Raw genomic sequence first — 44,099 nt, 5'->3', positions numbered from 1 at the left:
TGGTCTTCGGGAAGCCAGTCCTCAATGGACTGGGGGAGTATGTACGGAGTCGCTCTGTCTACTGTCTGGAATCTGGTCACCATGCTCTTTCGCCGCCTTTGGTCGGGATGAGTCTATTTTATCCGATGTGGCCTAAGTCCGACAGGCTCCTAGTATAACTAGCCTCGATAAATATATGGATAGAAGCATTTCTGGACAGCCAGGATATGAGACCGCAGAAAGTGGAGACAACTGGTTTATGGGTTATGAAACGAGCGCTGACGTATCTACCGGAATTAAAACAAAGCTTTCTGATTCTGCAGAAGCAAATGGTTTAGTTGGGCCGGATTATGTAACAAAATATGCTGACAGTGACGCGAAGGTTTTCATGAGAGCACGCTAAATATGTTTAACCGGGGGCCTTCGGGCCCCCGCATTTCCACAGGGAAAGAGGGGGAATCAGCTCAATGAATACTGCGTGGGGCAGGGGATTACATTGTTCAAAACGTTCGGGCTTTACCCTTGTGGAACTTCTCATCGTCATTATCATCATCGGCATTCTCGCAGGGGCGATGCTCCTTGTGCGGCAAAGAGGCCAGGACAGTGCCGACGCCACGGTGATCATCAACGACCTTCGGACTATGAAGGCGGCGGCTCTTATGTTCGACGCCGACAACCCGAAGAGGGATCTCACTCCCCTCATTGGTGTGAATGCTATCAAGCACCTTGAAAAATTCATGGATCGACCTGTGGACGAGACACGGGACTTCCTCTACATTTTTCCCGACATGTCCGGCGGCGGCGGGGGTGGATCCATACCGACCTTTGAATTCAAATGGTATGTCCTGAGGATGCTCTACACACTTCCCCCCGGAGGCGGCATTCCCATGATGGCTACCGAGGGGTGCAAAAAGAAGCTGGCGGATATGGCAGAGAGCACGGCCCTTTTGGGAGGCTCTGACCCAAGCTCCTTTTTTACTGGAGGAACTGATCGTCCTTTCGTCGTCACTGATATGATCGTGGGCATGAGGGTAAAGTAAATACATTGCCCTGTCATTCCGAAAGGCGAAGCCTGATCGCGATCGCGCAGCACCCAAGCGAAGCGGAGGGAGCATCCCCGTAGGGGGGAATCTGGTTTTGAGGAGTTGTCGTCCTGAGCACAGCGAAGGACCTCGTTTTTAGTTCTTGGTTGTCCTAAGGGTGAGATCCTTTCGACATGGTCCCGGCCTCAGGATGACACAAAAGGTAATTGAGAACTCCAGAACCCAAAGCTGATCCTGACCCTCTCCAGGGAATCACGGTTTTTTAGGAAACTTGCTTTTGGGGTTAGAGAATCATGAGACACACAGTCCCAGTTCCGGGGATGAAAGAAGGGAGAGCGCAGTGAGAAAGAAACCGAAGGCTTTCGTTCGACAAAAGAGAAAGGCCTTTGCCCTTGCGGAGAGCATTATAGCCCTTCTTATCCTCGCCATAGCGCTCCTCGCTATGGCGTTGGTGCCAATTATGTCCTCAAAGCTGGCCCTGCAGACAGTACAGAAAGAACAGGCCCTCGTACTGGCCTATGAACGCCTGGACGCCCTCGAAGCCCTTAAACCTCAGTCGGCGGATATAACCAGCACTGACACGGTAGGAATGTACACCGTTTCTTTTGACCGTTCCCTTGCCAGAGGAAATGGTATCGTCCAGGTGTCCTGGGGAGGAATAACGCAGCCGTCAACGGTTACTCTTCAGCGCGACATGAGCGAAGAGTCTTATTTAACCGCTATTCAATACAAGGAGTAACGAAGAGATGACCAGGGAAAGAAAACGCAGAGGTTTTACGCTGGTAGAAATACTCGTCTCCATATTGATACTCGGTGTGGTCATGGGTGCCGTCATGACCCTCTTTTTCTCTGTGTTCGAGAGCTATCAGTTCCACCAGGACGTCATGGAAGCAAAACAGCGAGGCCATATCGCTCTTGCTTCCATTCAGCCCTTTGTTTCAGGAGCTGCTCTGGGGCTTCCGGCGGGGAAAACGGACTTTCAGAACGGTTTTTCGGCTAACCCACCCTTGTTTATTCTTGATAATGCATCCCCGAACAAGAAATTTTCCGGTCCGGTACAGCTTGCATCGGGGGATGTCGTTGTACCCGATGACACGACGGAGGGAACGGCTCTCTGGCTTGTGTACGGAGAACCTTCCGGCTTCGGGATCGAGCAGGATTATGAAGCAGACTCCACCGCACAGCAGATCGAGCTGACCGGTGTTTTAAAAGTAGAAGCCAACAGGAACGATACTACGAAAAGTTGGATCGTTTTTCCCGCAGGAATTTCTCCTCTTTATGTTTCTGCCGTCGACCCGGGAGACGGAAAAGTATTATCTGTGGCATCCAATAAAAGTCAGAAGATAAACGCCTTTGAAGAAGCCCATTACCTGAAGGCGGTCAAGATAAAAGTCAGCAGCGGAAACATGTACATTGAACGTTCCGACGGTTCAGGCAGTCAATCCGCTGTGGAGGGCGTCGAAGGTCTGTGGTGCGTTTTCAACCGTGACGGAAACAGGGTGCTCCAGGTTACTGTTCTTGCTCGCGGCGATACTGTACATGCCTCGGAATTGCAAAGTTCGATTGAGGGATGGCCGGCAGAGGCACCACAGCCTACGAACAGGCGATATAGGTACGCAACTGTAACCAGAAGCTGGAGGATACGAAATTGAAGAGCGCCGGGAGAAGTGAGAAAAAGAGAGCTGCCATGGCTCTTCCGCTGACCCTTATAGTTCTGCTCGTAGCAGGGGCGATGGTCGCTGTGTCTTTTGTCTTCATCGAAAACATGATGACCACTACCAAGATGAAGACTGATGATGAGTTCCGCCTCAATGCGGCCCTTGCCGGGCTCGAGAGGGGAAAGGCATGGCTCTACCAAAGGATTGCTTCTGATGATATACCGTCTTTGTCTGCACCGGGAGCAATCAACGCGGTAACCGCTTCAGAGTCATTTAAGGAACTCCTTGTATTGGATGGCGGTTCTGTACCGAACCCTACAATTTCTTTTTCTCTTGATGATGCCGAGGTCAATGTGCGTATTTACGACCTGGCATATGACTTCGGAGAAGCGCTGACATTTCAGCCGGGAATACCTCCGAGGATGTACAGGGCGAGGGAAGGGGGCAGCCTCAAGGCGGGGCAGTCCTATGCCAGTTCCAACGCCGCGGAAGGAAACCCCGGTTCCGGGTCTCCGGAATCAAAAATACTGAAGGCATATCTTGTCCGTTCGGAAGCTATTGTAAATAAAGGCGAAAAGGACGAAATGTCGAAAACCGTTGAACAGGCCATATTCGTTCAACCAAAATAATGTGAAACCCAGGAAGCCGGAGGTGAGCTTCATGAAGAATCTGAGGAAAAATAGAGCGACTGTTTTACAGTACATGATCTTTTTAGCGGGGCTGATTACGTTCTTGATTGCTCCCGCAAGTATCGCATTTGAACCCCAGACAAATGTTTTTTCGGCCCCGAAGAATCCTCCGGCAGGTTTTTCCCAGATCGTGGAGCCGAATGTCCTGTTGCTCATCGACACGAGCGGGTCCATGACGTTCTTTATGGACAATGACAGTTCCACTTATGGCGACGGAACTAATCCATACTACCTTAACGGCGCAAACAGACGATATTATGGTAGAGACTCAAATCCGGGACAGACAACCTCGGGTAACAATGACCCGTCAGTTGATTTCAATTATCATCCTCTGCTGCGGGAAATCCCGACCGACCAGATTCCGGATACAGATGACAGCTATACTGGTGTTTTCTCATACAAAATTGAAACCAAAACGGCCGAGAGATGGATACCTAATGAATGGGGCAAAGTAAGGGAAAACGAAGTTCCCCCGACTGTTCCCAGTTCTTATCAATGGCGATGGTACAATCCGTCAGGTACTGCTAACGACCGGTGGATTCTTCAAAGAAGACCCTCTTCAGGAGGGGGATTTTCTGATGTTCGGGATCAGGAGCAGGTCCCTTCACTCGGTCCAAATTACCGCTACATAGTCGACAGGCCTAATAATTCACCTTATTCATCCCAGGGACTGGAAATCATCCGTGTCCCCGGCCATACCGAGACCTATAATTATAATGGCTATACCTATAAATACCCGAACGACAGTCGGATGTACACGCTGAAAAACGTACTCTATCGCATACTTGGAGATCAGACTTTGGTAGGCGACCTGCGTCTTGCTCTATCCGCGTATTACCAGGATTACTATTCGTCAGGAAGCGGGGCGGACTGGTATAACTGGACCCCTTATGACGGCAGAACATCTCAAAGGATTACCTGGAAGTCAGATGGTACGAGGAGGGCGAGGCTGCACGAGGGATTTGCCTCCACTACAAAATCACCTGAGCATCTTGCAAAGATAAGGGAATGGTTCGACGGGTCAGAATCCTCCTCAAATCCTGAATTCAGGGCTGACGGCGGTACTCCCCTGGTCGCTTCAATTGTCAATTCAACTTCTGCCGTCGATTGCGCCCTTGATTTCTTTAAAGTGCGGGGCGCTACTCCCACAATTACTGAATGGTGCCAGGATAACTGGCTTATAGTCCTTACCGACGGTGAAGACAGTTATGAGAGTTACGCCAATACGGCCCTCGCAACAAGAACGCTTTATAATGCCAACCTTGGGGTGGAGAATGCCAGGCCTGTAAAAACCATGGTCATTGGAATGATCAATCCATCAACGCAAACGACGCTTGCATCGACCTTGAACAATATGGCCGACTACGGTGACGACGGTTTGTTGAACGGCAGCGCGACGGCGTTCTTCCCGCAGAACATGGCTGAACTGATGGAAGCCTTTAAAACTATATTCCAGACTATCCAGGACATCGCCGCCACGGGCAGCGCACCGCTGGTCAACCCTCCGAAGACGCTCGGGGGAGCCGGAAAAGTTTATTCTGCAGGATTCAAGCCAAAAATTGTGCAGCAATGGATGGGATTTCTTTCCAGTTACGTTATTTCCGGTGATGTTGTGACTCCTGATACGAACTGGGGAGTTGAGGGTGCAAGAGATGCCGGTGCTATTCTCGCGTCGAAAGGATACAACAACCGAAATATCTATACAGCGGATTGGGGTACCGGATCGGCAGGCAAAATTGTGACCAACCTGAAGGCCTTTTCCGACGTCAACTCGTCTGCTTTGAAACCCTTTTTTGCCGGGGATCTTTCGATAACTGATACTGCAATAAAGAAATTCATAAGATGGGTTCTGGGATCCGATGAATGGGATGAAACAGACGGAGATCAGCGCTGGAAACTGGGGGATCCGTATCATGTAGGCCTTGTGGAGGTCGGTGCTCCGCAAAGCCTGATAACCGACCCGCTGTACCGTGTATTCGCAGAGGATTCCACGGTAAAAATCAGGCCTCGTGTCGTGTATATGCATGCCAACGACGGCATGGTACATGCCTTCAATTCCGCCAACGGGAACGAGGAATGGGCTTTCATCCCTCCGAATGTTTTAAATTTCCCGAGGCTGATCGGGACCAAGCTGGGCAGTGACGATAAGCTGCGTGAAGTCAAGGAATCAGCACCCAAATATCTGCTGGACGGTCCTCTCGTAGCCGAAGACATCCTGTTGGACGGCAGTTATAAAACGGTACTTCTCGGCGGCCTGGGCCGAGCGGGGGCAGGACTCTATACCCTTGACATTACGGATCCCGCAAAACCCGAGTTCCTCTGGGCACTGGAAAATAATTGCTACTACAGCGGCGGGAACGGAGAAGGGATACTGCGAACGGAAAACAGTACCTTCATGAGATGGATCGGAGGGACGGGGACAGCATCCTCGACTCTCAGTTCAGTTGATTCTTCGTCCTCCTCTGTTCCGGGGAAGCTTCGCCTGACAGTAAGCACTCCGTTTATCGGAACCGTTGACCTTGAAAGCCTTTCAGGAATAGATACGAAATGGGTAGCCCTTTTTGGAGGCGGTGCGAAGAACAGTCCGCTTCTCGAAAATGACGAGGGCGGGAAATCAGTGATTGTCCTGGATATGAAGGATGGATCACTGGTGAAGGAAATTGTCCATAATGACCTCGGTTCTGTGGTGGCTCCCCTTGCAGTCGAAGCCGGGCCGCGGCCCATGAGGATACGGAAATACTATCTGGGAGATGACGTCGGCGCCATATTCGAGGGAGACTTGAGTTCATACGATTCAACGGAGTGGAACCTTGCGAAAGTTTTTACCCCGGGAGACGGTGCTGCAGTGGACGACTTGTTTACTATCCCCTACGCCCTTGAAGTCGGCATGATCAAAAACAGAAAGTGGCTTTTCTGGGGTACGGGAGACCCCGATTTCCTCTTCGGGGAAAAGGAAGGAAAGTGCTATGTGTTCGCCATGAACAGGAGCCTTGCCGGGGATTCCGCCTTTACATTGGCGAATCTTCCCCCGCTGGAAAATATCTCGGGTGATCAATACAACGATTCTGTCGCGGTTTCTACAAACGGATGGCGTTTGCCCTTAGGGACCGGAGAAATTGTTTCTACACCTCCTGTATTGTTCAGAGGGTATATTTTCTTTGCAACCTATACGGCAAATACGGATCCTTGTCTTGTCGGAAAAAGCAATTTTTACATTATGAAAGCGGATACAGGGTTAGGCGGTTTTGTAACCTACACAGGGGACGAGATTACTTCCTGGAAGAAAAACGTTACGCTGGATGCTACAAGGATCAGCGGAATTACAGTGACGGGCGGGAAAGTCTACGTTGGAGTAACGGCGTTTTCAAACGCTTCGAATCCGCAGACCGCTCTTGGCGGATTTACCGGAAACATAAGTCTCAGCGGAAATCTTCTCGTCTTTGATGTGCCAGAGAACATTATGACTGATGATTCCGGTGGTAGTTCGACCAAAACTGAGCCTGCGTACTGGAGGGACTGGAAACCATGAGAAAATTTATACTAGCGGCTGCGTTGGTTTCAATGATTCTTCTATTCGCTGTTCCTTGCTGTGCTGAGCAGCAAATTCGGGAAGATGTTTCTGGTTTCCTGAAAAAATTAGAAAGAACTCCACCGGAACTTGTGATAGCAACAGGATCGGGCGAACGGAAATTTTTCTGGATACCCGGACAGACTGTCTTTCTGGAGGAAAACACAGAAGAGTTGGAACCTGTTGCCTTTTTCAGAAAATACCACCATGCCGGTGTGACTCTTCTTTTTGAGAACAAAAAGCTTCTCCAGGTGAAAGCATCTTCGTTCTGATTTGTTCCAAAATTCCTTTTTGATTTGCTGAGATAAACTATACAGTTTTTACAATAAAAGCGTATAATGCAGTTACATTGAATTTCATCCATACAGGCGGGGAGGAAGTCGCGACATGGGCGCTTCGGCATTCTTCAAATCGCAGAACAGGGCGGCGCTTGCTTTACACGAAGATTACCTGCGGTACGTGGAACTGGACGGCGATCTTTCGGGGCTGAAGATGCGCCGCAAGGTCCAGACGGCCACCGGCGGCACGGCCATACGGAAGGATTCCCTCTCCGACGTGGGAGCTCTGCTTCCCGCCTTCGAGAACCTGGGCGGCAGCCTTGGCGGAGGCTTCAAAGCCCCTGTCACATTGGGAGTACCTTCCAGGGATATCCTGATCAGGGTCATCGAGATGCCCGCGATGGAGATGGAGGACGCCAAAGAGGCGCTGAAGTGGGACTTCGAGAAGTTCTTCCCCTACGCGTTCTCGGACGCGGCCGTTGATATCGCCCGGGTGGACAACCCGGTGAACCTCGAAGGCGGCAAGATGTCGGTCCTGGTGGCGGCGTGCAGGCTCCGGACGGTGGAGTCCCTGATGAGAGTGGCTTCTTCGGCGGGTATGACCCTGGCGGGCATCGAACCCCTGAATGTGGCCATGTTCAGGGCAGGCCTCGGGCCTGTATCGGCCTACGCCGAGGGGTACCTTTCCATCTTCGCCGAGAAGGAAGTTACCCAGCTCGTGCTGGGCTACAAGGACAACGGCATCCTGTACAGGACGTCCCTCATCGACATCCCCACCGTAGGGGAGGGGGAGCGGGATTATGGGCCCCTCGTCCGGGAGATAGGCAATACCCTTACCTTCGTCAAGAACCAGTATCGCGAACTGGTGGTCGATCTGCTTATGCTTGGAGGTGGATACGGGAAGGACAGCAGGCTGCAGGAGGCTCTCGAGGCTGCAACGGGGCTGAAGACGCTGAAGATGAACGTGTGGGAGACCTGGGGCATTGCGGAACCCGACGACGGCAACAGCGGTTGGGAAGCGGCCATCGGATTGGCGGTGAGGGATTTACTATGAAGGTGAAACTGGACCTGCGGCCCCGCTCACTGGTGGAGGCCCGCAGAAGAAAGGTGAATGCCGCGAGGGTTCTGCTGGTGTCGCTTTTCCTTGCCTTTGTCCTGGTTGGGGGAGTGACCTTCGGCCTTGCCTTCCTGAAGGTGAGCGGAATGGGCGCCCAGGTGGCCATGCTGAACGACCAGGTGGCCATTCAGCAGGCGCAGAACCTGAAGATGTCCAACGAGATCAAGCGGCTCGCCGGCGTGGAGGCGGTGTATGTTTCGGCCCTGAAGCTGCTGCAGGAAGAGCTTCCGGCCCTGGAGTTCCTGAACTCCATCGAGACGTCCCTCCCCCTGGGGGTGTGGATTTCCTCCGTGACGGTGGTCCCGGGGAAGGCCACCATCAAGGGCAACGCCTACGTTGAGAACGATGTGGTGGAGTTCGCCAAGGGGCTTCTGGACGCGGGCGTGGTGGCCACGGTTGATTTCCCGGTGACCACCAGGGTGGTCAAAAACCAGGAATCCATGGTTGATTTCACCCTTTCGTGCATGCTCAGGGATCTCGCCGGCATTTCGGCAAGAACTCCCGGGGAAGGAGGGGGAATCCGGTGAACTCGGCAAAGAAGGACGGACTGTTTTTTCTTATTTTTCTTCTCATCGTGGGCGGTCTCGCCTACGGACAGTATTTTTACATCAACGAAATGAAGGGCCTGAAGACCGAGATTCGCGAACTCAAGACCCGGAGCATGAAACTGGACCAGCAGGCGCGGGAGCAGATGAAGCAGATCGACGTCTACAAGAGGGCCATCGCCCAGCTTGAGAAATACCAGCTCGGCATTCCTGAGAACGAGGTCGATTTCTACGCATGGGTACAGCAGGAGCTGACCAAGAACGGCGTCAGGAGCAACGTGGTGAAGCCGGCGAACACTCCTGCGGGCAGAAGCGGCGTGCAGATCGATTTCGAGGGTCCCTATTACTCTTTCGTCAGAACCCTTGCGGACTGGCGGAACCTGAAGGTGGCGGTGCGCGTGGCGTCCGTTGCCATGAACTCCGTGGACGGGGAGAACGCGAAGGGCGTCGCGGTCATCCAGTCCGTCCTGAAGAAGTAGGTGATGGCCGTGGTTGACGAACTCCGCAGCGAAGGATTCACCTCCAGGCTCGTGGCCGGGGAAGGCGGATACCGCATTCTGAGGACCATAGCGGTGCTGTTGCTCCTTGCGGGATGCGGCTGGTCGGGGTATATGTTCCGCCAGTATATTGAACTGAACCATGAGGAGCCCATCACCATCCCGCCCATCGAGAGCCAGTCGGAAAAAGACGCCCAGCGGCTGGACAAGGTGATCGGCGATTTCAGGACCGCGGTGGATACCCGCACCCGGAGCCTTACCCTTGCGAGCGCGGTTATCGAGGCTTCACGGCAGCCCTTCATCCCCACCATGAAGGTGACGGTAGCCTCCCAGGCGGTCGGCGAGGGTTCGGTGACGGTGGGCGGCGAGGACCAGGTCATACCCACCTACGTGCGGGAGAAGATTCCGCCCATCATGTTCGTCCGGGCAATCATGGTCGCGGGCAAGCAGTCCATGGCCATCATGGATATCGAGGGAGTGGGCACGGGGATCATTGTACGAAGCGGATACTCCTTCAGCAACGGCGAGGGGAAGGTCGTCCGGATAGGGCCGGACAAGGTGACGGTCAACTGGTCCGGAAAGAATCTGGACCTCGCTCCGGGACTCTAGAGGGGGATTTTATACTATGAGAACGTTGTCGAAGATATTCATCCTTTTGGTGTTCGCACTGGTCGGTTTCGGGGCATTTTCGGCTGATTTTCCTGCACTGGCCGAAGAAAAGCCCTCCTATGCCCATCTGCCTCCCGTGGGCGGGCTCATGGTCCGCCAGCTCGGTTCCGACAGCATCATCGTCGAGCTGAAGGGAACGTCTCTTCCTCTTCCCGAGGTGGATACCCTTGGCACGGACATGGTCACTTTCACCCTTGCCGGGGCCTATCTGCCCGCCGTGAAGTGGGAACGGGATTTCGGACTTCCCCTTGTGGGTCTTGTCCGGGCGGACCAGAGCGGGGAGAACGTGGTCTTCAAGATGCGGGTGAGTTCCCCCATGTCGCTGAAGGGCATGGAGGGGAAGGCCCCCTCGAACAGGTATGTGCTGCGCCTCAGCACCTCGGGGTTCGTGGAGCGGGAGAACATCCAGGCTGATCTTCTGAAGCCCCAGGCCCCTGCGGCGCCCGTGGCGGGAGACCCCTTCACTCAGACCGTTCCGGTAACCCTCGACCTTCGGGACGTGGAGCTCCGGGACGTCTTCCGGATGCTGGGGGCCTACGCCAACATGAACATCGTGGCGGATCCCTCGGTGCCCAACACGCTGGTAACCATGACCCTGAAGGGCGTGCCCCTGAACGAGGCCATGGGGTACATGATGCGGATGTACGGCATGAGCTACGCCATCATGGGAAAGACCATCATCGTCGGTACGCCCGACAGCATCGGGCGGACCACCGGCAAGGAGTCCACCAGGCAGTACCGCATCGCCTACGCTGACATGAAGTCCGTGGGCGGCCTGGTGCAGGGCCTCGCCGGAGTCAGCAAGGTGGTTATCGACGAACGGCTGCGGACTCTCTACGTTTCCGGCAGGCCGGAGCAGTTCCTCGAGGTGGAAAGGGTGCTGCAGCAGGTTGACCATCCGGGCAGGCAGGTCATGTTGCAGGCCAGGATCATCGAGGTGACCGACAGCGGCAAGGAAGAGCTGGAGACCATCATCGACGCGGTGTACAACCAGTGGTGGTTCAACTACAGCTCCGCCGGAGCCGGAACGGGCTACGTCTATGCCGACCAGCCCGCCAACTACAACCCGAAGACGGGAGACAACCGCCCGGCGCCCCTGGCGCCCATCACCGGCGACGGCCTGAAGAACATCGCCTCGGGCAACCTGACCAAGCTGCTCGATTTCGGTCTGCGGGCCCTGGTGACCAAGAACAAGGGCAAGGTGCTTGCCGACCCGTCCATCATCACCATCGACGGCAAGAAGGCGGTCATCAAGCTGGTGGAGAACTACCCCTACATTTCCGAGCGCGACGAGGCGGGCAACCCCACCTGGAGCGAGAAGGAAGTGGGCCCCATCCTGGAGTTCACTCCCGTAGTCGGCCGCGACAAGATGGTTTCCATCGAACTGAAGATCGAGACGGGCGAGATTATCGGCACCTACCGGGGCCAGGCGGGCGAACAGTTCCCCCAGACCACGAACCGGGAAGTCACCACCAATATCCGTGTCCGTGACGGCGAGCCCTTCGTGGTGGGCGGTCTGTACAAGGACCAGGAGAAGATCGAAAGGCACAGGGTTCCCCTGCTGAGCGACATTCCCCTCCTGGGAGAGCTGTTCAAGTACAAGTCGGAAACCAGGGACAAGACGGAAGTGGCCATGATCGTCATTCCCTACATCCTTGAGATCCCTGACACCACGGTGGAGAAGCTCGTTCTGAAATAGGCTGGTGCACACTGCGCCCTCCGGGTTCCTCCGGAGGGCGTGTTTTTTTGATGGTTGCCTTTTGTTCTGTCATCCTGAGGAGCGGGTTTTGCGACGAAGGATCTGTTCTTGGTTCTGGGTTTTCTCAAAAGCGAGATCCTTCGCTCCGCTCAGGATGACAGCAAAACAAGATTCCTCGCTCTGCTCAGGGTGAAATAATCGCTGTCATCCTGAGGAGCGGGTTTTGCGACGAAGGATCTCGGGGTTGAGGCTGTTGAGAGTCAAGAGCAGATCCTTCCCCTCCGGGGACGCGATCGCTCCGCTCAGGATGACACCAAAACAAGATTCCTCTGCTCAGGGTGAAACAATCGTTGTCATCCTGAGGAGCGGGTTTTGCGACGAAGGATCTCGGGGTTGATTCGGGGTTGAGGAGCTTTAGAATCAAGAGCAGATCCTTCCGGCGGAAAAGCACGCCGTCAGGATGACAGGCAAAGGGCAAACTTGCGCGATCGCTCCGCTCAGGATGACAGCAAAATCGAGGTTTATGCGACGATCGCGTCCCCGGAGGGGAGGAATCTCGGGCTTGCCCTTGTTTGTCATCCTGAGGAGCGGGTTTTGCGACGAAGGATCTCGGGGTTGATTCGGGGTTGAGGAGCTTTAGAATCAAGAGCAGATCCTTCCGGCGGAAAAGCACGCCGTCAGGATGACAGGCAAAGGGCAAACTTGCGCGATCGCTCCGCTCGGAATGACAACAGGGCTCCGCTCGGGATGACAGCCCAAACAAAAGCCTTCCGTAGCGCAGGAACCAAGTTGCCTGTATAATGTGAAAGGTTTTGGGGTCGGTTCGCCCCCGGCGGAATACCCCTTGATTTTACTTTAATTTGCTGTACATTGTGGGAGGTTGGGTGTTATGGCGCAGGTTGTGGATACCTCGGATTTCTACACGGGGATGAAGATCCGCTGGCAGGAAGGCATCTGGGAAGTTATCGATTTTCAGCACCACAAGATGGGGCGCGGCGGGGCCACCGTCCGGACGAAGATGAAAAACCTCGAGTCCGGCTCTATCATCGAGAACTCCTTCCGGTCCGGCGAACGGTTCGAACGGATCATTTTCGACGAGAAACCCGCCCAGTTCAGCTACATGAGCGGCGACGACTACATCTTCATGGATCTTTCCACCTATGACGAGCTCCCCATCACCAGGGAAGTCCTGGGTACGGTGGCGGACTATCTTGTGGAGAACATGGAGGTCCAGATCGAGTTCTTCGAGGGAAAGATCATGGGGATCGAGATTCCCAAGAGCGTGGAGATGAAGGTGATCGACACTCCTCCCGGCTTCAAGGGCGATACCGTCTCGAGCAGCGGCAAGCCTGCAAAGCTCGAAACGGGCATCACCATCACCGTTCCTCTCTTCATCAACGTGGATGATACAATTATCGTCGACACCCGCACAGGTCAGTATCTCGAGCGGGCAAAAAAATAAGACGGACAAAGGGAGGTAATGAAGATGAGCGCACGGGAGAAAATAGCCTATCTCAAGGGGCTGCTTGACGGTTTGGGTCCTGTGAAGGATGAGGGGCAGAACAAGATTTTCGCCGGCTTGGTGGATGCTCTCGACGCGCTTTCCCAGGAAGTCGCCGAACAGGGCGTGCTGATCGAGGAGCAGAGAGATCTTTACGAGGACCTGGCGGATGACTGCGCCCTTCTCGACGAGGACCTCGACGCGCTGGAAAGAGCCTTCGCGGAGTGCAGCGGAGAGGTCTACGGCGACGAAGAGGACGAGGATGACGAGGATGAGGACGAAGACGAAGACGAGGATACTTTCGACGAGAGCTATCTTTCGGTGACGTGCCCGTCCTGCGGATATATCTTCTATTACCAGCCCGAGGAGTACGAAGAGGACGAAGCCCTTCAGTGCCCAGGCTGCGGAAAGGAATTCCCGCAGCAGAACCGGTAAATCACCACGCAATTCAGGAAGGGAGGTCTCGCAATGAGTGAGATGTACAAATCGCAGGAACCGGAAATGGACGAAATCGGACGGCCGGAAGGCGGACTGAGCGAGATGGCTGAACAGGGAGGTCCCGACGAGATTTCTTCTGTGAACGGCAGCATCCATATCAGCGAAGAAGTGATCATGGAGCTGGCCAAGAAGACCCTTACAACAATTCCCGGCGTGCAGCCGGCGAGCCCCGGAATAGCCTCAAAGCTCGGCATCGGCAGAAAGGCCAGCGACGGTATCCGCGTTTCCGTGGAGGACAAGTTCCCCCCCGTGGTGACCGTGGACGTCTATTTGCTGGTGAAATACGGTCTTCGCATTCCTGACGCCGCGTGGGATGTGCAGGAAGCAATCAAGAAGACCCTTGAGCAGTTTACCGGCTATGATGTCAAGGCCGTGAACATTAACGTCCAGGGTATTTACTTCCAGGACAAGCCCATTCCGGCGCCTGCCCCCGAGCCTGCGCCCGAAGAAGAGAAGCCCGCGGCGTACGAGCCTCCCGTGAGTGTGTCGGAACCCTTTGTCGATGCTGAGGACGAAGAGGAGACCGAAACGGCCGTGAAGCCGGAAAAGCCGGGAAAAGCCGAAAAAGTCGAGAAACCGATTCCGCCCGAGGTGGAACAGCTTTAGCGAAGGACCTTGAGAGGGCCGGCCCTCCTTTATGTATGACCGGCCCTTCTCCTTATAGGGGTGGTGGATATGTACTTATTCTGGAAGCGGAATACCCTCGGCGGCGTGTCGGTCTCTGCGGCGGGGATGCGGCAGTTCGTCAGGCGATACCTGACGAAGCCTTTCAACTGTGATCTCGTTTCCCTTCCCGCAGGCGAGGATTGTCTTTATGTCATGCTCTCCTACCCCAAGGGGCAGACCCCTCCCGGCATGGAAACGGCCGAGGGGAGGATTCGCAGAGAGCTGGAGAAACTGGGTTTCTCCGTGAGGATATCATGGGTCGAGGTGGAGAAAACTCCCTTCGATCCGGTGGCAGAACTGTCCGCCCTCGCCAGGAAGCCCCTGGCATGGGCTCTGCTCGGCGCGGCGATCGCCGTGCTGTTCATGGTAGGTTTTCGGCCCTTCTTCTGGACCCTTTTCTGGGGGGCGGTTTTTTATTTTGGCACCGTTTTTCTTATGTCCGAGAAAGGCGAGCGGATTCTGGAGAAACTGAAGGGCATTGCTGGGAGGTAATGGATTGATTCGCACGTTTTTGCCGCAGAAGCGTCATCGTTCCCGGGAGATGGCGCTTCAGCTGTTGTATTCGCTGGATCTGCGCAGGGGCCAGACCCCGGAACAGGCGCTGGAGCTTTTTCCCGCGGAGGATGACCCGGAGATTCAGGAATATGCCCGAATTTTGACATGCGGCGCGTGGGAACGGCGGAGGGAGATCGACGATCTCATCCGGGAACACGTCACGGGCTGGCGGCCCGAACGGATGCTGGCGGTGGACAGGGCGGCTCTCAGGATGGCCATTTTCGAGTCGGTCATGTCGAACATGATCCCCATTCCTGTGGCGATCTCGGAGGCCGTGGAGCTCGCCAAGACCTTCGGTGCCGAGGAGTCCGGAAAATTCGTCAACGGCGTGCTGGGCCGCATTGTCCGGGCTCTGTATCCCGAAGGCACGGACGGAGGATCGGAAGCGAAGGAACAGGAGCTGCCCCATGACGGAACGGAAACTCCACCAGCTGACAGTTGACGAACTGACGTTCCGCATTTCGTCCCTTCTGCTTCAGGACCCCGTCCTGCAGTCGGTGGTCGTGAAGGGGGAACTGGCGGAGCTGAAGAAGCATACCAGCGGCCACGTCTACTTTACGCTCATGGGCGGGGAGAGCCGTATTTCCTGCGCTCTCTTCCGGAATTATCTCCCCTATGTTCCCCAATGGCCCCGAAACGGCGACGAAGTCCTTGCCGAAGGGGCCGTTTCATTGTATCCCCCCCGGGGAGCCTACCAGCTCATCGTCCGCCGCCTGATGCCTCTCGGGCAGGGAGCCGCGGAACGGGCCCGGCTCGAACTTGAACAGCGGCTGGAAGCAGAAGGGCTTTTCGACGTGCGGCTCAAGCGTCCTTTGCCGCTATTTCCCGAAAAGGTCGCCGTGGTGACCTCCCGCACGGGGGCCGCCCTCCGGGACGTGATTGCGGTGGCGGGAAAGCGGATGCCTTCCTGCGCCCTGGTGGTGGTTCCGGCCCAGGTGCAGGGGTACGAGGCGCCCGGGGAGATCTGCTCGGCCCTCGCGAATGCCGGAAGGGTTGAAGGGGCCGAGTGCGTCCTCCTGGTTCGGGGCGGAGGCAGCAGGGACGACCTCACTCCCTTCGACGACGAGCGGGTGGTCCGGGCGGTCCGGAACTGTCCCCTTCCTGTGGTATCCGGCGTGGGGCACGAAATCGACGAGACCCTGAGCGACAGGGCGGCGGACGTCCGGGCGGCGACCCCGTCGGCAGCGGCGGAGCGGGTTTTTCCCGACTCGGCTGATATTCTTGTCTCCCTCGCCCAGAAGCACCGCCTTCTCCGGTCGGCCATGGACAGGGAAGTCCGGTCCTTTGAAAAGGACCTGGCCTCCTTTCAGGACAGGGGAAGGACCGTGGCGGAACGGGAAATCGCCCTCCGGGTTTCCGGCGCTGAGTTGTTCGCCTCCAGGCTCGGGGCTGCGGGAGCAAGGGCCGTGGCTGCTGCCGGGGAACGGATCGCCGCTCTCGGTGCGTCCATGAACAGCCTCTCGCCCCTGAAGGTCTTCGACCGGGGGTACAGCCTCTGCGAAAAGGACGGAGTACCCGTGACCTCCGCCGGAATGCTCTCGGAAGGCGACGGGGTAAACCTGCGGTTCGCCGACGGCGACGCCGCTGCGATAGTGTCGGGGGTGTCTTTGCGAAGGCAGCGGGGAGCGTAACCGGTGCCCTTCTGAGCGAAGGGTTTTGTCATCCCGAGCGGAGCGATCGCACAGCATCCCCGGAGGGGAAGGATCTGTTCTTGATTCTTGACAGTCCTCAAGCCGAGATCCTTCGTCGCTGCGCTCCTCAGGATGACAAAGCGGGTGCCATCCCGAGCGAAGCGGGATCCATGCTTGTCATCCTGAACGAAGTGATCGCGTCCCCGGAGGGGAAGGATCTGCTCTTGTTTCTGGAGGAGCCTCACCCCGAGATCCTTCGGCCAAAAACCGGCCTCAGGATGACAAAGAGGGTGCCATCCCGAGCGAAGCGGGATCCATGGTTGTCATCCTGAGCGAAGTGATCGCGTCCCCGGAGGGGAAGGATCTGCTCTTGATTCTTGACAGTCCTCAACCCGAGATCCTTCGTCGCTGCGCTCCTCAGGATGACAAAGCGGGTGCCATCCCGAGCGAAGCGGGATCCATGCTTGCCATCCCGAGCGAAGCGATCGCGTCCCCGGAGGGGAAGGATCTGCTCTTGATTCTTGACAGTCCTCAACCCGAGATCCTTCGTCGCTGCGCTCCTCAGGATGACAAAGAGGGTGCCATCCCGAGCGAAGCGGGATCCATGCTTGTCATCCTGAACGAAGTGATCGCGTCCCCGGAGGGGAAGGATCTCGCAGTTGAGAGCTCCAGGTTTTGCTTGTCATCCTGAGCGGAGCGAAGGATCTGCTCTTGATTCTTGACAGTCTTCAACCCGAGATCCTTCGTCGCTGCGCTCCTCAGGTTGACAGATAAATAACGCTCCTCAGGATGACAAACAAAGACAATCAGCTTTCACAAGGAGGTTTCTCATGGTTCCTCCGGTTTTGTACTGGAAAAACAACCGGCTTTATATTCTCGACCAGCGGGTGCTTCCCGGTGCGGTGATGTTCCTCGAATGCACCACCGCCGACGACGTGGCCGTGGCCATTGAGACCCTCGCCGTCCGGGGCGCGCCTGCCATCGGCATAGCCGCCGCCTTCGGCGTCGCCATGGCGTCCAGGGACGGGCGGACGGCGGCCCTGGACGCGTCCATGCGCCTTGTACGGACCCGCCCCACGGCGGTGAACCTCTTCTGGGCTCTCCGCCGGATGGAGGAAACCATGGCCTCCCTTCCCGACGACGGCCTTTTCGAGAATCTCCTCGCCGAAGCGGGGATGATCCTCGCCGACGACCTGGAATGCAACCGGGCCATGGGCAGGGCCGGGGCCGAACTGCTTCCGCCGGCATGCACTGTGATCACCCACTGCAATGCCGGGGCACTGGCCACGGGGGGCCATGGAACGGCCCTGGGGGTCATCCGCTCCGCCCGGGAGGCGGGGAAGGACGTAAAGGTCTTTTCCTGCGAGACCCGCCCCGTGCTGCAGGGAGCCCGCCTCACGGTATGGGAGCTTCTCGAGGACGGTTTCGACGTGACCCTCATCTGCGACAATATGGCCGGAAGCCTGATGAAGAAGGGCGGAATCGACGCCGTAATCGTCGGCGCCGATCGAATCGCCGGAAACGGCGATACGGCCAACAAGATCGGTACCTATCCCCTGGCGGTGCTCGCCCGTCATCACGGCATCCCCTTTTACGTGGCGGCGCCGCTGACCACCATAGACCCTGGCCTCCCCTCGGGACGGGAGATCCCCATCGAGGAGCGGAAGGCCGAGGAAGTGAAGCGCCTTCCGGGAGGCGGCATGCTCCCCGACGACTATACCGTGTGGAACCCGGCCTTCGACGTGACGGACGGCGACCTCATATCCGCCGTCATTACCGAAAAGGGTGTGCTTCGGCCGCCCTACGGCCCGGCCATATCGGCTCTTTTCCCCAAGGAGGACTAAAGTCATGGACTACAAGATCGCGGACCGGGGCCTTGCCCCTTCCGGTGAAAAGAAAATACGGTGGGCGAAGCAGTATATGCCCGTTCTGCGGCTGCTGGAGGAGAAATACCGGAAGGAGCAGCCCCTCGCGGGAACGGTGATCTCCGCGTGCCTTCACCTGGAGGCGAAGACGGCCTGCCTGCTGATCCTTCTGAAGGATCTGGGCGCGAAGGTGACCGCCGCCGGGAGCAACCCCCTTTCCACCCAGGACGACATCTGCGCCGCCCTGGTGGAGAACGGCGTGTCCGTCTTCAGCCGACACGGCATGACCACGGAGGAATATTTCGAGAACGTGCGTTCCGCCCTGTCCGTGAAGCCGAACATCATTGTGGACGACGGGGCGGATCTGGTTGCCATGGTGCACAGCGAGATGCGGGATCTGCTGCCGGGGATCCGGGGCGGCTCCGAGGAGACCACCTCCGGGGTGAAGCGTCTGAAGTCCATGGCCAATGAGGGTGTGCTGGCCTTCCCCATGATTTCGGTGAACGACGCCCACAGCAAGTACCTCTTCGACAACCGGTACGGCACGGGACAGTCGGTGATGGACGGCATCCTCCGCACCACGAACATGCTGGTGGCGGGAAAGAACGTGGTGATCGCCGGGTACGGCTGGTGCGGCAGGGGAGTGGCCATGCGGGCCTCCGCTATGGGCGCCAGGGTGATCGTGACGGAGATCGACCCCCACCGCGCCTTCGAGGCTCTCATGGACGGCTATGAAGTGGCCTCCATGGACGACGCCGCGTCCCGGGGGGACATCTTCCTGACCCTCACGGGAAACACGAGGGTCATCCGGCGGGAGCATTTCGAAAAGATGAAGGACGGGGTGCTCCTCGGCAACGCGGGGCACTTCGACGTGGAGATCTGCAAGCCCGACCTCCTCGACCTTTCGTCCTCGGTGGAGGAGGCCCGCCCCGGCGTGGAGACCTACACCCTGAAGGACGGCAGGCGCATCCACCTTCTCGGCGAGGGACGGCTGGTGAATCTGGCCTGCGCTGACGGCCACCCCATCGAGATCATGGACCTGAGTTTCGCCCTGCAGCTCGAGTCCGCCGTCTTTTTGGCGAAGAACACCCTGAAACCGGGGCTCTATGACGTGCCGGAGGCCATCGACAGGGCGGTCATGGAGGCGAAGCTCGCCTCGCTGAACATCCGGCTGGACAGGATGAGCCCCGAACAGGAAGAGTATATGAAGAGCTGGGTGGAATGACATGGCCCTTCTGCTGAAAAACTTTCTGCTCTGTGACGGCGGAATGGAGTCGGCCCGGTACGGTTCGGTGATGGTGGAGGGCGGCCGGATCGTTTCCATCGGGGCGCCGGACTGGAATCCCCCCGCTGCGGAAACAGTGGACGGCGGAGGGAAGTCCGCCCTTCTTCCTGGCTTTGTGAATGCCCATACCCATGCGGCCATGAGCCTGCTGCGGGGGATCGGCGAAGAGGCTCCTCTCATGGAGTGGCTGAAGGAGAAAATCTGGCCCGCCGAGGCGAAGCTCAGAAGTGAGCACGTCTATTGGGGCACCATGCTCGCCCTGCTCGAGATGGCGGCGAACGGCATAACGGCCTTCGGCGACATGTATTTTTTCATGGATTCAGTGGTGGAGGCGTCCCTGGAGATGGGCATGAAGTGCGCCGTCAGCCGGGGCATCGTGGGACCGGAGAAGGTGAAGCTGGATGAAGGCCTACTGCTTGCCGAGACCTGGAAGGGCAGGGAGGAGTTCGTCACGGTGCAGCTCGCCCCCCACGCTCCCTACACGGTGCCTCTGCCCTTTTTGAAGGAGATCGTGGCGGCGGCGAAGGACCGGAACCTGGGGATCCACTTCCATTTCCTGGAGGCGGAGTGGGAGACCGGCTACCTGAAAGACGAGATGAAAATGACCCCGGCGGAATATCTCAGGGAGGCGGGCCTGCCGGAGGTCCAGCAGGCGGTGCTGGCCCACTGCGTGTGGCTCGACCCCGCCGTCCTGAACGAGGTGGATTTCTCCCGGATGACCGTCGCCCATAACCCGAAGAGCAACCAGAAGCTGGGCAGCGGCATGATGAACCTGCCGGGCATGATGGAAAAGACAAGGAAAATTGCCCTTGGCACCGACGGCGCGGCCAGCAACAACCGCCTCGACGTGTGGGGGGAGATGCGGTCCGCGGCGCTTGTCCATAAGGGGATCGCGAAGGACCCCACCGCCGTTCCCGCCAGGGATGTGCTGCGAATGGCCACCTTCGAGGGGGCGGAAGCCCTGGGGTTTGAAAAGAAGGGGATGATCCGGGAAGGCTGGGCCGCCGACTTCGTGATGGTGGACCTGGACAGGCCGGAGTACGTGGGGATCGACGGGGAAAACGCAGCCCAGTTCTTCGTGTATGCCGGAAGCTCCGCCGATGTGACGGGAACCATGGTCGCCGGGAAATGGCTGTACCGGGACGGGAGGTTTCCGGGTGCGGACGCGGAGAAAATCCTCGCCAAGGCGAGGGAAATGCGCGATAATCTGCTGAAGGGGTAGGGGTGTTGTAGTAGCTTGTCATTCCGAAGGGCGAAGCCCGAGGAGCCTGGGGTGTCATCCTGAGCGGAGCGATCGCGTCCCCGGAGGGGGAGGATCTCGTATTTGACTTCATTCAGAATCAACCCGAGATCCTTCGGCCAAAGAGCCGGCCTCAGGATGACAAAAAGGCGAGATCCTTCGGCCAAAGGGCCGGCCTCAGGATGACAGAGAGGCGAGATCCTTCGGCCAAAGGGCCGGCCTCAGGATGACAAAAAGGCGAGATCCTTCGGCCAAAGGGCCGGCCTCAGGATGACAGAGAGGGTGTCATCCTGAGCGGAGCGATCGCGTCCCCGGAGGGGGAGGATCTCGTATTTGACTTCATTCAGAATCAACCCCGAGATCCTTCGGCCAAAGGGCCGGCCTCAGGATGACAGAAGATTTGTCATCCTGAACGAAGTGAAGGATCTCGTATTTGACTTCATTCAGAATCAACCCCGAGATCCTTCGGCCAAAGAGCCGGCCTCAGGATGACAGAAGATTTGTCATCCTGAACGAAGTGAAGGATCTCGTATTTGACTTCATTCAGAATCAACCCCGAGATCCTTCGGCCAAAGGGCCGGCCTCAGGATGACAGAGAGGGTGTCATCCTGAGCGGAGCGATCGCGTCCCCGGAGGGGAAGGATCTGGTCTTAGGGCCTTCAGACCCAACCCCGAGATCCTTCGGCCAAAGGGCCGGCCTCAGGATGACAGAAAGGCTTAATCCCTCGGCCAAAGGGCCGGCCTCAGGATGACAAAAAGGCGAGATCCTTCGGCCAAAGAGCCGGCCTCAGGATGACAGAAAGGCTTAATCCCTCGGCCAAAGAGCCGGCCTCAGGATGACAGAAAGGCTTAATCCCTCGGCCAAAGAGCCGGCCTCAGGATGACAAAAAGGCGAGATCCTTCGGCCAAAGAGCCGGCCTCAGGATGACAAAAAAGCGAGATCCTTCGGCCAAAGAGCCGGCCTCAGGATGACAAACTGGCCATAGACAGCAATCAGGGAGGAAGAATATTCATGCAGTGGAGATCAGGCAAGGAAATACGTTCGCTATTCATTGATTTCTGGGTGTCCAAGGGGAGCAAACATTTCCCGAGCTTTTCGCTCATTCCCGACGATCCTTCCCTGCTGTTCACCATTGCGGGAATGGTGCCCTTCAAGCCCTACTACCTCGGCATCCAGAAGCCCGAGGCGCCCCGGGCGGTGACCTCCCAGAAGTGCGTCAGGACCAACGACATCGACAACGTGGGCCGCACGGCCCGGCACCACACCTTTTTCGAGATGCTGGGGAATTTCGCCTGGGGGGACTATTTCAAGAAGGAGTCCATCACCTGGGGATGGGAGTTCCTTACCGAAGTGATCGGCCTCGAGCCGGACCGCATGTCGGTGACCATCTACGAGGACGACGATGAGGCCTACGACACCTGGCACAAGCTCGTGGGCATTCCCGACCAGCGCATCTTCCGTTTCGGGAAGGACGACAATTTCTGGTTCATGGGGAACCAGGGCCCCTGCGGTCCCTGTTCGGAGATCATGTACGACCAGGGGCCGGAGTTTTCATGCGGCAGGCCGGAGTGCGCCGTGGGGTGCGACTGCGACCGGTACCTGGAGATCTGGAACCACGTGTTCACCCAGTTTGACCTTCAGAAGGACGGAACCCTGGTACCCCTGCCGAAGAAGAACATCGACACCGGCATGGGGCTCGAGCGGCTGACGTCCATCGTCCAGCGGGTGCGGACCGACTTCGAGACGGACCTGTTCATGCCCATGATCGAGCGGGCCTGCGCCATGGGCGGCATCCACTACGGCTACAGCCCGAAGACCGACCTTGCGGTTCGGGTGATCGCTGACCATGTCCGCTCGGTGGCCTTCATGATCGCCGACGGCATCCTGCCCTCCAACGACGGCAGGGGCTACGTGCTCCGGAGGCTGCTGCGGCGGGCCGCCAGGTTCGGCCGCCTTCTCGGCGTGGACCGTCCCTTCCTGCTCGATTTCCTTCCCGACGTGATCGGCCTGATGGGGGACCCCTACCGGGAACTCATCGACAACCGCCTGACCGTGGAGCAGATCATCGACGTGGAGGAGAAGCGCTTCGGCCGGACCCTCGAGCAGGGAACGGAACTCCTTGACGGCGAAGTCGCCAGGCTGAGGGGCGCCGGACGGACCGAGCTTCCCGGCGACGTGGCCTTTGTGCTCTACGATACCTACGGTTTCCCCCTGGAGCTGACCATGGAGATCGCCGACGAGAACGGCTTTACCGTGGACAGGGCGGGCTTCGACCGGGAGATGACGGCCCAGCGGGAGCGCGCCCGGGCTTCGAGCAAGCAGAAGCGGAGCGCCCTGGCGGGCGACGTGTACAGCGAGCTGAACGAACGCCTCGGGGATACGCCTTTCACGGGGTACGCGATGGCTGAATCGGAGAACTCCGTGGCCGCCATCATCGTGGACGGAGAGGAAGCGGATTCCCTGGAGGAAGGGATGGAGGGGGAGATCATCCTCGACTCCACGGCCTTCTACGGCGAGAAGGGCGGACAGGTGGGCGACACCGGAGTGCTCTCATCTGCGGGCGGCAAGGCCGAAGTGACCGATACGGTGATCCGCTGCAGGGGGCTTGTGGTCCACAAGGTGAAGGTTCTCTCCGGAAGCCTGGCGGTGGGCGACCCGGTGCGGTCGTGCGTGAACGACGAACGGCGGCGCGCCGTCAGGAGAAACCACACGGCCACGCACCTGCTTCACGAGGCCCTGGGCCGCGTGCTGGGCGGCCATGTGCGGCAGTCGGGCTCCCTTGTGGGGGAGAGCAGCCTGCGGTTCGACTTCACCCACTTCGAGGCCATGACCAGAGAGCAGCTTATTGCCGTCGAAATGGAAGTGAACGCCCGCATCCTGGAAAATTCGGACCTTACGGTGGAAGAGAGCGACATGGAGCATGCCCGGGAGATGGGGGCGAAGGCGCTCTTCGAGGAAAAGTACGGCGACGTGGTGCGGGTGGTCAGGATTCCGGACTTTTCGGCGGAGCTCTGCGGCGGCCTTCACGTGGCGTCCACGGGAGAGATCGGGTGCTTCAAGATCCTCCGCGAGGAGGGCATCGGCTCCGGGACGCGCAGGATAACCGCCGTCACGGGACTGGTGGCCGTCAGGCTCTTCCAGAAGCTGTGGCGGCACGTGAATGACCTCGGCGCCATGCTCGCGGTGGACGAAAACGCCGTGCTCGAGAAGGTGGAGCAGCTCCAGGCCGAGGTGAAGGTCCTGAGGAGAAAGCGCGACGAGGAGAAGATGAATGCCCTGAGCGCGGGACTGCAGGAATCCCTTCACTGGTTCGCCCTCCCCGAGGGAGTTCAGGGTGTGTACGGCAGCTTCGGGGCCGTCGGCGCCGATGCGCTCCGGGAGATAGGCGACAGGCTGAAGAACGGGAAGAGGGAAGATGCCCTCGTGATCCTTCTTGCGTCGGTGGACGGCGACAACGTGCAGGTTGTCTCCATGGCGGACGACATGGCGGTGGAAAAGGGTGTGTCCGCCGGGAAGATCGTCAGGGAGGCGTCGAAAATGCTCGGCGGCGGCGGCGGCGGACGGCCGAACCTCGCCCAGGGCGGAGGAAAGGACCCGGCGGCCCTGCCGAAGGTGTTCGAAGCCTTCCAGGGATGGGTGGAGGGACAGATCCGAAGCTGATGAGACGAATTCTTGCCCTCGATATCGGAACAGTGAGAATCGGCGTGGCGGTCAGCGATCCCCTGGGGATGTTCGCCCAGGGGATCGCCGTTCTGCCTGCGGAAGGAGCATGGCTCGAGGAACTGGACGCCCTGGTGGCCCAGTACGACCCCGAAATGCTGCTGCTCGGCATCCCCATCAGGACCAACGGGACCCGGGGGCCGGAGGCCCTGAGGATAGAGGAGTGCGCTGCCATGCTCGGGAACAGGTACCCTGACCTGAAGGTGGTGCTCCACGATGAGCGCTTCTCCACGTCCATTGCCCAGCAGGCCCTCCTGGAAGGGGATGTGTCCCGCAAAAACCGGAAGGGAAAGGTGGACAAGGTGGCTGCGGCCCTCATTCTCCAGAGCTGGCTCGACCGCCGGTGCGGAGGCGTTTCATGACCCAGCTCCCCCCGGGGGTGAAGATGACCCCCATGCTCTCCCAGTACACCGAATGGAAAGCCCTCTACCCCGACTGCATCCTCTTCTTCCGCATGGGCGACTTTTACGAGATGTTCTTCGACGACGCCCGGAAGGCCTCGGAGATCCTGGACATCACCCTGACCGCCAGGGACCCGTCGAAGAGCATCCCCATGGCGGGGGTGCCGTGGCACGCGGTGAACGCCTACCTCGGGCGGCTTGTCCGGGCGGGGTGCAAGGTGGCCATCTGCGAGCAGATCGGGGAGCCGGACGGAAAGACGCTGGTGGACCGGCAGGTGGTCCGCATCGTCACCCCGGGGACCTTCGTGCCCGAGGACGCGGGAACGGGCGGACGGCTGGCGGCCGTGGCCCGGGCGGGCAAGGATATTGCCGCAGCCCTGCTCTCGGCGGAGACGGGGCGCCTGGAGGCGGGGATCTTCCCCCCAGGCGAGGCGGCGTCCCTGGTGGCCTCCTTCGCCCCCGGCGAACTTCTCTTTCCGGCGAATTTCTGCGTCTCCGGCACTCTTCCCATGCTCTCCGGGTTTTTCCCCATCTCCCGCCCCGAGGAATTCTTCAGCCCCGTGTCCGGCACCCGGTGGTTGGCGGACCAGTGGGGCGTGGCCTCCCTGGCTTCCTTCGGCGTGGAGGACAACAGCCCCTCTGCGGGGTGCGCCGCGGCGGCCCTGAAGTATTTCTCCGAGACCCAGTTCGGCGCGGTGAACCACGTGCGGCGGATCTACCCCCTGAGGCCGAGGGAGTATCTCCACCTGGACGTGACCACCCAGCGGAACCTGGAACTGCTTGACGAAGGCGGTCCCTCCCTGTGGGGCACCCTGAACCGGTGCCGGTCGCCCATGGGGCGGCGGACCCTCCGGGAGTGGATTCTCCGGCCCCTGCTGGACGAGGCGGCGGTGAGAAAACGGCAGGACGGCGTGGAATATCTCCTTGCCTGCTCGGGAGAGCGGCGGCGCCTGAGGGACCTGCTGTCGGAGTGCCGGGACGTGGAGCGGGCCACATCGCGGCTGAGCATGGGCACCGGTACCCCCCGGGATCTGGGGGCCGTCCGGGACACCCTGCGGCTGCTGCCCTCCCTTCTTCCCCTGTGCACAGGTCCCCTGGAGGAGTGGACCTCCGGCCTTCCCGATTTTTCGGGCCTCGCGGCGGAACTGTGCTCCGCCCTTGAGGAGGATCTTCCCAGGATGCGGGCAAACGGCGGCATCATCCGCCCGGGCTACGACCGGGAGCTGGACGAATGGCGGGATGCCGGCTCCGGTGCGTCGGCCTGGATGGACGCCTACCTTGAGAAAATCCGGACCGATACGGGCATCTCCAAGATCCGGGCGGGGTACAACAAGGTCTTCGGCTACTATCTCGAGGTGAGCAAGGGCTCCCTGGGCTCGGTGCCGGATTTCTTCATCCGGAAACAGACCCTGGTGAACGCCGAGCGGTTCATCACGGAGGAGATGAAGGTCTTCGAGGAGAGGATGGAGTCCGCCACCGCGGAAATTTCCCGGAGGGAGGGGGAGCTCTACGACCGGCTCGCCGGGGAAACCCTGGACCGGGTGGAGGACCTTCAGGCCCTTGGTGAGGCCCTCGCTGTCCTGGACGTGCTGGCCTCCCTGGCGGAGACGGCCCGGGAGAAGGGGTATGTCCGGCCCGTGGTGAACTCCGGGTTCGGCCTCATGGTGAAGAACGGCCGCCACCCCGTGGTGGAGGATGTGCTCACCGACTCGCCCTTCGTTCCCAATTCCCTCAAACTGGAAGGGGACGGGAAGCGGATCGCCCTGATCACGGGGCCGAACATGGCGGGAAAGTCCACTTACCTGCGGAGCGCCGCACTGCTGGTGATCCTGGCCCAGATGGGGAGCTTCGTCCCGGCGGAGGCTGCGGAGATCGGGCTGTGCGACCGGATCTTCACCCGCATAGGGGCCCGGGACGACCTCGCCAGGGGCAGCAGCACCTTCATGGTGGAGATGGTGGAGACGGCCAACATCCTCCACAACGTGACGGACCGGAGCCTGGTGATCCTGGACGAGGTGGGGCGGGGAACCTCCACCTACGACGGCATGAGTATCGCCTGGGCCGTGCTGGAATACCTGGCCGACGGGTGCGGCGCCTCGCCGAAGGTGCTCTTCGCCACCCACTACCACGAACTTACCTGCCTCGAGGAGCGGTTCCCCTGCATGGAGAACCTGAGCATGGCGGTGAAGGAGAGCGAAGGGGGCATCTTCTTCCTCCACCAGGTGGTGAAGGGGAGCGCCGACCGGTCCTACGGCATCGAGGTGGCCCGGTTGGCCGGTCTGCCCCGTCCCGTGCTCCGGAGGGCCTTCGATCTTCTGCAGCGGTTCGAGAGGGAAGAGCGGACGGGGAATTTCCCGAAGAAGAAGCGGGAGTTCACCGGAGCCCGGCAGATGGACCTGTTCGAGGCGGAGCGGCACGGCATTGTGGAGGAACTGGCGGCCATCGAGCCCGACGGCCTGACGCCCTTCCGGGCCCTGGAGCTGCTGTACAAGCTGAGCGAGAAGAGCAGGGAGGTGCTTCGTCCTGAAAATCACGCTTCTTCCTGAGGATGTTTTCTCCCGCATTGCGGCGGGGGAGGTGGTGGAGCGTCCCGCGTCCGTGGTCAAGGAGGCGGTGGAGAACTCCCTCGACGCCGGCGCCACGGAGGTGAAGGTCTCCCTCTATGAGGGGGGGAAGGTCCGCATCGTGGTGGAGGACAACGGCGAAGGAATCGCCTTTGACGAGCTTCCCCTCGCGGCGGCCCGGCACGCCACCAGCAAGATCCGCACCGTGGAGGAGCTGGAGCGCATCCGGACCCTGGGCTTTCGGGGAGAGGCCCTGGCCAGCATTTCCGCTGTGAGCAGGTTCGAAGTCCGCTCCCGGCGGGAGGGAGACGAGACGGGAGGCCTCCTCCGCATCGAGGGGGGGCGGCAGGTGATGCATACCCCCGTTTCATGCCGCAGGGGCACCCGGCTCTCCGTGGAGGATCTTTTCTACACCCTTCCGGCCCGAAGGAAGTTCCTGAAGTCGGCGGCTTCGGAGGAACGGAGGGTGTCGTCCCTTCTGCGGGATTTCGCCGTGGCGTACCCGTCGGTGGCCTTTTCAGAGAGCCGTGACGGGAAGGCGGGTTTTTCCTCCTCCGGCGACGGCGACCGGGAGCGGCTGCTCAGGGATCTCTGGGGAGACGCCGGTGAGCTTCGCCGCTGTGAGACAGGTGCGTCCCACCTCAGCCTGGAGTGCTGGTGGGCCCCCTTTCCGGGCAAGACCAGGAGCCTCGTCACCTCCTTCGTCAACGGCAGGGCGGTGTCCGACCCGCTGATACGGAGCGCCGCGGGGTCCCTGTGCAGGGCCTGTCCCGGGAACTGGGTGTTTCTCTTCTCCCTCGACCCGGAGCTGCTTGACGCCAATATCCACCCCACCAAGGCGGAGGTGCGGTTCAGATACCCCGGCGAGGTGTTCGACACCATCCAGCAGGCGGTCCTCAAGCTTTCCGGCAGGGTTCCCTCTCTTCCCGGGGCCGCGGTCCCCTCCTTTTCTCCTTCTCATTCTCCTGACCGGGACCGCTCTTTTTCAGGCACTTCCGGGGGCGGTGCGGGAAGGAGCGGGGGATGGTCTTTCCGGGATGAAGGTTCTTCTCCCGAAGGTGGAAATCTTTTCGCCCGGGTGGCCTCGGAGCTGCCCGCCGGCACAGGGGCCGCCCTGGATGAAACTCCTTTTGTGCCGGAAGAGCAGGGAAAACATTTCCGCTTTCTCGGCCAGGTCGCCTCGGGGTACCTGGTGTTCGAGACGGAGGAGGGGCTTGCCGTGATGGACCCCCACGCCGCCCACGAGCGGATCGGCTACGAGCGGGCCGGAAGGCTGTCGGCGGGGTCGGTGACGGTGCAGAAGTGCGCCCTCGCGCTGCCCGTGGCACCCTCCCTGTCCGTGTCGGTGCGGGAACACCGGGACGGGCTGGAGGCCGTCGGCTTTGCCTTCGGCGAACAGGACGGGCAGATTTCCCTGACCGCCTACCCGTCCCTGCCCGGCGGCATGGCGGAGGACCCCCTGCGCCTTCTGCGCTCCGTGCTGCTTGAGTGGACGGAGGACCGGGAGGCTGCCCTGGAGGAGATCCTGTGGAAAAAACTGGCCACCATCGCCTGCGGCCTGTCGGTGAAGCTGGGGGACCGGCTTACGGCATCGGAGGCCCTCGCGCTGTGGAGGAACCTCCTCGAATGCGAGTCTCCATGGAACTGCCCCCACGGGCGTCCCACGGTGCTCTCCCTCACGGCGAAAAAACTGGAATCATATTTCGGAAGGGAATAGACGACCATGAATGAACGAAAACCCTTTCCCGCGGCGGCCATAGTCGGCCCCACGGCAGTGGGTAAAACGGCTCTCAGCCTGCTTCTGGCCGAACGGCTGGGGGCGGAGATCATCTCCGTGGACTCCCGGCAGGTGTACCGCTTCCTCGACGTAGGGGCGGACAAGATTTCGCCGGAGATCCGGAAAAAAATCACCCACCACATGATCGACGTGGTTGACCCGGACGAGGTGTTCTCCGCCGCCGATTTCGTGGCCCGCAGCCGGGACGCGGTTCGGCGGATTACCGCCAGGGGGAGGATCCCCCTGTTCGTGGGCGGGACACCGTTCTATTACGAGGCCCTTTTCAGCGGCCTTCTGTCCGACAGCGCCCCGAAGGACGAGGGGCTCCGCCGGGAGTTCGAGGAGTTCGCGGAAAGGGAAGGAAACAGGGCCCTCCACCACAGGCTGGCCCTCGCGGATCCGGAGACGGCGGAAAGGCTTCATGTCAACGATGTCCGCAGGGTGGTCCGGGCGCTGGAGATAAGCACCCTTACCAATATGCCTGCATCGGAGTGGTTCCGGAAGACGGAAAAGATGCCCGGCAGGGGCGAGTTTGACGTGCTCTACATCGGCCTGAACCGGGACAGGAAACTGCTGTTCGAGTCCATAGAAAAAAGGGTGGGGGAGCAGTTCGCCGGCGGCTTCGTGGAGGAAGTGGAGTGGCTTCTCGAGAGGGGCTATGACGAGCGCTTTCCCTCCATGCAGGGCTTCGGCTACAAGGATATCGTGGACTATTTCCGGGGCCGGTGTACCCTGGAGGAGGCCGCGGACCGGGACATCAGCCAGACGAAGGCCTTTTCCCGGCGGCAGATGACATGGTTCAGCAAATTTTCGCCCATAGTATGGTATGATACTACGGATAGCCCCATGCCGGACTTGTCTGAGCGGATAGAAAAGGAGGTCCGGGCGCATCTTGGAAAGGGAACAGGGGAAAATCATCGTTGAGATCGCTTCTCCCACGGGGTTCTGCTTCGGGGTGAAACGGGCCATCGAGAGTCTGGAGCACTGCATCGACGAGTGCGTCTCCGCGGGAGAGGGGAACGGGAAAGTCTACTCCATCGGCATGCCCATCCACAATCCCCAGGAAGTCGAGCGGCTGTGCAGAAAGGGACTCGTGGTGACCGAGAGCATCGAGGAGGTGCCCGAAGGGGCCAGGGTGTTCATCCGGGCCCACGGCGTTCCTCCCGGGGTGAAGAAAAAGCTCCAGGAGCGATGCGGAAACCGGGTCACCGACGCCACGTGCCCTTTTGTGAAAAACGCCCAGGAGAAGGCCGCCCTCCTCTCCGGGGAAGGATATTATCTTCTCGTCCTCGGCGATCCCGATCATCCGGAGGTGCAGGCCATCGTGGGATGCGCTTCGGGTGATGTGTCCGTGGCGTCCTCACTTTCCGAAGTGCAGGGGGTTGGCAAAAAGGACAAGTTGGGGGTAATATCACAGACGACGCAAAAAACGGAGTTCTTCGGCGCGGCGGCGGATATCCTCGCCCGGAAGGCCAGTGAGCTTCGGGTTTTCAACACCATCTGCGGCGCCACGACCCGCCGCCAGGACGCGGTGAGAAAGATCACCGGCACCGTGGACGGCCTGATCGTCGTGGGAGGCAGGAACAGCGCCAATACGGCGAAGCTCGTGGAAATAGCCCGTTCCCGCGGGTGCGACGTCCTCTGGATAGAGCACGCGGGAGAACTCGACGGGAGGTGGTTCGCCGGAAAGGCACGAATAGGAATTGCGGCCGGTGCGAGTACTCCGGACTGGCTAATAGAAGAACTGAAAATCGCAATAGAGACATCGCAGGTGTCAAGGGGGATGGAAGGTTATGACGGAAGAAATGATGATTGAAGGACTCCACGGCGAGTCCGGCGAAACAACGGAAATGGAAAGCATGGAGAGCATTCTGGAGCAGTACGGCGAAGTTGAAGAGCTTCACCGGGGCAAGGTGGTCACCGGAACGGTCGTGAACGCCGTGGACGGCGGTTGGCTCGTGGACGTGGGCTACAAGTGCGAAGGGTTCCTGCCCGCGAAGGAATGGTCTCACAAGGTTCTCGTGGAAGATTCGGAAGAACCGGCCCCGGGAGACAAAATACAGATCCAGGTGGTCAGCATCCGCCACGGCGAAGAGGCCCAGCTTCTTGTCAGCCGGTGGCGGTGCGAGTTCGACCGGCGCTGGATTGAACTTGAAAATAAACTCGCCCAGAACGAAGTGGTTTCCGTCACGGGCCTGCGCAAGGTCAAGGGCGGGCTCATGGTGGAGTGCTGCGGCCTGGAGGGCTTCGTGCCCATTTCCCATCTCGCCGAGGAAGGCCGGGGTGTGAATCCGGGGAAATTCGTGGGCGAAGTCTTCGAAGCTAAATTGATGGAAAAGGACAAGAAGAAGCACCGCCTTGTCTTCTCCCGCAGGCTCATCGTTGAGGAGTCCCTGGTGGAGGAGCGGGAGAAATTCTACACCGACGTCCAGGAAGGAACGGTTCTCGACGGCGAAGTGAGCAGCATCACCTCCTTCGGCGTGTTCGTGAACGTGGGCCCCCTCGACGGGCTCGTCCACATGAGCGAGCTCTCCTGGAAGAGGAACATCAAGCCCAAGGAAATGTTCAAGAAGGGCGACCCCGTGAAGGTGAAGGTCATCGGCATCGACCGCGAGGCCAACAGGCTTTCCCTGAGCATGAAACAGACGAAGCACGATCCCTGGATGAGCGCCGCCGAGCGCTGGAAGCCCCAGGACAAGGCCAGGGGCGTCGTCACCAATGTTACCGACTTCGGCGCCTTCGTGGAAGTGGAGCCCGGCATCGAGGGCCTCATCCACATCGGCGACCTGAGCTGGACCAGGATCAAGCATCCCCGGGACGTGCTGCGGAAGGGCCAGGAAGTGGACGTGGTGGTTCTTGACGTGGACATGGAGAAAAAACGCATGAGCCTTGGCTACAAGCAGCTCAATGACCCCTGGAACGATGTTCTCTCCAGGTACAGCAAGGACCAGGACCTGACCGTCAAGGTTGTCCGGCTCGCCGACTTCGGCGCCTTTGTCGAGGTTGAGGAAGGCGTGGAAGGGCTCATCCACATCTCCCAGCTCAGCACGAAGCGGGTGGAGAAGCCCCAGGACGTGCTGTCCGAGGGGCAGGAAGTGGTGGCCAGGATCATCGAGATCAACCCTGCCGACAGGAGGATGCGCCTCAGCATCAGCGCCCTGGAGGAACCCGCCCAGCGCAAGCCGAGGGACGAAGACCGGAAAAAGGGCAGGCAGGACCGCCGGGAGCACGACAACCAGCCGAAACCGGTTATGAACGACGGGGAGGCCAGCGTCACCATCGGAGAGCTGCTCAGGAACTCCATGCAGGAAGAGTAAAAAACGGTGGAAGGGGTCGCCCGCAAAGGCGCCCCTTCTTTCTTTTCAAAATACAATGAATGAAAGTGCGGCGAGATGATGGATTCTCTGTATCTTCGGGTATACCCCGACCCCGTTCTCAGAAAAGAAACACAACCCGTCACCGATTTCGGCGACGGATTCAAGGATCTAGTGGCGGACCTCGTACGGCTCATGCACCAGCATGACGGTGTGGGGCTCGCCGCACCCCAGGCGGGCGTGCCCCTCAGGCTTGCCGTGGTGTTTTACCAGGGTGAGCTTCATGTCCTGGCCAACCCCGTCCTGGTCAGTTCCGAAGGGGAGCAGGACGGAGAGGAAGGATGTCTCAGCTTTCCGGGGATCTTCGGGAACGTGAAGCGCCCCCTGAAGGCTGTGGTGCGCCACTTCGACATGAACGGCACTGAAAGGCAGACTGCAGTGGAGGGCTTTCTTGCCAGGGCATTCCTCCACGAGATGGACCACCTCGAAGGCAGGCTGCTTATCGACCGTTTTTCTCCCCTGAAGCGAAACATGGCGAAAAAAAAGCTCCTCCGGGCGGAGCGGGAGGCGGAGAGGGTATGACTGCCCCCCTTTCCGGTGAAACCCGGCCGGTCCTGTGGTTTTTCGGCGCAGGACGGTTTGCTTCCCGCTGTCTTTCTCTCCTCTCCCGGGAGATGACCTTCGACCTGGTGGTGACGTCCCCGCCCTCCGTGGGAGGCAGGGGGATGAAGAATCTCGCCTCCCCGGTGGAAGAAGTCTGTATGGAACTCGGCATCACACCTCACCGCTCCGGAAGTGTGGGAAAAGACGAATTTCTTCTCTCCGCCCTCAGGGAAACAACTCCACTGGCGATCCTGGTGGTGGACTTCGGGCAGAAGATCCCGGAACCCTTCCTTTCAGCCCCCGCCTGCGGGTGTCTCAACATTCACCCGTCACTTCTGCCGCTCTACCGGGGAGCCGCTCCGGTGCAGCGGTCCCTGCTGAACGGCGACCCCGTGACCGGCGTGACTCTTTTCCGCCTCGTCGAGCAGATGGATGCGGGCCCCATACTCCTCCAGGAAGAGCATTTCACCGGAGAAACAGAAACGGCCGGTGAACTTTTGGACATCCTTGCGGAAAAAGGTAGCAAACTTTTTCTGTTGGGTGTAAAATGCTTCATTGAAGGGACTTGTTCGTTTAAAGAGCAAAATTCCGAATCAGCAACCTATGCACTGAAAATTAGCAACAACGAGGCTGAAGTTTCCTGGAACGCGCCGGCCGCGCGGATAGTCAGCGCAGTGAGGGCTCTCAACCCCGCTCCGGGCGCCTTTCTCGTCACAGGATCCAAACGGCTGAAGATCTGGAGCGCAAAGCCGGGCTCCCTGTCGGGCGCTCCCGGAGAGGTTCTCGGTTTCGACGAAGGATTTCCCGTCGTGGGAACCGCCGAAGGCGCGGTCGTTCTTCTAACCGTCCAGCCCGAGGGAAAACGGAGGCTCGACGGCGCCGAATGGGCCAGGGGGCTGCGCCTGAAGAAAGGAGATTTTCTTCATTGACCGAACCCGACATTAGCGTCCTGTCCGATCTCATAACCCGATACCCGTCACAGAATTTCCCCGCCCCGGGCTGGCCGAAAGTGGTGGCCGTCACAGGGGCTCTCGGTTCCGGAAAAACGGAATGGGTACTCAATCTCGCCCTGGGCTTTTCCGGTCTGGGAGAAAAAGTCACCATAGCCGACATCGACATCATCAACCCCTATTTCTGCATACGCCAGGTTACCGAAAAGCTTGAACGCAAGGGATTCCGGATAATCACCACCCCGGAGAACGCCCGGTGGTCCGATATGTCCGTGGTCTCCCCGGTGGTCACCCGCGCCCTCGCCGAGGACGACGGCAGATTGCTGCTCGATATCGGCGGAGACGCGGAAGGGGCCCTTGCGCTGAAGCAGTTCGAGCCCGACATAAAGAAGGCCGGATACCTGCTCATCCTCGTGGTGAACGCCTTCAGGCCCCAGACGTCAACGGTGGAGGGCATCGAAAAAATGCTCCGGAAGATGGAGGGCATCTGCGGCCTGTCCGTGGGAGCCCTGGTGAGCAATTCCCATCTCATGGACGAGACATCGGCGGAAGACTGCGTCCGGGGACTCGAAACCGTGTGCGCCGCCGGGGAGAAGCTCGGGCTGCCCGTTCTCTACGCCGGGGTGCACCCGGATCTGAGAAAACAAGCGGCGGAGCTTCTGAAATCACGCACGTTTTCCGTTCCCCTCTGGCCCCTTTCCAGGTACATGATGCTTCCCTGGGAAGAAGGGGCAATGTGGTCCAGCGGGGCAGCGGCCGAGTAAAGAGCACGTGGTATTTCATTTTTGTCTGGAAGGGGTGCTAAGGCAATGGCGAAAGGACGCATCGAAGTTCTCGAGCAGTATTGCAAGAGTTGCGGACTGTGTGTGGCTGCCTGTCCGATGAAGGTCCTCCGCATTTCGGAGAAGACCAACGCGAAGGGCTACCGGCCCGTGGAGCAGTTCAAGGAGGGGTGTATCGGGTGTGCCATGTGTGCCGTGACGTGTCCCGACGCCGCCATTGAAGTGTTCAAAATCCAGGAATAATCCTGGCTTTTCGGAGGTGAAAAACGACATGGGACGCGTATTGATGAAAGGAACGGAAGCCATAGCGGAAGCCGCCATACAGGCAGGCTGCAAGTATTTCTTCGGGTATCCCATCACTCCCCAGAATGAGATTCCCGAATATATGTCAGCCCATCTTCCCGAGGTGGGAGGCGTCTATGTACAGGCCGAAAGCGAAGTGGCCTCCATCAACATGGTTCTCGGCGGAGGCGCCACGGGATACCGGGTCATGACCTCCTCCTCGAGCCCCGGAATCTCCCTTATGTCCGAAGGCATTTCCTACATCGCCGGATGCGAGATCCCCGCAGTCATCGTGAACGTCATGCGGGCCGGCCCCGGGCTCGGCGGCATTCTTCCCGGCCAGGCCGACTATCTCCAGGCGACCAAGGGAGGCGGCAACGGAGACTACAATCTTATCGTCCTCGCTCCCAGCACCCTGCAGGAGTGCGTCGACCTCACCCAGCTCGCCTTCGACCTTGCCCAGAAATACCGGAACCCCGTCATGGTGGCGGCGGACGGATTCATGGGCCAGATGATGGAAGCGGTGGAGATCAAGCCCAGCCCCACGAAGGACCAGCCCGCCGATGCATCATGGGCCCTCGGTTTCATGGAAGAGCGGGGCGGCAAGCGCAGCCACCTTCACAGCCTGTTCCTGGCTCCCGAACCCCTCGAGGAGCACAACCGCAAGCTCCAGAAGAAGTTCTCGGCCATGAAGGCCGCCGAGCAGCGGTGCGAGTGCTACTGCATGGAAGACGCTGAGCTGCTCATCGCAGCCTACGGCACCACGGCCAGGATCTCCCGCTCCGCGGTGAACAACCTGCGGGCGGAAGGCCTCAAGGTCGGCATGATCCGGCCCGTCACCCTGTGGCCCTACCCCTACGAAACCTTCAAGACCATTCCTTCCACCGTGAAGAACATTCTCGTGGCGGAAATGAACGCAGGGCAGATGGTGGATGACGTGAAGGTCGCCACCGGGTGCCGGTATCCGGTCTCCTTCTACGGCCGCACGGGCGGATTCGCCCCCTCCGTGAAGGAAATCGAGGACGAGTGCAGGCGCATTCTTGCCCTGTAAGAGGGAGGGAAAAATCATGAGTGAAGTGAAAGTGTACGAACGGCCGAAGAGCTGGATGCCGAACGTGAGCAGCCACTACTGTCCGGGCTGCGGGCACGGCATCGCCCACAGGCTCGTCTGCGAGGCAATCGACGAACTCGGCATACAGAACGACACCATCGGAGTGGCCCCCGTGGGCTGCGCCGCCATGATCTACGACTACATGGACACCGACTACTGCGAAGCCCCCCACGGAAGGGCCCCCGCAGTGGCCACGGGACTGAAGACCGTCCGCCCCGACAAGATCGTCTACACCTACCAGGGCGACGGCGACCTTGCCTCCATCGGCATGGCGGAGATCGTTCACGCGGCGAACCGCGGCCAGAACATCACCGTGATCTTCATCAACAACGCCATCTACGGCATGACCGGTGGGCAGATGGCCCCCACCACCCTTATCGGCCAGAAGGCCACCACCTGCCCCCTGGGACGGGACGCCAAGGTGAACGGCTATCCCCTCAGGGTGAGCGAGATGCTGGCCACCCTCCCCGCGCCGGGGTTCATCACCAGGGTGACCGTCGCCCAGCCGAAATACACGCTCAAGGCGAAGCAGGCCATCAAGAAGGCCTTCCAGAACCAGGTGGAAGGAAAGGGTTTCTCCCTCGTGGAAGTGCTCTCCTCCTGCCCCACGAACTGGGGAATGCGCCCCGTCGAGGCCTTTGACTGGCTCATCAGCTCCATGATGCCCTACTATCCCCTTGGCGTCTTCAAGGATTTCGACTAGGAAAGGGGGAGAACAACAATGTCTGCCTTCTATAAAACACTTCTCGCGGCGGGGTTCGGCGGCCAGGGCGTCATGGTTCTCGGCCAGCTCGTTGCCTATACCGGCATCGAGGAGGGACGGCACGTGACATGGATCCCTTCCTACGGTCCTGAGATGCGGGGCGGCACGGCCAACTGCGGCGTGGTCCTCTCCGACGACGAAATTGGCTCTCCCGTGGTGGACAAGGCCGACGTCCTGGTGATCATGAACCAGCCTTCCCTCTCCAAGTTCCTTGACAGGGTGAAGCCCGGCGGCGTCCTGGTGTACAACAGCGACCTCGTGCAGTACAACGGTTCGAGGACGGACATTTCCTCCGTCGGCCTGCCCGCCTCCTCCATGGCCTTCGAGCTCGGAAGCGACAAGATCACCAACATCGTCATCCTGGGCGCCGTGGTGGAATCCAGCGGGATAGTGAACAACGACGTCTGCGTGGAGACCATCAAGGAAAAGCTCGGCAAGAAGAAGCCCAAGTTCCTTCCCATGAACCTCGAAGCCTACGAGAAGGGGAAAGCGGCGGCAAGGGCAGCCCTTTCCAAATAATTCCGGCTTCTTCATGGATACCAGGGAAAAGACAATCTCGAAAACTCTCGCCTACCGGGGCAGCATCCTGAACCTCCGGATAGACAAGGTAGAGATCCCGGGAGGACGGAAGACCGTCCGGGAGGTGGTGGAGCATTCCCCCGCCGTGGCTGTTCTTCCCGTGGAAGCCGACGGCACGGTCTATCTCATCCGGCAGTACCGGTACGCCATCGGCGACGAGATCCTCGAGATTCCCGCAGGCCTTGTGGAACCGGGCGAAGACTTTGACCGGTGTGCCGAGCGGGAGCTTCAGGAGGAGATCGGCTACTTCCCGGGAACGCTGCGGGAGATCGGCCGGATGTACAACTCTCCGGGCTTCTGTACGGAGATGCTCATCCTGTACCTCGCCACGGACCTTCGTCCGTCGAAGCTTCAGGCGGACGACGATGAATTTATTCACCTTCATCCTGTGCCTCCCGGAGAGATCCGGACGCTGCTGGAGGAAGGGAAGATCGTTGACGGAAAAACTTTCGCCGCCCTGACCTGGTATCTCGCCTTTCAGGAAAAAAACTGACCAGCTCCGGGACCGGAAACCTCCGGTCCCGGATTTTTTATGGTATCATGAGTAACTATTATGAGATTATATGACTTTGATGCTTCAGTGGAAAATTTCCTCTCCTATCTTCTTCTCGAGCGGGGCCTGAGCCCCAATACCACAGCGGCCTACCGCCGGGACCTCCGGGAGTGGGGCAGCTTCTGCGCCGGGGCGGGAGCGCCGCCTCTTCCTCCGGAGCAGGAAACGTTGTCTCTGTTCCAGCGGCACCTGTCCAGGGGCGAGAAAAGCCCGGCGACGAAGCAGCGGATCATCGCCGCTCTGAGGACCTGGATGCGCTACCTCGAACAGGAGGGCGAAGGAGGCGGTGATGTGCGCCTTCCTTCGCTTCCGGGACGAAAGGAAGGACTGCCCCGTATCCTCAGCGAAGGGGAGGTGGACCGTCTCTTCCAGGCCTGCGAAGGAGCAGGGCCTCTCGAACTGAGAGACCGGGCCCTTTTCGAGACGGCCTACGGCTGTGGCCTCAGGGCGGGGGAGCTATGCGGCCTCAGGCTGGGGGACGTGGATTTCCAGGCGAAGGTGCTCCGGGCTTTCGGCAAGGGAGAAAAGGAGCGGGCGATTCCCTTTCTGGGTCAGGTGAGCGAACGGGTGGCTTTCTATCTTGAAAAGGGCAGGCCCCTTCTTCTGAAGGCCCCGTCCGATGTTCTTTTCCTGACCCGAAGCGGCAATCCCATGAAAAGGGAAGACATCTGGAGAACGCTCCGCAAGAGGGGAGCGAAAGCCGGCATTCCGGCATCACGGCTCCATCCCCATGTGCTGCGCCACAGCTTCGCCTCCCACCTCCTGCGGAGGGGGATGGACCAGAGGAGCCTGCAGGAGCTTCTCGGCCATTCGTCCATAGCCACCACGGAGAAGTACCTGCACTTTGACCTCGAGCTGCGGGACGTTTATGATAAGGCCCATCCCAGGGCATAAGCCCCTTCCCTTTTTTCGAGAGGAGGAATAAAGATGCAGAACAGGGTCCAGAAAGCCCTTGACTATGTCCGTTCCCGTTCGGCGGGAATACCGGAGGCTGCGGTGGTCCTCGGTTCGGGCCTCGGTGCCTTCGCCGATGCCCTTGAAGACAGGACCGTGATACCTTACGGGGATATCCCCGGCTGGCCGGCGTCCACGGCCCCGGGGCACGCAGGAAGGCTTGTCTTTGGCAAAATTGCGCAGAAATACGTTGCGGTCATGCAGGGACGGGTTCATTATTACGAGGGGTATTCCATGGAGGACGTGGTCTTCCCCGTGCGGGTCTTCGCGTCCCTGGGCGTGAAGACCTATGTCGCCACCAACGCCGTGGGAGCCGTGGACCATGCCCTCTCCCCGGGCGACGTGGTTCTTCTGTACGACCACATCAACTGGATGGGAGCGAACCCCCTGAGGGGTCCCGACACGCCGGAGTGGAACCCGAGGTTTCCCGACATGACCCGCGCCTACGACAGGAAGCTGATCGAGGCGGCGGAGCGGGCGGCGGAAAAGGAAGGCATTCTCGTCCGGAGAGGGGTGTACATGGCCTTTTCCGGCCCGTCCTTCGAGACACCCGCGGAAATTCGCATGGCCCGTCTGCTGGGGGCGACGGTGGTGGGCATGTCCACCGTTCCCGAGGTCATCACGGCAAACGCCATGGGCATGAGGGTGTGCGGCATTTCCTGCGTGGCCAACCACGGTGCGGGGATGACGGAAAACACCCTGACAGGCAAAGAGGTGCTCGAGGAGATGGCCAAGGCTTCGGGCAGGCTGATCCGCCTTCTGACACGTTTTTTTGGGGAGATGGAATAGCATGGACATGCTGGGGTTCATCGAGCGGAAGAGGGACGGCGGCGTTCATCAGGCAGAGGAGATCCGGCGGTTCGTGACGGCCTTCGCCTCGGGAGAGGTTCCCGACTACCAGGCTGCCGCCTGGCTCATGGCGGTCTACTACAACGGGCTCACCGACGAGGAACTGAGGGAGTTCACCCTGGCCCTCGCCCGGTCGGGGGAAGTGCTCTCCTTCGGCGGCGACCTTTTCCTGGTGGACAAGCACAGCACCGGCGGGGTGGGTGACAAGATCACCCTGCTGCTGGTGCCCCTGGCGGCGGCCTGCGGTCTTTCGGTGGCCAAGCTCTCCGGCCCCGGGCTCGGATTTACGGGCGGAACGGTGGACAAGCTGGAGGCCATTCCGGGTTTCCGGACCCACCTTCCCTCGGAGGAGTTCCTCCGGCAGGTGAAGGAGATAGGCTGCGCCATTTCGGGCCATTCCGCCGACCTGGCTCCCGCGGAGGGAAAGTTCTATTCCCTCCGGGATGTCACCGCCACGGTCCCCTCCCTGCCCCTGATCTGCAGCAGCATCGTGAGCAAAAAGATCGCCGGCGGGGCGGACGCCTTTGTTTTCGACGTGAAGTGCGGCAGCGGCGCCTTCATGGAAGATTACGGCAGCGCTGAAAGCCTGGCGGAGGCCCTGGTGTCCCTCTCGAAAAACCTGGGAAAAAAAGCCATGGCGCTGATCACCGACATGGACCAGCCCCTGGGCGAATGGGTGGGCAACGCCGTGGAGGTACTCGAAGCAGTTCGGGTGCTCGGCGGCGGAGGTCCTGCCGATGTGCGCGAAGTGGCCGTTTCCCTGGCTGGGGCTATGGTGTCCCTCGGAAAGGGGATTTCTTTCGAAGAGGGGTGCGCCATGGCATCGGAAAAGCTGGACGACGGGAGCGCCCTTGAAAAGATGAAGGTTCTCGTAGAGGCCCAGGGAGGCGACGGGCGCGTATGCGGCGACCCCGAAGCGGTTCTGTCCATTGCGCCGGAAAAGGCCTTCGTCCGGGCGAAAGGATCCGGCGTTGTCGCCAGGATCGACGCCCGGGCCGTGGGCGAAGGGGTGAAGAGGCTCGGAGGAGGGCGCATGTCCCTCGGGGAGCCCATCGACCTTTCCGTGGGAGCCCGAATGCTGGTCAAAACAGGGACTGCGGTATCGGCAGAGGATGCCCTGCTTGAAATCCGGTACGGCAGCAAAGATAAACTGAAAGAGTCCCTTCCGTTCTTCGAGAAGGCGTTTTCCGTGGAGGAGACTACACTGAACTCTCCCCGGCAGGGAGAGGAAAAGAAAAGGAGTTTTGTTCTTGGGACTATCCGCTAGAGTGCGTTCGGCTGCGGGGATTCTTCTTGCCCTGCTTGTGTTTCTTGTTCCGGGTGAAGCCATGGCCCGGGCAAATGTACAGTATCCTTCATCGGTGGGGGCGGGAAACCCCTTCGTGATACGGGTGACCTCTTCCCCCCCCCTCACGGGAGTGTCCGTGGAATGGCAGGGCCGGAGCGTACCCCTCGATGTGGCCGTATGGAATAACCATTACATTGCCCTCGGCCTGTTCGGAACACAGACCGGCAAGGTGAAGACGGGGTCCCACGTGATGAAGATCACGCTCCAGTCCAACGGAACCCGCCGCCAGGTCTCCTGTTCCATCCGGGTGACTCCGGTGAAATACCAGGAGGATCATCTGACCCTTCCGGAGAGCATGGTGACGCCCCCGGCAAATGTCCTGGCCCGGATTGCCGAGGAACGAAAAGCCGTCGGCAAAGCCCTTTCCACGATAACCCTGTCCAGGGAATGGGGGCTTCCCCTTGCCAGGCCGGTGGACGGTATCGTGACAAGTCCCTACGGGAGGCGGCGGATACTGAACAAAAAGCCCAGAAGCCCCCACGGGGGAATGGACTTCCGCGCCGCTACGGGAACGCCTGTCCGGGCGGCCCTCCCCGGGAGGGTTATTCTCACCGGCGACCATTACTACGCGGGAAAGAGCGTCTATGTCGATTCCGGAGGGGGAGCGATTTCCCATTACTTCCACCTTGATTCCATTGCCGTAAAGGAAGGCGACCGGGTGAACAGGGGCGCCGTCATCGCAAAAAGCGGCATGACGGGGCGTTCCACGGGCCCCCATCTGCACTTCGGCCTCAGCCTCTCGGGACAGATGGTAAACCCCGAGCCCCTGTTCGAGGGCACTATCGCGGGAATGCTCGAAAAAACGGTCAGCCGGGGTGTGAGCATTACGGGGGGGAAATAGAGCCATGCCGGGATGCTCGCCCCTCCCCATCGTTTTCTGCTTTCTTCTCGGAGAAAAGGGGGTTCTTCTCTACAGGAGGATGACTGCTCCGTGGAACGGCACCGTGACCGTCCCGGGGGGAAAGAAGGAGCGGGGGGAAACAGCCCGGGAGGCCTGCATCCGGGAGATAGAGGAGGAAACAGGCTATCGTCTCCGGTCGCTCCGGCTCCGTGGTATCGCCCACATTCTCTCCGGAGAGGCCGAGGCCACGGGCTATTATTTCTCCTCCAGGGATTTTGAAGGGGAACTCCGGGAAAGCGGCGAGGGCGTGCCTTTCTGGCATCCTGCGGGGGAGAGTCTGTCCCTCAAGGGGATCAACCCCTTCTACACCCTTCTTGCCCCGAAAATTCTCGATGAAACCGCCCCGCTTTTCGAGGCGAAGATTCTATCGGACGAACAGGGGATCCGCTCATCCTCCTTCGAGAATGCCTGAATCTGTCCGCGGTCAGTTCACTCTTCCGGTGAGGTGAGGACGATGTGCCGAAGATGTTTTCTGTTTTCCGTTCCTGTTCTTCTTGCGGTATTTCTGGCCGGCCCTGCGGCAGGCTCCGCTGTGGAGGAGGCGCTCTTCGCCCGGTATTTTTCGGAGAGGATACAGGCGGAGTCGGTTCTTCCGGTAATTTCAGCCACGGAGGAGGAACTGCGGAGGGGCGCCGTTCCAGCCCTGACCGTTTGTCTTGAAAGGGCGGACATCGGCGGAGTGGTCTACGACCGCCTGCTGCTGGTGTTGCCGGACGTTCTCTTCACCCGCTCGGGGGACGGAATACGGATCCTTTCATACAGGGAAAGCCGTCTCTCGGGGAGTATCCTGAAAAAGGACTTCCTCGCCCGGCTGCAGCAAAAAATGCCCCACTACGCCGTTTCCGAACTGGAACTGAAGGACGGGAAGGTGATGGTGTTCGGTGCGTACAGGAGAAAGGGTACCTTCAGAATGAATGCCCTTATCCGCCTTACAGGACAGTATGTCATTGACGGAGCCGGGACGGCCCTGATCAGGTTCGACGATTCGACCAACGACAATCCCTTCATCTCCGCCTCCGACGTGGGACGGGCCGTGGCGAAAGCGGCTCCGGTCCTGTCATTCAGTGATTTTTTTGCCTCTCCCAAGGTGACCGAGGTCCGGGTGGGACATGATATGGTCTGGTTTTCCGCAAAATAAAAACAGGGGCCCCGGAACGGGGCCCCTGTTTTCAGAGGGGTTCTCTTATTTCATGGTGGAGACAAACATGTAGATTCCGATTGCGGCTACGATAAGAACAAGAATCACTGCCGTCATATTCATTTTCTGAGCCTGCTGGGCCACCTGCTTCATCCCCATTCATCAGAATATTTGATTCATTGAGAACTTTCACCCGGATATCCTACCCCTTGGGACAAAGGAAGGCAAAACCGCCGGTGCTGAAAGGCAGCCCCTGGACATCAGGAGAGAGGACGAAAGGAGCTCGGAGCTCTTCCGATCTCATCCGTTCTCATCTGTTCTCTCTTTCTCCGTGACTCGGTGAAATTCTTTCGTGGGTGGCTGACATTTGATCCAGCGGGTTGTTTTTCCAACCGCACTGGACTAACGTCCCCCGGAGGGTTTTTTCGCTTTTGTCAGACAACGGGGAAAATTTCCCGAATGCGGTTGACGCCTTATATGGGATGGCTTATCATAGCTTCGGCAGGGAGGCGAATGTGTCCTGGTG

General features: G+C 59.5%; 43 protein-coding genes. All 43 read left to right on the top strand.

Going from position 1 to position 44,099, the window contains the following annotated elements; all coding sequences use genetic code 11:
• Positions 1–175 precede the first annotated feature (175 nt).
• Positions 176–382: a hypothetical protein gene (locus tag C8D99_RS15415; protein ID WP_208321128.1), complete on the top strand. Its 207-nt coding sequence runs from the start codon at positions 176–178 to the stop codon at positions 380–382.
• 64 nt (positions 383–446) lie between these two features.
• Positions 447–1,019 (top strand): prepilin-type N-terminal cleavage/methylation domain-containing protein, encoded by a 573-nt coding sequence (locus C8D99_RS07985; protein WP_133957604.1) that lies wholly within the window; start codon positions 447–449, stop codon positions 1,017–1,019.
• A gap of 343 nt (positions 1,020–1,362) precedes the next feature.
• Complete coding sequence (locus C8D99_RS07980; RefSeq protein ID WP_133957603.1) at positions 1,363–1,761, top strand: hypothetical protein; 399 nt, start codon at positions 1,363–1,365, stop codon at positions 1,759–1,761.
• 7 nt (positions 1,762–1,768) lie between these two features.
• The gene (locus tag C8D99_RS07975; protein WP_133957602.1) at positions 1,769–2,674 is read left to right on the top strand and encodes a PilW family protein; all 906 of its coding nucleotides are present in this window, start codon (positions 1,769–1,771) and stop codon (positions 2,672–2,674) included.
• A complete protein-coding gene (locus tag C8D99_RS07970) occupies positions 2,671–3,309 on the top strand; it encodes a hypothetical protein (RefSeq protein ID WP_133957601.1) in 639 nt (212 codons plus the stop codon). Before C8D99_RS07975 ends, C8D99_RS07970 begins: the two co-directional genes overlap by 4 nt.
• A 31-nt stretch (positions 3,310–3,340) precedes the next feature.
• On the top strand, positions 3,341–6,898 hold the full coding sequence (locus C8D99_RS07965) for a pilus assembly protein (protein WP_133957600.1): 3,558 nt from the start codon (positions 3,341–3,343) through the stop codon (positions 6,896–6,898).
• Positions 6,895–7,209, top strand: coding sequence for a hypothetical protein (locus C8D99_RS07960; RefSeq protein ID WP_133957599.1), 315 nt, complete (start codon positions 6,895–6,897; stop codon positions 7,207–7,209). The genes C8D99_RS07965 and C8D99_RS07960 overlap by 4 nt, the downstream gene beginning before the upstream one ends.
• Positions 7,210–7,324: 115 nt before the next feature.
• A complete protein-coding gene (pilM, locus tag C8D99_RS07955) occupies positions 7,325–8,269 on the top strand; it encodes a type IV pilus biogenesis protein PilM (protein ID WP_133957598.1) in 945 nt (314 codons plus the stop codon).
• Positions 8,266–8,859, top strand: a complete 594-nt coding sequence (locus tag C8D99_RS07950) for a PilN domain-containing protein (RefSeq protein ID WP_133957597.1) — start codon at positions 8,266–8,268, stop codon at positions 8,857–8,859. Before pilM ends, C8D99_RS07950 begins: the two co-directional genes overlap by 4 nt.
• Positions 8,856–9,356 (top strand): hypothetical protein, encoded by a 501-nt coding sequence (locus C8D99_RS07945; protein WP_133957596.1) that lies wholly within the window; start codon positions 8,856–8,858, stop codon positions 9,354–9,356. Before C8D99_RS07950 ends, C8D99_RS07945 begins: the two co-directional genes overlap by 4 nt.
• A 3-nt stretch (positions 9,357–9,359) precedes the next feature.
• The gene (locus C8D99_RS07940) at positions 9,360–9,983 is read left to right on the top strand and encodes a hypothetical protein (RefSeq protein ID WP_133957595.1); all 624 of its coding nucleotides are present in this window, start codon (positions 9,360–9,362) and stop codon (positions 9,981–9,983) included.
• 16 nt (positions 9,984–9,999) lie between these two features.
• On the top strand, positions 10,000–11,742 hold the full coding sequence (locus tag C8D99_RS07935) for a type II secretion system protein GspD (protein ID WP_133957594.1): 1,743 nt from the start codon (positions 10,000–10,002) through the stop codon (positions 11,740–11,742).
• An 889-nt stretch (positions 11,743–12,631) separates the two neighbouring features.
• Entirely contained in the window at positions 12,632–13,204 is a 573-nt protein-coding gene (gene efp / locus C8D99_RS07930; protein ID WP_133957593.1) for an elongation factor P, read from the top strand.
• 24 nt (positions 13,205–13,228) lie between these two features.
• On the top strand, positions 13,229–13,678 hold the full coding sequence (locus tag C8D99_RS07925) for a CD1247 N-terminal domain-containing protein (protein WP_133957592.1): 450 nt from the start codon (positions 13,229–13,231) through the stop codon (positions 13,676–13,678).
• Positions 13,679–13,711: 33 nt separating this feature from the next.
• Positions 13,712–14,347, top strand: coding sequence for an Asp23/Gls24 family envelope stress response protein (locus C8D99_RS07920; protein ID WP_243833867.1), 636 nt, complete (start codon positions 13,712–13,714; stop codon positions 14,345–14,347).
• A gap of 69 nt (positions 14,348–14,416) precedes the next feature.
• Positions 14,417–14,899, top strand: a complete 483-nt coding sequence (locus C8D99_RS07915) for a hypothetical protein (protein ID WP_133957591.1) — start codon at positions 14,417–14,419, stop codon at positions 14,897–14,899.
• A complete protein-coding gene (nusB, locus tag C8D99_RS07910; protein WP_338024426.1) occupies positions 14,886–15,404 on the top strand; it encodes a transcription antitermination factor NusB in 519 nt (172 codons plus the stop codon). Before C8D99_RS07915 ends, nusB begins: the two co-directional genes overlap by 14 nt.
• Positions 15,370–16,593 carry an exodeoxyribonuclease VII large subunit gene (gene xseA / locus C8D99_RS07905; protein ID WP_133957589.1) on the top strand — a complete coding sequence of 408 codons (1,224 nt, stop codon included), beginning with the start codon at positions 15,370–15,372 and terminating at the stop codon, positions 16,591–16,593. Before nusB ends, xseA begins: the two co-directional genes overlap by 35 nt.
• 316 nt (positions 16,594–16,909) lie before the next feature.
• The gene (locus C8D99_RS07900; RefSeq protein WP_133957588.1) at positions 16,910–17,284 is read left to right on the top strand and encodes a hypothetical protein; all 375 of its coding nucleotides are present in this window, start codon (positions 16,910–16,912) and stop codon (positions 17,282–17,284) included.
• A 139-nt stretch (positions 17,285–17,423) separates the two neighbouring features.
• Positions 17,424–18,437, top strand: a complete 1,014-nt coding sequence (gene mtnA / locus C8D99_RS07895) for an S-methyl-5-thioribose-1-phosphate isomerase (protein ID WP_133957587.1) — start codon at positions 17,424–17,426, stop codon at positions 18,435–18,437.
• A 4-nt stretch (positions 18,438–18,441) separates the two neighbouring features.
• Positions 18,442–19,683: an adenosylhomocysteinase gene (locus tag C8D99_RS07890; RefSeq protein WP_133957586.1), complete on the top strand. Its 1,242-nt coding sequence runs from the start codon at positions 18,442–18,444 to the stop codon at positions 19,681–19,683.
• A 1-nt stretch (position 19,684) separates the two neighbouring features.
• Positions 19,685–20,965 carry an amidohydrolase gene (locus tag C8D99_RS07885; RefSeq protein WP_133957585.1) on the top strand — a complete coding sequence of 427 codons (1,281 nt, stop codon included), beginning with the start codon at positions 19,685–19,687 and terminating at the stop codon, positions 20,963–20,965.
• A gap of 1,030 nt (positions 20,966–21,995) precedes the next feature.
• Positions 21,996–24,644, top strand: coding sequence for an alanine--tRNA ligase (gene alaS / locus C8D99_RS07880; protein ID WP_133957584.1), 2,649 nt, complete (start codon positions 21,996–21,998; stop codon positions 24,642–24,644).
• The gene (gene ruvX, locus C8D99_RS07875; protein ID WP_133957583.1) at positions 24,644–25,066 is read left to right on the top strand and encodes a Holliday junction resolvase RuvX; all 423 of its coding nucleotides are present in this window, start codon (positions 24,644–24,646) and stop codon (positions 25,064–25,066) included. The genes alaS and ruvX overlap by 1 nt, the downstream gene beginning before the upstream one ends.
• Entirely contained in the window at positions 25,063–27,651 is a 2,589-nt protein-coding gene (mutS, locus tag C8D99_RS07870; RefSeq protein ID WP_243833866.1) for a DNA mismatch repair protein MutS, read from the top strand. Before ruvX ends, mutS begins: the two co-directional genes overlap by 4 nt.
• A 34-nt stretch (positions 27,652–27,685) precedes the next feature.
• The gene (gene mutL / locus C8D99_RS07865) at positions 27,686–29,386 is read left to right on the top strand and encodes a DNA mismatch repair endonuclease MutL (protein ID WP_133957582.1); all 1,701 of its coding nucleotides are present in this window, start codon (positions 27,686–27,688) and stop codon (positions 29,384–29,386) included.
• A gap of 6 nt (positions 29,387–29,392) precedes the next feature.
• Entirely contained in the window at positions 29,393–30,370 is a 978-nt protein-coding gene (gene miaA, locus C8D99_RS07860) for a tRNA (adenosine(37)-N6)-dimethylallyltransferase MiaA (protein ID WP_133957581.1), read from the top strand.
• A complete protein-coding gene (ispH, locus tag C8D99_RS07855) occupies positions 30,339–31,262 on the top strand; it encodes a 4-hydroxy-3-methylbut-2-enyl diphosphate reductase (protein WP_243833865.1) in 924 nt (307 codons plus the stop codon). Before miaA ends, ispH begins: the two co-directional genes overlap by 32 nt.
• Positions 31,255–32,763, top strand: a complete 1,509-nt coding sequence (locus C8D99_RS07850; protein ID WP_133957612.1) for a S1 RNA-binding domain-containing protein — start codon at positions 31,255–31,257, stop codon at positions 32,761–32,763. The genes ispH and C8D99_RS07850 overlap by 8 nt, the downstream gene beginning before the upstream one ends.
• Before the next feature lie 75 nt (positions 32,764–32,838).
• Positions 32,839–33,342, top strand: coding sequence for a peptide deformylase (gene def, locus C8D99_RS07845; protein WP_338024424.1), 504 nt, complete (start codon positions 32,839–32,841; stop codon positions 33,340–33,342).
• Positions 33,339–34,292 carry a methionyl-tRNA formyltransferase gene (gene fmt / locus C8D99_RS07840; protein ID WP_133957580.1) on the top strand — a complete coding sequence of 318 codons (954 nt, stop codon included), beginning with the start codon at positions 33,339–33,341 and terminating at the stop codon, positions 34,290–34,292. The genes def and fmt overlap by 4 nt, the downstream gene beginning before the upstream one ends.
• A complete protein-coding gene (locus tag C8D99_RS07835) occupies positions 34,289–35,077 on the top strand; it encodes a zeta toxin family protein (RefSeq protein WP_243833864.1) in 789 nt (262 codons plus the stop codon). The genes fmt and C8D99_RS07835 overlap by 4 nt, the downstream gene beginning before the upstream one ends.
• 45 nt (positions 35,078–35,122) lie before the next feature.
• On the top strand, positions 35,123–35,338 hold the full coding sequence (locus tag C8D99_RS07830; protein WP_133957579.1) for a 4Fe-4S dicluster domain-containing protein: 216 nt from the start codon (positions 35,123–35,125) through the stop codon (positions 35,336–35,338).
• A gap of 28 nt (positions 35,339–35,366) precedes the next feature.
• Positions 35,367–36,428, top strand: a complete 1,062-nt coding sequence (gene vorB / locus C8D99_RS07825) for a 3-methyl-2-oxobutanoate dehydrogenase subunit VorB (protein WP_133957578.1) — start codon at positions 35,367–35,369, stop codon at positions 36,426–36,428.
• Between the two features lie 16 nt (positions 36,429–36,444).
• A complete protein-coding gene (locus C8D99_RS07820) occupies positions 36,445–37,191 on the top strand; it encodes a thiamine pyrophosphate-dependent enzyme (protein WP_133957577.1) in 747 nt (248 codons plus the stop codon).
• Positions 37,192–37,209: 18 nt separating this feature from the next.
• Positions 37,210–37,770: a 2-oxoacid:acceptor oxidoreductase family protein gene (locus C8D99_RS07815; protein ID WP_133957576.1), complete on the top strand. Its 561-nt coding sequence runs from the start codon at positions 37,210–37,212 to the stop codon at positions 37,768–37,770.
• 13 nt (positions 37,771–37,783) lie between these two features.
• A complete protein-coding gene (locus tag C8D99_RS07810) occupies positions 37,784–38,323 on the top strand; it encodes an NUDIX hydrolase (RefSeq protein ID WP_133957575.1) in 540 nt (179 codons plus the stop codon).
• A gap of 60 nt (positions 38,324–38,383) precedes the next feature.
• Positions 38,384–39,277 (top strand): tyrosine-type recombinase/integrase, encoded by an 894-nt coding sequence (locus C8D99_RS07805; protein WP_133957574.1) that lies wholly within the window; start codon positions 38,384–38,386, stop codon positions 39,275–39,277.
• A gap of 33 nt (positions 39,278–39,310) precedes the next feature.
• Entirely contained in the window at positions 39,311–40,126 is an 816-nt protein-coding gene (locus C8D99_RS07800) for a purine-nucleoside phosphorylase (protein ID WP_166670078.1), read from the top strand.
• A 1-nt stretch (position 40,127) separates the two neighbouring features.
• Positions 40,128–41,453, top strand: coding sequence for a thymidine phosphorylase (locus C8D99_RS07795; protein WP_133957572.1), 1,326 nt, complete (start codon positions 40,128–40,130; stop codon positions 41,451–41,453).
• Positions 41,437–42,375, top strand: a complete 939-nt coding sequence (locus C8D99_RS07790; protein ID WP_243833863.1) for a M23 family metallopeptidase — start codon at positions 41,437–41,439, stop codon at positions 42,373–42,375. The genes C8D99_RS07795 and C8D99_RS07790 overlap by 17 nt, the downstream gene beginning before the upstream one ends.
• A gap of 4 nt (positions 42,376–42,379) precedes the next feature.
• Positions 42,380–42,847 (top strand): NUDIX domain-containing protein, encoded by a 468-nt coding sequence (locus tag C8D99_RS07785; RefSeq protein WP_133957571.1) that lies wholly within the window; start codon positions 42,380–42,382, stop codon positions 42,845–42,847.
• Positions 42,848–42,889: 42 nt separating this feature from the next.
• The gene (locus C8D99_RS07780; RefSeq protein WP_133957570.1) at positions 42,890–43,573 is read left to right on the top strand and encodes a hypothetical protein; all 684 of its coding nucleotides are present in this window, start codon (positions 42,890–42,892) and stop codon (positions 43,571–43,573) included.
• Positions 43,574–44,099 lie beyond the last annotated feature (526 nt).

Source organism: Aminivibrio pyruvatiphilus, assembly GCF_004366815.1.
Taxonomy (GTDB): Bacteria; Synergistota; Synergistia; order Synergistales; family Aminobacteriaceae; genus Aminivibrio; species Aminivibrio pyruvatiphilus.
Note: the sequence above shows the minus strand (reverse complement) of the source record. Positions and strands in the feature narration are given on the sequence as shown.

Bases quoted from the DNA above. Each gene is read 5' to 3' on its own strand.
- def (WP_338024424.1), top strand. From the start codon at position 32,839: ATGATGGATTCTCTGTATCTTCGGGTATACCCCGACCCCGTTCTCAGA.
- C8D99_RS07965 (WP_133957600.1), top strand. From the start codon at position 3,341: ATGAAGAATCTGAGGAAAAATAGAGCGACTGTTTTACAGTACATGATC.
- C8D99_RS07795 (WP_133957572.1), top strand. From the start codon at position 40,128: ATGGACATGCTGGGGTTCATCGAGCGGAAGAGGGACGGCGGCGTTCAT.
- efp (WP_133957593.1), top strand. From the start codon at position 12,632: ATGGCGCAGGTTGTGGATACCTCGGATTTCTACACGGGGATGAAGATC.
- C8D99_RS07820 (WP_133957577.1), top strand. From the start codon at position 36,445: ATGAGTGAAGTGAAAGTGTACGAACGGCCGAAGAGCTGGATGCCGAAC.
- alaS (WP_133957584.1), top strand. From the start codon at position 21,996: ATGCAGTGGAGATCAGGCAAGGAAATACGTTCGCTATTCATTGATTTC.
- C8D99_RS07890 (WP_133957586.1), top strand. From the start codon at position 18,442: ATGGACTACAAGATCGCGGACCGGGGCCTTGCCCCTTCCGGTGAAAAG.
- C8D99_RS07800 (WP_166670078.1), top strand. From the start codon at position 39,311: ATGCAGAACAGGGTCCAGAAAGCCCTTGACTATGTCCGTTCCCGTTCG.
- C8D99_RS07985 (WP_133957604.1), top strand. From the start codon at position 447: ATGAATACTGCGTGGGGCAGGGGATTACATTGTTCAAAACGTTCGGGC.
- C8D99_RS15415 (WP_208321128.1), top strand. From the start codon at position 176: ATGGATAGAAGCATTTCTGGACAGCCAGGATATGAGACCGCAGAAAGT.
- C8D99_RS07810 (WP_133957575.1), top strand. From the start codon at position 37,784: ATGGATACCAGGGAAAAGACAATCTCGAAAACTCTCGCCTACCGGGGC.
- mtnA (WP_133957587.1), top strand. From the start codon at position 17,424: ATGGTTCCTCCGGTTTTGTACTGGAAAAACAACCGGCTTTATATTCTC.
- vorB (WP_133957578.1), top strand. From the start codon at position 35,367: ATGGGACGCGTATTGATGAAAGGAACGGAAGCCATAGCGGAAGCCGCC.
- C8D99_RS07780 (WP_133957570.1), top strand. From the start codon at position 42,890: ATGTGCCGAAGATGTTTTCTGTTTTCCGTTCCTGTTCTTCTTGCGGTA.
- C8D99_RS07935 (WP_133957594.1), top strand. From the start codon at position 10,000: ATGAGAACGTTGTCGAAGATATTCATCCTTTTGGTGTTCGCACTGGTC.
- C8D99_RS07805 (WP_133957574.1), top strand. From the start codon at position 38,384: ATGAGATTATATGACTTTGATGCTTCAGTGGAAAATTTCCTCTCCTAT.
- C8D99_RS07850 (WP_133957612.1), top strand. From the start codon at position 31,255: ATGATTGAAGGACTCCACGGCGAGTCCGGCGAAACAACGGAAATGGAA.
- mutS (WP_243833866.1), top strand. From the start codon at position 25,063: ATGACCCAGCTCCCCCCGGGGGTGAAGATGACCCCCATGCTCTCCCAG.
- C8D99_RS07920 (WP_243833867.1), top strand. From the start codon at position 13,712: ATGAGTGAGATGTACAAATCGCAGGAACCGGAAATGGACGAAATCGGA.
- miaA (WP_133957581.1), top strand. From the start codon at position 29,393: ATGAATGAACGAAAACCCTTTCCCGCGGCGGCCATAGTCGGCCCCACG.
- xseA (WP_133957589.1), top strand. From the start codon at position 15,370: ATGACGGAACGGAAACTCCACCAGCTGACAGTTGACGAACTGACGTTC.
- C8D99_RS07900 (WP_133957588.1), top strand. From the start codon at position 16,910: ATGGTTGTCATCCTGAGCGAAGTGATCGCGTCCCCGGAGGGGAAGGAT.
- C8D99_RS07925 (WP_133957592.1), top strand. From the start codon at position 13,229: ATGAGCGCACGGGAGAAAATAGCCTATCTCAAGGGGCTGCTTGACGGT.
- C8D99_RS07915 (WP_133957591.1), top strand. From the start codon at position 14,417: ATGTACTTATTCTGGAAGCGGAATACCCTCGGCGGCGTGTCGGTCTCT.
- C8D99_RS07950 (WP_133957597.1), top strand. From the start codon at position 8,266: ATGAAGGTGAAACTGGACCTGCGGCCCCGCTCACTGGTGGAGGCCCGC.
- C8D99_RS07885 (WP_133957585.1), top strand. From the start codon at position 19,685: ATGGCCCTTCTGCTGAAAAACTTTCTGCTCTGTGACGGCGGAATGGAG.
- C8D99_RS07975 (WP_133957602.1), top strand. From the start codon at position 1,769: ATGACCAGGGAAAGAAAACGCAGAGGTTTTACGCTGGTAGAAATACTC.
- C8D99_RS07815 (WP_133957576.1), top strand. From the start codon at position 37,210: ATGTCTGCCTTCTATAAAACACTTCTCGCGGCGGGGTTCGGCGGCCAG.
- C8D99_RS07960 (WP_133957599.1), top strand. From the start codon at position 6,895: ATGAGAAAATTTATACTAGCGGCTGCGTTGGTTTCAATGATTCTTCTA.
- ruvX (WP_133957583.1), top strand. From the start codon at position 24,644: ATGAGACGAATTCTTGCCCTCGATATCGGAACAGTGAGAATCGGCGTG.
- pilM (WP_133957598.1), top strand. From the start codon at position 7,325: ATGGGCGCTTCGGCATTCTTCAAATCGCAGAACAGGGCGGCGCTTGCT.
- fmt (WP_133957580.1), top strand. From the start codon at position 33,339: ATGACTGCCCCCCTTTCCGGTGAAACCCGGCCGGTCCTGTGGTTTTTC.
- C8D99_RS07830 (WP_133957579.1), top strand. From the start codon at position 35,123: ATGGCGAAAGGACGCATCGAAGTTCTCGAGCAGTATTGCAAGAGTTGC.
- C8D99_RS07785 (WP_133957571.1), top strand. From the start codon at position 42,380: ATGCCGGGATGCTCGCCCCTCCCCATCGTTTTCTGCTTTCTTCTCGGA.
- C8D99_RS07940 (WP_133957595.1), top strand. From the start codon at position 9,360: ATGGCCGTGGTTGACGAACTCCGCAGCGAAGGATTCACCTCCAGGCTC.